The sequence below is a fragment of the Bacillus sp. ISL-57 genome (assembly GCF_018613135.1).
Taxonomy (GTDB): Bacteria; Bacillota; Bacilli; order Bacillales; family DSM-1321; genus Peribacillus; species Peribacillus frigoritolerans.
Genome location: NZ_JAGGQV010000002.1, coordinates 887,625 through 929,013 on the forward strand (window position 1 = coordinate 887,625; position 41,389 = coordinate 929,013).

Annotated in this window: 36 protein-coding genes and 1 riboswitch (1 of these 37 running past the window's edge); of the genes, 16 read left to right on the forward strand and 20 right to left on the reverse strand. The window is 40.4% G+C overall.

The window, feature by feature from the left end; all coding sequences use genetic code 11:
- From J7I90_RS07580 to J7I90_RS07595, 4 genes are all read left to right on the forward strand, one after another.
- A protein-coding gene (locus J7I90_RS07580; RefSeq protein WP_214769965.1) for a DNA-3-methyladenine glycosylase crosses the window boundary here: on the forward strand, positions 1–339 show its 3' portion. 285 nt of this gene lie to the left of the window's left edge; 339 of the gene's 624 nt are visible here — the last part of the coding sequence; the start codon falls outside the window, past its left edge; the stop codon is at positions 337–339.
- 355 nt (positions 340–694) lie between these two features.
- On the forward strand, positions 695–1,582 hold the full coding sequence (locus tag J7I90_RS07585) for a permease (RefSeq protein ID WP_396020054.1): 888 nt from the start codon (positions 695–697) through the stop codon (positions 1,580–1,582).
- Positions 1,583–1,596: 14 nt separating this feature from the next.
- Positions 1,597–2,433 carry a TIGR03943 family putative permease subunit gene (locus J7I90_RS07590; RefSeq protein ID WP_214769968.1) on the forward strand — a complete coding sequence of 279 codons (837 nt, stop codon included), beginning with the start codon at positions 1,597–1,599 and terminating at the stop codon, positions 2,431–2,433.
- A 286-nt stretch (positions 2,434–2,719) separates the two neighbouring features.
- Positions 2,720–3,892 carry a C40 family peptidase gene (locus tag J7I90_RS07595; protein ID WP_214769971.1) on the forward strand — a complete coding sequence of 391 codons (1,173 nt, stop codon included), beginning with the start codon at positions 2,720–2,722 and terminating at the stop codon, positions 3,890–3,892.
- 846 nt (positions 3,893–4,738) lie between these two features.
- Here the strand turns inward: J7I90_RS07595 and J7I90_RS07600 are convergent.
- Both J7I90_RS07600 and J7I90_RS07605 read right to left on the reverse strand, forming a co-directional pair.
- Positions 4,739–4,957, reverse strand: a complete 219-nt coding sequence (locus J7I90_RS07600; RefSeq protein ID WP_214769974.1) for a hypothetical protein — start codon at positions 4,955–4,957, stop codon at positions 4,739–4,741.
- A 746-nt stretch (positions 4,958–5,703) separates the two neighbouring features.
- Positions 5,704–7,377 carry an alpha-keto acid decarboxylase family protein gene (locus tag J7I90_RS07605; RefSeq protein ID WP_251025131.1) on the reverse strand — a complete coding sequence of 558 codons (1,674 nt, stop codon included), beginning with the start codon at positions 7,375–7,377 and terminating at the stop codon, positions 5,704–5,706.
- 265 nt (positions 7,378–7,642) lie between these two features.
- On the opposite strand from J7I90_RS07605, the gene J7I90_RS07610 reads away from it, so the two are divergent.
- Positions 7,643–9,046, forward strand: coding sequence for a sigma-54 interaction domain-containing protein (locus tag J7I90_RS07610; RefSeq protein ID WP_214769976.1), 1,404 nt, complete (start codon positions 7,643–7,645; stop codon positions 9,044–9,046).
- A gap of 85 nt (positions 9,047–9,131) precedes the next feature.
- Here J7I90_RS07610 and cobT read toward each other — a convergent pair whose 3' ends face one another.
- The 4 genes from cobT to J7I90_RS07630 form a co-directional block, all read right to left on the reverse strand.
- Entirely contained in the window at positions 9,132–10,178 is a 1,047-nt protein-coding gene (gene cobT / locus J7I90_RS07615) for a nicotinate-nucleotide--dimethylbenzimidazole phosphoribosyltransferase (protein WP_214769979.1), read from the reverse strand.
- 129 nt (positions 10,179–10,307) lie between these two features.
- Positions 10,308–10,853 carry a signal peptidase I gene (lepB, locus tag J7I90_RS07620; protein ID WP_053533917.1) on the reverse strand — a complete coding sequence of 182 codons (546 nt, stop codon included), beginning with the start codon at positions 10,851–10,853 and terminating at the stop codon, positions 10,308–10,310.
- 251 nt (positions 10,854–11,104) lie between these two features.
- Positions 11,105–11,812 (reverse strand): nitroreductase family protein, encoded by a 708-nt coding sequence (locus J7I90_RS07625; protein WP_214769982.1) that lies wholly within the window; start codon positions 11,810–11,812, stop codon positions 11,105–11,107.
- Positions 11,813–11,926: 114 nt separating this feature from the next.
- On the reverse strand, positions 11,927–12,343 hold the full coding sequence (locus tag J7I90_RS07630; RefSeq protein ID WP_053533915.1) for an RrF2 family transcriptional regulator: 417 nt from the start codon (positions 12,341–12,343) through the stop codon (positions 11,927–11,929).
- A 318-nt stretch (positions 12,344–12,661) separates the two neighbouring features.
- On the opposite strand from J7I90_RS07630, the gene J7I90_RS07635 reads away from it, so the two are divergent.
- Together J7I90_RS07635 and J7I90_RS07640 are read left to right on the forward strand one after the other, a co-directional pair.
- Positions 12,662–13,630, forward strand: coding sequence for a bile acid:sodium symporter family protein (locus tag J7I90_RS07635; protein WP_214769984.1), 969 nt, complete (start codon positions 12,662–12,664; stop codon positions 13,628–13,630).
- Positions 13,631–13,736: 106 nt separating this feature from the next.
- Positions 13,737–14,282, forward strand: coding sequence for an NADPH-dependent FMN reductase (locus tag J7I90_RS07640; RefSeq protein WP_214769986.1), 546 nt, complete (start codon positions 13,737–13,739; stop codon positions 14,280–14,282).
- A gap of 78 nt (positions 14,283–14,360) precedes the next feature.
- Here the strand turns inward: J7I90_RS07640 and J7I90_RS07645 are convergent, their stop codons facing one another.
- The 10 genes from J7I90_RS07645 to J7I90_RS07690 form a co-directional block, all read right to left on the reverse strand.
- Positions 14,361–15,146, reverse strand: coding sequence for a glucose 1-dehydrogenase (locus J7I90_RS07645; RefSeq protein ID WP_214769989.1), 786 nt, complete (start codon positions 15,144–15,146; stop codon positions 14,361–14,363).
- Between the two features lie 15 nt (positions 15,147–15,161).
- Positions 15,162–16,016 (reverse strand): RhaT/GlcU family sugar-proton symporter, encoded by an 855-nt coding sequence (locus J7I90_RS07650; protein ID WP_214769991.1) that lies wholly within the window; start codon positions 16,014–16,016, stop codon positions 15,162–15,164.
- 183 nt (positions 16,017–16,199) lie between these two features.
- Entirely contained in the window at positions 16,200–16,802 is a 603-nt protein-coding gene (locus J7I90_RS07655; RefSeq protein ID WP_214769995.1) for a hypothetical protein, read from the reverse strand.
- A gap of 21 nt (positions 16,803–16,823) precedes the next feature.
- Positions 16,824–18,776: a primary-amine oxidase gene (locus J7I90_RS07660; RefSeq protein WP_214769997.1), complete on the reverse strand. Its 1,953-nt coding sequence runs from the start codon at positions 18,774–18,776 to the stop codon at positions 16,824–16,826.
- 227 nt (positions 18,777–19,003) lie between these two features.
- The gene (locus J7I90_RS07665; protein WP_214770000.1) at positions 19,004–20,476 is read right to left on the reverse strand and encodes an aldehyde dehydrogenase family protein; all 1,473 of its coding nucleotides are present in this window, start codon (positions 20,474–20,476) and stop codon (positions 19,004–19,006) included.
- A gap of 204 nt (positions 20,477–20,680) precedes the next feature.
- A complete protein-coding gene (locus tag J7I90_RS07670; protein WP_214770002.1) occupies positions 20,681–21,382 on the reverse strand; it encodes a helix-turn-helix domain-containing protein in 702 nt (233 codons plus the stop codon).
- A gap of 1,625 nt (positions 21,383–23,007) precedes the next feature.
- Positions 23,008–24,834 (reverse strand): APC family permease, encoded by a 1,827-nt coding sequence (locus J7I90_RS07675; protein ID WP_214770004.1) that lies wholly within the window; start codon positions 24,832–24,834, stop codon positions 23,008–23,010.
- A 136-nt stretch (positions 24,835–24,970) separates the two neighbouring features.
- Positions 24,971–25,116, reverse strand: a riboswitch (cyclic di-AMP (ydaO/yuaA leader).
- A 345-nt stretch (positions 25,117–25,461) separates the two neighbouring features.
- Entirely contained in the window at positions 25,462–25,917 is a 456-nt protein-coding gene (locus tag J7I90_RS07680; protein WP_214770005.1) for a GtrA family protein, read from the reverse strand.
- The gene (locus J7I90_RS07685) at positions 25,877–26,899 is read right to left on the reverse strand and encodes a glycosyltransferase family 2 protein (RefSeq protein WP_214770007.1); all 1,023 of its coding nucleotides are present in this window, start codon (positions 26,897–26,899) and stop codon (positions 25,877–25,879) included. The genes J7I90_RS07680 and J7I90_RS07685 overlap by 41 nt, the downstream gene beginning before the upstream one ends.
- Before the next feature lie 16 nt (positions 26,900–26,915).
- Complete coding sequence (locus tag J7I90_RS07690; protein ID WP_396020412.1) at positions 26,916–28,589, reverse strand: DUF6044 family protein; 1,674 nt, start codon at positions 28,587–28,589, stop codon at positions 26,916–26,918.
- A 159-nt stretch (positions 28,590–28,748) separates the two neighbouring features.
- On the opposite strand from J7I90_RS07690, the gene galU reads away from it, so the two are divergent.
- The 8 genes from galU to J7I90_RS07730 all read left to right on the forward strand — a co-directional run bounded on the left by galU (position 28,749) and on the right by J7I90_RS07730 (position 36,081).
- The gene (galU, locus tag J7I90_RS07695; RefSeq protein ID WP_214770008.1) at positions 28,749–29,609 is read left to right on the forward strand and encodes a UTP--glucose-1-phosphate uridylyltransferase GalU; all 861 of its coding nucleotides are present in this window, start codon (positions 28,749–28,751) and stop codon (positions 29,607–29,609) included.
- Between the two features lie 210 nt (positions 29,610–29,819).
- Complete coding sequence (locus tag J7I90_RS07700) at positions 29,820–29,960, forward strand: hypothetical protein (RefSeq protein WP_214770010.1); 141 nt, start codon at positions 29,820–29,822, stop codon at positions 29,958–29,960.
- 192 nt (positions 29,961–30,152) lie between these two features.
- Positions 30,153–31,547 carry a cytochrome P450 gene (locus J7I90_RS07705; RefSeq protein WP_251025133.1) on the forward strand — a complete coding sequence of 465 codons (1,395 nt, stop codon included), beginning with the start codon at positions 30,153–30,155 and terminating at the stop codon, positions 31,545–31,547.
- A 72-nt stretch (positions 31,548–31,619) separates the two neighbouring features.
- Positions 31,620–31,790: a hypothetical protein gene (locus J7I90_RS07710; protein WP_214770012.1), complete on the forward strand. Its 171-nt coding sequence runs from the start codon at positions 31,620–31,622 to the stop codon at positions 31,788–31,790.
- A gap of 373 nt (positions 31,791–32,163) precedes the next feature.
- Positions 32,164–33,495 carry an amino acid permease gene (locus J7I90_RS07715; protein WP_214770015.1) on the forward strand — a complete coding sequence of 444 codons (1,332 nt, stop codon included), beginning with the start codon at positions 32,164–32,166 and terminating at the stop codon, positions 33,493–33,495.
- Positions 33,496–33,867: 372 nt separating this feature from the next.
- The gene (locus tag J7I90_RS07720; protein ID WP_214770018.1) at positions 33,868–34,050 is read left to right on the forward strand and encodes a hypothetical protein; all 183 of its coding nucleotides are present in this window, start codon (positions 33,868–33,870) and stop codon (positions 34,048–34,050) included.
- Positions 34,051–34,162: 112 nt separating this feature from the next.
- The gene (locus tag J7I90_RS07725; RefSeq protein WP_057275629.1) at positions 34,163–34,840 is read left to right on the forward strand and encodes a FadR/GntR family transcriptional regulator; all 678 of its coding nucleotides are present in this window, start codon (positions 34,163–34,165) and stop codon (positions 34,838–34,840) included.
- A gap of 14 nt (positions 34,841–34,854) precedes the next feature.
- Positions 34,855–36,081 (forward strand): CynX/NimT family MFS transporter, encoded by a 1,227-nt coding sequence (locus J7I90_RS07730; RefSeq protein ID WP_214770021.1) that lies wholly within the window; start codon positions 34,855–34,857, stop codon positions 36,079–36,081.
- Between the two features lie 548 nt (positions 36,082–36,629).
- Here the strand turns inward: J7I90_RS07730 and yhbH are convergent.
- Positions 36,630–37,799, reverse strand: a complete 1,170-nt coding sequence (yhbH, locus tag J7I90_RS07735; protein WP_063592001.1) for a sporulation protein YhbH — start codon at positions 37,797–37,799, stop codon at positions 36,630–36,632.
- Between the two features lie 470 nt (positions 37,800–38,269).
- Entirely contained in the window at positions 38,270–38,449 is a 180-nt protein-coding gene (locus tag J7I90_RS07740) for a hypothetical protein (protein WP_214770024.1), read from the reverse strand.
- 118 nt (positions 38,450–38,567) lie between these two features.
- On the opposite strand from J7I90_RS07740, the gene J7I90_RS07745 reads away from it, so the two are divergent.
- Positions 38,568–38,777, forward strand: coding sequence for a metal ABC transporter ATPase (locus tag J7I90_RS07745; RefSeq protein ID WP_034315156.1), 210 nt, complete (start codon positions 38,568–38,570; stop codon positions 38,775–38,777).
- A gap of 209 nt (positions 38,778–38,986) precedes the next feature.
- On the opposite strand, the gene J7I90_RS07750 is transcribed toward J7I90_RS07745, so the two are convergent.
- Together J7I90_RS07750 and J7I90_RS28090 are read right to left on the reverse strand one after the other, a co-directional pair.
- Positions 38,987–40,882 carry a PrkA family serine protein kinase gene (locus J7I90_RS07750; RefSeq protein WP_214770026.1) on the reverse strand — a complete coding sequence of 632 codons (1,896 nt, stop codon included), beginning with the start codon at positions 40,880–40,882 and terminating at the stop codon, positions 38,987–38,989.
- A 429-nt stretch (positions 40,883–41,311) separates the two neighbouring features.
- Positions 41,312–41,389 (reverse strand): IS3 family transposase (locus J7I90_RS28090; protein ID WP_396020413.1); only part of this gene is annotated, 78 nt, incomplete at its 5' end.

Here is a 41,389-nt window from a genome sequence, read left to right on the forward strand (position 1 = left end):
CCTGAAAATCCGGAAGCCATTTTAATTCGTGCGATTGAACCGTATTCAGGGCTCGAGTTAATGCATGAAAGACGCGGAATTGCCGATATTCGTAAATGGACCGATGGACCAGGGAAGCTAACAAAGGCACTAGGCATCACCATGGATGATTATGGCCGATCTTTTACCGATCCCCCGCTTTATCTGGCTGCAGGAAAAAGGCCTGGCCACATATCCAGCGGCCCCCGCGTCGGAATCGACAACTCCGGGGAAGCAAAGGATTACCCTTGGCGTTTCTGGGTTACCGACAATCCATTTATATCCCGTAAGAACTTAATTAAAAAAAGGGGACCAAAATAGTCTCCTGATGTTATCCCCTCTAAGTGAACTGTATAAACTCTGGATGGTTATACAACTTTGAGGGGATTTTGCTTTGTCGGTAAGTATCCCGAAATACATATCAAGTATCGTATATGAACGTATGATGAATATAGCTAATGACAGCCCTAGCCTCAAAAGGAACAAGACTTTAATTGTAGTTTAATTTCTGCCAGAATTATACATTAGATTATTCAAGTCCCCTCAATATCCCATAATTCAATTTCCATAATTTCCTTACCCATTCATCTTCCAGCCTATTTCCCCAGTAATAATAAATTGACTTCCTTCTATTACGAACCTAATATAGTTAAGTCAGCAATATGGAAGGTGGTTTATGATGAACGTTCAGGCCCTTTTGCAAATGAATACAATTTTTATTAGTATCCTAATTGAATCCCTTCCCTTCATTTTACTGGGAGTCCTTATATCTGGAATCATCCAAATTTTTGTGTCGGAAGAGATGATTGCAAAAATCATTCCGAAAAATCCGATCTTATCTGTTCTATCCGCAATAGGTGCAGGAGTCTTTTTTCTTGCCTGCGAGTGCGGGATCGTCCCGATCACCCGCCGTTTGATCGCTAAAGGGGTTCCTCTTTCAGCGGCCATTGCCTTTATGCTTTCTGCACCCATTCTCAATCCGATCGTCCTGTTTTCCACCTATATAGCGTTTGGCAATAGCTGGAGCATGGTTTTCTATCGTGGCGGAATTGCATTCGCGGTCGTCTTGATCATTGCATTCATCCTGTCTTTTCAATTTAAGACAAATCAGCTTAAACAGGAACATATCGAACATATACAAATACATCACCATAAACTTACATTTAAAGACAAAATAACGGGGATGTTCAAACATTCGATTGAAGAGTTCTTTTCTGTTGGAAAATACTTAATCATTGGTGCATTGCTGGCGGCTGCCATTCAAACCTTTTTGAAAACATCCCTATTGCTTGAAATCGGTCAAGGAAAACTATCAGGGAATGCAGTCATGATGGCTTTGTCCTATGTCATGTCCTTGTGTTCCCAAGCGGACGCCTTTGTTGCAAGTTCTTTTAGAAGTACCTTTTCTCCCTCTTCACTAGTTGCTTTTCTTGTATTTGGGGCCATGTTTGATATTAAAAATACGATCATGCTTTTAGGTACCTTCAAAACAAAATTCGTTTTATGTTTGATGGCCTATATATTTATTTCCGTCTTAGGCCTAACTTTATTGTTTATTTCTTAAAGAGGGTGTTTTATATGGGAAGATTATTCATATTACTTGGACTTACTTTTTTATTCATGCACTTACACGCCTCAGGGAATATATCGAAATACATTAATATGGAATATTCATATGTTTCACAGATTGCTATCTATATACTGGCAATATTCACGTTAATGGGATCTTACTTATATTTTAAGGAAGATAATCAAGAAGAAGGTGTTGATTGTCAGTGCGGACATGATCACTCCCGGGAAAATAAGAAATGGAAAAGGAACCTTACTTACTTCCTATACTTCATTCCCATTTTAACCGGTCTCTTTTTGCCTGTTGCCACTATGGACTCCAATATTGTAGAAAAAAAAGGTTTTCATTTCCCTGTATATGAAGACTCGGATGAATATAGCCAGCATCAATTCCTGCAGCCGGATACGAGTCTTTATTATGGCAAGGATGACTATTTAACTTTAATGGATAACTCTCTCAAAGGCTTAGTTGATCGTGATAGTCTCCAATTAACAGATGAAAACTATCTAAACGATTTAGAAGCCATCTATTACTCTCCTGGAAAGTTCACTGGCAAGCAAATAACGTTAACCGGATTTTCGTACAATTCAGATGAGCTAGCCAAAAACCAGGTATTCCTGTTTCGTTTTGGGGTCATTCACTGTGTCGCTGACTCTGGGGTATTCGGTATGTTAATCGAATTTCCTGAAGGAATGCATCCTAAAAATGATGAGTGGTATTCCGTGACAGGTGAATTGGAATCCATTTATTATCAGCCATTCAAGAAAACCATTCCCCTGCTCAAAGTATCATCACATAGTAAAATCGCTGAACCGGATGATCCCTATGTTTATAGACAATATTAAAAAATGAATCATGGAAAGGTAAGGATATGCCATCCTTACCTTTCTTTTTAATCACCTAAAACCTCCATTTTTATGAAATCTCTTTTTATCCATTTATGCGAAATTACAGTATGGCCCTCTTACACTCCACCTAAATCCCATAAATCCCCATTTCCCTGTAGCAAGATTACCCGAAAAATGACGAAAAAGTTGATTTTTATTTATATGGGCCATGTTTTTTATATTCCATACCTTTATAATATAAATGCTAGATATTTTTTTACCACATCAGGAGGAACTTTCCTAAATGAACAATTCTAAAAACTCTTTCATTCTTGCGGGGACCATTATAGGTACCCTAATCGCCGGCACTTCTGCTTATGCTGGTTCTTATCAAGTTAAATCAGGGGACACCCTAGATAAAATCTCTAAAGCCAATAATACAACTGTCCAGCACTTAAAATCTCAAAACCATTTGACTAGTAACCTCATTTTTCCCGGCCAAGTCTTGAAATTTAATACTCTAAACAACAGTTCAGTTAAAAATAAAGATAAAACCGAAAAATATGTGGTTAAACTTGGGGATTCTTTATCTAAAATTGCCAAAAAATATAATGTATCCGTTAGTGCCCTGCTTAAATTAAACCCTAACATTTCTAATTCCGACCGGATATATATTGGCCAAACCATCCGGGTTTCCGGACAAGCCTCTGGATCGAGCTCTACGGCTAAAAACGGTTCAAATGCTACATATAAAGTCAAATCCGGGGATACACTGGGCAAAATTGCCAGAGTCAATAATATGACTCTACAACAATTAAAGTCTATAAACCATTTGACTAGCACTCTCATTTTTCCCGGCCAGGTCTTGAAGGTTAATGCCAATACCAGCATTCCGGATAAAAGTAAAAATACAACAGACGTGTATGTCGTTAAATTAGGGGATTCCTTATCAACAATCGCTAAAAGATATAACCTTTCCCTTAGTGCCTTACTTAAAATAAACCCAAATATTTCTAATTCAGATCGTATTCGTATCGGCCAAACCATCCGGGTTTCAGGGAAGGCCTCGGGATCTGCAAGTAATAAACCGTCCAAATCCATTAAAGCAGATCAAGTTTTGGCAGCTGGCGCTAAATACATGGGAGCCAAGTATGTTTACGGTGCGAGCACTTCACGCACTGACGTATTTGATTGCTCTTCTTTCACATTAAGGGCATTCCAAAGTGCAGGTATTTCCTTGCCTCGAAATTCAGTGGCACAATCACACGTTGGTACAGCCGTATCCTCGAAAGCCCTGCAAAAAGGGGATTTAGTATTTTTCGATACCAATAATGATGGAGTAATCAATCATGTAGGAATTTATGCCGGTAACGGTCAAATGCTGAATGCTTCAACATCTAAAGGTGTTTCCTACGCTAACATTAACAATTCCTACTGGGGACCTAGCTTTGTGAAGGCGGTCCGAGTTCTTAACTAAATGATGATGACAGTAAACTATAAAGAGCAAAAAAGCGTGGTTTGATAAATTTCATACACGCTTTTTTGCGTATCATAATGTGAAATATCCGCCAACCGGTGTTGCGATACAAATGCACTAGCAGGTTCCATATTACAATTTCCTTTGTAATGGTGGAAAACAAGCTTCCATTTCAGATTACCTCCTAAGGAGTCCTTCCATTTTCAGATATCGGTCATATTTTGGATCAAAAATATATATTTTTTCAAGTCTATTAGTCTCTTTAGTAAGTAACATTTTCATCACTTTTGCTGCATTACCTCTGTAGCATAAACACTTTCAGTGACTATTTATTCTGACAATTACACACCTGACAAAATAGTAACCTGGCTCCTATCCAACAATTATCATTTATATTAACTTGCGTGACTTCAGAGCAATAACCTTTCCCGAGGCAAAACGAGAGGTAGGGTTAATGGCTCCAAAACTCTCTCAATAATAAATTGATATAATACTCAAAAAATTAAAAAGCGTTTTACACCTTTACCTACAAATGTTCCCACATCATTATCTTTTTGACTCATTTCTTACGCATTAATCTTTACATCTCCCCAATCGCATAAAAGCGTAATAATTCAATTGTGGTTTTTTATTTATAACTGGAAATGTTTTTATTTTTAATTTGTTAATGTATTAAGTCTTTTTTATAATTGATTTTATGATCAAAAATACTCAAAACACTTAAAAGTATTGCAAAACATACAAAATAAACTAAACCTTCACTAGTGCATTTCCACAATCGCATAATTCAGTTGATTACTGATACGTACTTCTTCAAAGCTTGATAATTCCTTTCCTTGGCCCATTTCATCCTTCTTTTTTCTTTGATAGGTTATCGTTTGTTGTAATAACCAAGCCTTTCTTAATAACATTTCCCTCACCTGCCTGTTTTGTTAGATGTCTTTTCCGCATTTCAACCTGCTTTCTATGGACTTTTTCTTCTATAAGATCTATGAACATCTGATTATTGTTGAGTTTTTCTTTATTAGACTCTATTAACCGGGCTAATGATACATTTTTACGCATGGACCTCCTTCTCTACAGAAATTGCTAGCCGGAAATAGAATGGTTTTCTCTACTAAGGAAAAATATTTTTCCTATTACATGATATTTTCATAATACTTTTAGTTTAAAAATTCTTGGTTTCAATTTTGAAATGACCGTTACCAATATTGGTTTTGTCATTCTGGATATATCCTGTTCACTTTTTCAACTTGCATTCTTGTCCTTGATCGGGCCGTGCAGATATAAGTAAGTACATTATCTACATTTCCAACAAAAAAAGGCCTTCATCACAGAAGACCTTTTCAGAAAGTATACTAAGAGTAAGTTTGCCTGAGCTTTTTTCTTTCAAAAACGTTCCAGTCGATTCCAGAAATCCGCTCCCTTTCCGCCGACTGTCTGCCAAGCCTCCTCGACGTAAACGTCTCCGGGTCTCGACTAGCCAGTTACTCGGCAGGAGTGTCGCAAATTTCTTCCATCCTTTAAGAATTAATGTAAAAAACTCAAGGATCACCTCGTCTTAAACTTTGTTCGGGATGAGCCTAGACTACGGTTTTTCTTAAATTTGATTTCAGTCGATTACAGAAATCCGCTCCCTTTTCCGCCGATTTTCTGCCCAGTCACCTCAAGGCAAGCGCCTGTGGCGCCTCGGCTAGCAAGTTATTCGGCAGGAGTATTTCATAATTCTTCAATCTAGTGAGGTTTCATAAACAAAACATTAAAGTATATTCTAGTGTTTAATCAGGGGTGAGTGCATTTCGAAACTGGAATTACTTTAGTTTCTCTTGCTCTTCAAGGTACTGCCTTATTTTTTTCAAATAATCCGGTGCATCCATTTGATCTTTCACGACCAGTTCTATAAGGCAAAGTTTATCGGCGTTCATATCTTGGGCATTTGTAATGGCTTCATCCAGTTCACCATTCGTCTCGACTCTTGCTGTGAATGCCTCCTGACCAAATGCTTCAGCCAGTTTTGTATAATTCCACTCTGGTATCTCGTTGTATTTCTGTTTTTCTATATCGACTTTTACGTTTAAGAATTTTTCTATCGTATAGCCGTTATTGTTGAGGATAAACACGATGGGCTTACAGCCATTCTCCAGCATCGAGCTTATTTCCTGTGCTGTCAGCTGTATCGATCCGTCCCCGGTAAACAAAAGAACACGCCGGTTTCTATCCGCTATACAAGCACCGAAAGCTGCAGGCGTCGCATAACCAATGCTTTGCCAGCCTCCCTGGGCTATGTAGGTCGCCCCTTTCGGCAATCTGACCTGTGACATGCCATAAGAGAAAGTTCCTGTTTCCGTGACCACAATGTCATTTTCCTTCAACATTTGCTGAATTCGAGGATAATAGGAAGTCGCTTTCAGTGGTGCTGTCGGGTCTTCCACCATTGTGTCATACGGAAACGAGATGTTTCCGACAGATTCGTTCTGACGGTAGCCAATGTCCTGGAGCGCATTTAGTATTTCCTCCGCCTTGACATTCATATAACTGGCTTCCCCCACTTTTAATGTGTCAGGTTGAATTTCCACCATTTTCAACGGGTTAAGCTTTGCTGTACTTTTGGAAGTATTGACGTCTGACCAAACAGCACCAACGGCTATGATCAAATCCGCTTCTTCAACAGTCTCAGTTACATCCTTACTTCCAAAAGCTCCGCCGTATACACCAATATACTGGGGATGACTCTCATCAAACCCGCTTTTCCCCTGTATCAATGAAGCAACTGGAACATTTAACCTCTCAGCGAGCTGCAGTACGGGTTTCTGCAAGTTATAACGAAGTGTTTTCACGTCGACCAGCAGAACGGCTTTATTTACATGTTCTAACATGCCTTTTATATGCTTCACTGCTGACTGCAAAGCATCGACATTCGTTTTTGTCATGTTTTCTGATGTCTTACTGTGAGAAAGCAATGGTTTTTCAACGAGATCGATAGCCACAACCAAATAAACGGGCTTTTTCTTTTCTTTCGCGATTTTGATTGCAGCCGGTATCTCCCTAGCTGCGTTTTCTGGTGTAAGTATTGCTGTATAAGCGGTGATATGCTCATAAACCTTACGGAAAACATCAAAATCTCCATTCATTAACGTATGGTGGGCAAGCTCCTTTTCCTGTTGCATCATGGTCTTTGGCGAGCCGACAATATGGATGAGCGGCACATTTTCACTGTACGCTCCAGCGATTGCATTACATGCGCTCATTTCACCGACACCAAAGGTGGTGATCAGTGCCGACATGCCCTTCACCCGGGCATATGCGTCCGCTGCGTATCCAGCATTGAGTTCATTTCGTCCATTAATAAACTCAATCCCATCGTAATCTTCCAAAGTATCTAGCAATGAGAAATTATAATCTCCGGGCACACCAAAAATCTCTGTAATGCCTTCTGCTTTTAAGCAGTCGTATAAATATTGTCCCAAGGTTGTGTTTTCAGCCAAGTCAATCACTCCTTCAATAGATTACTCTCTTTTTATTTATACCCAAACATAAGTAGGTTAACCGTATAAGTATCCATCTACTTTAATGTGGGTGGCGACTCTATTACTCTAGTTTTAGCTTTGATGAATGAAGTGAGTGAGACTATCCCAGGCACGATTCTTATAAAAAACGATTCAATTCCAAATCAAAATATCTGAAAATTCTTGATTTCACTTCTGTTTTTGATTTATATTTGAATCACCGGCACAGTGGATAAGGGGGAAAATGATGAGTGATAACAACGTCAAAAGAGTTTTGGAATGCATCATCAACACATCCAATAATAATATTACCGTGACCGATGAAAAAGGATTCATTTTATTCACGAATCCTAACCATTGGTGGATATATGGAATCGAACCAGAACATTACCTTGGAAAATCCGTTTACCAGCTCGAAACGGAAGGAATCCTTTCACCATCGATTTCCGCCATGGTATTGAAAGAGAAAACGCCTATCCAGATCATGCAGCAAACGAAGACGGGAAAAATCGTCATGTCGACTGCCTATCCCATCTTTGATGATGATGGTGAATTGATTCGAGTCGTCAGCTATGCCCAAGATCAAACTGAAATCAGGAACCTCCAGGATCAGTACGGTCAATTGGAGAAAAAGATTCAAGAATACCAATCGGAGGTCGAGGAACTTAGGGAACAGGAGGATTTGATCTATCGCAGCAAAGAAATGCGGCAAATCGCCAAGACGATAAACCGTGTTTCCAAAACGGATGCGACAGTCATGCTTCTTGGGGAATCCGGTGTGGGAAAGAGCGTATTCGCCCGCCGGCTGCACAATCAGAGTTACCGCAGCAAAGAGCCATTCATCGAAGTCAACTGCAGTACCATCCCAGAAAGTCTCTTTGAATCCGAAATGTTTGGATATGAAGCGGGATCCTTCACCGGAGCGCAGAAGCAGGGGAAGCAAGGGCTGATCGAACAGGCAGATAACGGAACCTTATTTCTGGATGAAATCGGGGAGCTTCCCCTCGATATGCAAGTGAAGTTATTAAATGTCCTGCAAGAGAAGACCTTTAAAAGAGTGGGAGGAAAAAAAGAGCATAAGATTGATTTCCGGCTTGTGACGGCAACCAATCAAAACCTTGAGGAAATGGTGGAGAAGGGAACATTCAGGCTCGATTTGTATTATCGCTTAAATGTGATTCCCATCCAAATACCGCCGTTACGCGAAAGAAAAGAAGACATTGCCATCTTAATCAATCATAATCTCGAAATCATCAATAAGAAATACAAGTCGGATAAGAAATTGCACCCTTCCACTTACGAAATACTGATTCAGCATAAATGGTCAGGAAACGTACGTGAATTGGAAAACCTGATTGAACGTCTTATTTTGACCTCGGAAGACTCCATCATTTTCCCAGGCTTTCTCCCCTCCCATTTCCATGGACAAGAATCTTTGGAGAAAATAAATGATACTCTAATGATCGACAATATGATGGTTGATGATAGTGATCTCAATACCGCCCTCGAACAAGTCGAAAAATGGATGTTGATGAAAGCGAGTAAACAATGCAAGTCCACATATGAAATGGCTAAATTCTTAGGTATCAGCCAGCCTTCCGTCGTCAGGAAAATGAAGAAATATAAAGATCATCTGCCCATTAAATAACAGGGGGGATGGAAGAATGTTTAAATACAGTATCCATTTTTTACCTGTATAAAAAGGAGACCAGCGTATCGAGGTCTCCTTTTTCTTACTTATTTGACACGCCAGCGGATTCAAATGTTGCCATTTCTTTAATGACCAATGTCGCTGCCTTTAGGATGGGGTATGACAGGGCAGCCCCTGTTCCTTCCCCGATTCTCATTCCCAGATCGAGGATCGGTTCCTTGCCAAGCAGTTCTATGGCCGTTCCATGACCAGGTTCTGCTGATCGATGTCCAACAAACATATAATCGGCTGCACTTCCGGAAATCATGTTTGCCAAAACAGCAGCCGTGGTTGTAATGAAACCATCAACTAGAATGGGAATACGGTTATTAGCTGCAGCAAGCATGGCCCCTGCCATACCAGCAATTTCGAATCCACCGATATTCATCAAAATGTTGATTGGATCATCAGGATTAGGATTTCTTAATGAAATCGCTTCTTCAATTATTCTTCGCTTATGTAAAATGCCTTCCGACTTCAATCCTGTTCCCTGCCCCACTAGTGATTCGACGCTTTTCCCGCTTATGATGGAGATGATGGCGGTACTGGAAGTCGTATTTCCGATTCCCATTTCACCAAGAATCAGGCAGTTCACACCACGGGCAATCATTTTCTCTGCACGATCATATCCAATGTCAAGCGCTTGATTTACTTCTTCCTTTGTCATAGCCTCTTCCTTATAAAAGTTTCTAGTTCCATTACGGACTTTTCTGGAAGTTAACCCCGATGCTTCGATATCTGCATCGATCCCTATATCGACAATGTCCAAGTAAGCATCTATCGCACGGCTTAATACATTGATGGCAGCACCGTCATTCAGGAAATTAAGTGCCATTTGTTCCGTCACTTCTTTTGGATAGGCAGAAACCCCTTCTTCCGTAATTCCATGGTCGGCTGCAAAGACGATCACCCCCGGTTTCGAAATGTCCGGAAATGCCTCCCCTGTCATCTTGGCCAGTTCAATTATCCATTCTTCAAGCCGTCCTAAGCTTCCCTGAGGCACCGTCAGCGAATCGACATGTCCTTTAACCTGACGTCCCATTTCTTCATCCAGCATCGGAATGGAAACGGCAGATAAACCATTATTCATATTAATCCCCCACAATCCTAAATAAAAACCTTAACCATAGGAAAAGGTTCTTATCCATCATCTGCTATAAATATAACTTAGTCCATATCATTATCATCTAGGCTTTCACTAGAATTCACCGGGGTCCTTTTACTTCGGCACTCCCATTTCATTTAAAGGGTAGATACGAAATTTCACTTTGCCCACAAGTGATTTTTCAGAAATAAAACCAAATCTTCTTCCATCCCAACTATTCCTTCGATTATCCCCCATGACAAATAAATGACCGACAGGCACCTTGGATTTCCCGAGTAAATCACTTAGGGTGAAATTCTCCGTCAGATTCTCTTCAGGTGGAATTTCTCCTTTTTTCGTATTCAAATATGGTTCTGTATACTTTTTCCCATTGATATATAAGACATCATCTTTCATTTCGACGCTGTCCCCTGGTAAACCGATCACCCTTTTTATATAATTCTCTTCCGCGTCCGGAGCATAAAATACGACCATATCGAAGCGCTCCGGCTTTCCGATTTTAGCAACCACGATCCGGTCATCATTTTCATAAGTCGGCTCCATTGATTCACCTTTTACCGTGACTGGCGTAAATAAAAACTGTTGGCAAATGAACACGATCATTAAAGCGAATAAGATAGCTTTCAACCACGAGAACACTTCACTTTTCATATTCTTCATACGGACTCCCTCCCATCCATTGTCAACGGCTAAACCCACGATAATTGCTGTATTTTGGCTAGCAGGCCAAAAAATTCATTAGCTTAATTTGCCGGTCGGTGATTTTTAGAGGAGACATTTCAAAGAAATATATGGAAAAATTGTAACACATTCATTTATCGCTCGCGAGAATAAATGATTTTTCAGAGCCAATCTCAAACCAATGAGAAAAAGGATAGCGATTTTAGCTATCCTTTTTCTTAGTTTGTTCCTCAGAATTTATTCCAAGTCAATATAGTATCGAGTGGCAAACGGACTTTTTCAAATCCTGCTTTAGTTCCTTTTCCAAGGGAAATCAACATGACAGGTTTGAAGTTTCCCGGTACATTGAACGCTTCCACAAATTTGGCTTCATCGAACCCTCCCATTGGGACTGTATCGTATCCTTTTGCTTTTGCAGCCAACATGATTTGCATGGAAACCAAGCCACCGTCAATCATGGCTACGCTTAAAGCCTTCTCAGCGGAAAAGTTGCCGTAATTATGCAGAATAGAGGCGACATATGGCTCTTTGATTTCATTCTTCATGATCCCTTTATTGACTAATTCACCATAAATCCGTTCTGCATTTTTGTAACCTTCTATATCGGCTAAAACGGCAATGACAGCAGATGCATCGACGATTTGTTGTTGGTTATTTGCGATGGGTAGCAATTCTTGTTGGGTTTGTTTATCTTGAATCACAAGGAATCTCCACGGCTGTAAGTTGGAAGAAGACGGCGCTTGAGTCGCAATCTCCAGGATTTCACGAATTTCCTCTTCAGTCATCACGTATTCAGCATCGTACTGGCGAACAGATCTCCGTTCTTTTGCTACCGTAATGAAATCCGTATCATTAAGGACTTTCGGCTTTTCAAGCGGTACATTCAATTCTTTCGCTTTATTCAGGTACTCTTCTTTATTCATTATATTTTTTGTCATTGATAATGACCTCCATTTAACTGTAATTATTACAGGAACAGTATATAACGCATACTGTTCCTGTGTCAAATACAGTTTAAGAAAAACGAAACCCTGACAGTTTCGTTTTTCACATCAAGATTTTGATAGTAAATCAGCAATCGTCTTCTGCTCCAAGCCTTGTATAATCCAGCTCTCCATCTCGTTTTTCAAGCCGCATAAAGCTTCGCGGGAAGATGGTTGAAAGCATTTTTTATCATTCACATCAAGAAAGCCTTTTGAAAAAGGTTCGGATTTAATTGCAGAGTATATATCTGCAAGAATGATTTGTTCGGGATTTTTGGCAAGTGAATATCCCCCATCTCTTCCTTCCTTTGCTTGAATCAGCCCTGCCTTCACTAAATTACTTAATATTTTTCTAAGAAAACCTGACTCCGAATCAAGCTTAACGGCCAATTTATTACTATTGCATAATCCATCATGATCAGCAAGAACAAGCAGGGCTTGTACCGCAAGACTAAACCACATTATACTGGAAACCTTTTCTGACATTTCTTTCACCTCTCTCCTCTACTTTAAACTATTTTTCATTGAATATACACCGCTGCATCGAACAATCCTGCCTAAAAACCTCCTAATACAATCAATCAGGGAAGCTTGCAGCCCTTTTTGTTTCAAAGCAGTGAAAGTAATGGGGAACACCAAAAAGAATGGATATATTACCAACCCACTTGGCCTATTTTATATAGTCTTACATTAAATGCATTTCACCATTTCCCAAAAAATAAATTGACAAAGTTATTGTCTTACAAATTATTTGTTTTGGAATATGGTAAACTTACTTAATAGAATGGATGAGGAAGTGGATGAATGATGCTGAAAACAATAAATGAACAACTCGATAAAGTCATGCCTCTCATCACGCCGATAAGCGTGGTTATTGGGGTATTATTGTCCGAACATATAACGGCTTACACCTTTCTTGTTCCATGGATATTTGCCTTCATTACATTTTCCGGAAGTTTAGGCTCTAACTTTAAATCCCTGCAACAGGCAGTCACTCACCCTTTCCCTGTTTTCATCGTATTGATCATCCTTCATATGCTTATGCCTATTTGGGCTTTTGGTCTCGGCCATTTAGTGTTTCATGGTGATGCTTTCACAATTACCGGCCTAGTCCTCGCTGTAGTGATTCCAACCGGTGTCACCAGTATGATCTGGGTATCCATTTATAATGGTAATTCCATACTTGCCCTAACCATCATCTTAATCGACACCCTACTTTCGCCATTCATCGTTCCTTACAGTGTTTCCCTTTTTGGAGGCGGTTCGATCGAAATGGATTTATGGTCGATAGTGAAAGGATTAATCGGAATGGTCGTTCTTCCCTCCATGCTTGCCATGTTCTTGAATCAGGCTACTAAAGGAAAGATACAAAATACACTATCTCCCCGATTAGCTCCATTCTCCAAAATAAGCGTTGGAATCGTAGTCATATTGAACAGTTCAAAAATTGCGCCTTACTTAACCCATTTCGATAAGAAAATAATGATCATGGCCTTCTTGGTTTTGTTCATAGCCGCTTCAGGTTATGCCCTTTCTTGGATGGTCGGTGCATATTTACGATGGGAAAAGGCGGATATCATCACCTTGACATTTACAGGAGGTATGCGAAACATCAGTGCAGGAGCCGTTCTAGCAACGACCTATTTCCCTGCTGCCGTTGCGGTACCCGTCGTACTTGGCATGCTGTTTCAACAAATGCTTGCCTCGTTTTTTGGCTATGTCTTGGATAAGCATTTTCGTCGTGGTTTGATTGAAGGGCCATCCATCGAATGATTATTTCCCAAGCATCCTTTTTCCCTTTCAATTACATTCCAATTATAATAGGTAAGTGAACACATTTACATGATTATCCATAATAAAATCATTGGGGGTATTGGAGATGAAAGTTGTTGCCATAGTGGGAAGTATCCGTAAAGAGTCATACAACCTTAAGCTTGCCAAATATATTCAAACTAGATATCAAGATCGTTTTGATCTCGAAATATTGAACATTCGGGATTTACCTTTTTATGATCAAGATATTGAAAATGATCCTCCATTGGTTGTAAAAGAATTTAAAAGCAAAGTGGACGAAGCAGATGCAGTCTTGTGGGTAACACCTGAATACAACGGGACGATTCCAGGTGTATTGGGCAATGCAATTGATTGGTTATCACGTGTCGATAAAGTCTTGATCGGCAAACCATCATGGATCATGGGTGCGTCAATGGGGCAATTAGGGACGGTAAAAGCTCAATTGCATTTGCGTGAAATCTTATTTGCAATAGGCATCTCCTCCCCACTCCTTCCTGGGAATGAAGTATATGTCGGTGCAGTGCATGACAAAATCGATAACGAAGGCAGCCTTATTCATGAGTCGACTGTCCAGTTTATCGATACGGTCGTCGATAATTTCATTAGCTGGTATAATCATCATACTCGTTAATGCTTTACACAAGAATCCCAGCAGGCTTTGATCCTGCTGGGATTCTTGGTTACATCAAAATAGAGGAACTAATCAAACTCATCCTCTACCCGCTTGGAATGAAGGGTATTTTGTCATTCCTCCGTCAGCGAATAGAGTGATGCCCGTTACATAACTGGACTCTGAAGATGCCAGCCATGCAGCAACCGCGGCAATTTCTTCAGGCTTTCCGATATACCCCATCGGAATCATTCTTTCAAGATCCTTTTTCTTTTCGGGATCTTCAAGCTTGTCGGCATTTATTGGGGTGGCGATGGCTCCGGGACCAATGCTGTTCACGCGGATCCCTTTTGGTGCATATTCAAGAGCCAGGGTTTCCGTAAGCAGCTTCACCCCGCCCTTGCTAGCTGCATAGTGAACGAATAAAGGCCAGGGAATCATCTCATGTACACTGGACATGTTAATTACATTCCCTTTAATATCGTTCTCGACAAAATACTTGATAGCTTCGCGGCAACCTAAGAAATTCCCCGTTAAATTAGTATCGATTACCCTATTCCAGTCGCTTAACGGCATCTCGTGAGATGGAACCGGATTTTCAATCCCTGCATTATTGATGAATATATCGAGTTTCCCGAAATTCTTTATCGCTGATTGAACAAGGTTAATAACATCTTCTTCAACGGTGACATCGCCTTTTACTGCAACGGCTTCCCCGCCATTTGTTTTGATTTCTTCCATTACACTATCCGCTTCCTCTGATTTAGTGCGATAATTGACCACGACCTTTGCCTTTTCCTTAGCAAAGCGAATGGCCATCGCTTTTCCTAAACCAGTGGATGATCCAGTTATGACCACGACCTTACCTTCTAAATCTGTATACATGTAATCACCCTCCAATTAACTTTTTGCCAATCCCAGCATAATCCCAGCTATGATGATCAAGATAATTCCAATTATGATTCCAATTAGTTGGCGCTTCGTTTTCTTTTCACGTAAAATGAAGATTCCGCCAAGAGTTGAGATGACTATGCCCATCTGCGAAAGTGAAAAACTAGTGGCCACTCCCACACGTGGCTGGGAAATGAATAAAAACATGTTCCCTGCAGCCCATATCAATCCCGGAATGATATTGCGAATCGTATATTTGTTAAACGGTTTATGCTTAAATGTCAATAACAGACCGCCTATCACCATCCCGATCGCTTGAGGGAACAACGCTGACCATCCATCAACATCAAAAAGACGGGCCACGACCACATAAACCAAATAACCGAATGTCGAGATGAGGAGAATAACAATTCCTTTCTTCAAGTTTCCCGACTTGCCCTCTTTCGATTCTTTATCTTCCAAGGAGGTCAAGACGATTCCTATAATAATGAAGATCAATGCCAAAACGCCTAAAATAATCGCTTTCATTGTAGACCATTCGTTAAAAACTATGACCCCGAACAATGTGGTTGAAATGAGCTGCAATCCAGTTGATATCGGCATTGTTTTAGAAACTCCCATTAAATCAATGCTCTTAAGCTGATTAGCTTGTCCAACGGCCCAAAACAATCCAGATACGACTCCGACTCCAAACACAAGAAGTGAAAGCTTAATATCGGCAAAAATATAAACACCAATTGAAAAAATCAAGGCGCCAATCGTTGTACCTAGTGTTTGACTATAGGGTCCACCCCCAAGTTTCACATTAAATAAAACGATGCTTCCCCAGAATAATGCCGGCAAGAGAGCTAATAATATATCCATTTTCAACCCCCATATATGTAAGTACAAAACTAAGCTGGATATTTCATTTTGTATTCTTTAATATGTTCGCATTATTTGAAATGACCCTTGGTAATTTTATGAAGTGATTCCCAAAAAAATTGTTCAACACAAAAAGGGCTGCTGCTGCAGCCTTTGTGGATGATATTGATATTATTGCAACAGCTACCCGCCATGTTGATGATGTTGCATATCCATTTTCGAATCTACACCAACCTTGAAATAATCACGTTCCCAAACGGCCGACGTTCCGATAATGATGATGGAGAACAAGAGGGTCAGAAAGAAAGGAGCAAACCCCCTCCCACTTTTTGTCTCTTTTACTTCCTCTCTTTTTATATAAAAAGTCACAAAGAATATACTGGCAAGGTAAATCAGATCCATAGAAACGAGCATGAAAGTTTGTGAATCAAGAGGCAGCATGACCCCAAGCATGGCTCCCATCATTGCCCCCATCAGAGTTGTTGACAGAGACTCCATAACCGCTGTTAAACCGAATGGCCTTCCGATGATGAAACCTGCCACTGCGCATATTGTGACGGCTAGAACGGTTAAAACCGCCAGCTTGCCGGGCATCAGGAATGACAGCATTAAACTTAAGGCTATACTTGTCGTCATGCTTAACATCATTACCATGCATTTACCAAGGCCAACACCAATATGATCTTTTTTCAGATGGGCTTTTTTAGAAAAGTAAATTGTATAAGCCACGACTATCATAAAACTGGTCAGCAGCAGCATTCGATTCGTTTCCCCCTTTTCGATCAATAGTTAGTGAAACGACTGATTTTAATGACAGGAAGAATGACCGTCCATCTGGCAAGCTGAATTCTTTGATTTTGATGGAGGCACGTCAAGAGCTGGATTCCGATTGAAAAATCCCGTCGGTTTTAAAATGAAGCTAATATAGGCGGTCGGCATGACTGGCCAATCTTCAGGTCGTGTTATATGATGGTGTCCCATGTTATACCAGACCACAACATCTTCATTTTCAATCGAGCGATCGGCTTTAACCCAATCTTCCAACCCTTCTCCCCCTGCATGTTGGTTTGGGTATCGCCCTGAAGCAAACTGTTCTTCAGGATCGAAAGGCGTCACCCAAAAATGGTGTTTTAAGAAACCAGCCCGTTTTAATAAAGGCGAATCATCATGGGCGAACGGGAAACAATTCTCCCCAGCAAACAATTTATAACCAACCGGTTCCCCCAATATATTCGTTTTTGAGTGATTGACGATCTTCCAGAAGCGCGCAGTACGCAAATCAAGGTCCCGGACAGCCTCGGATTCCTTTTTAAGCAAAGTCGAAACCGGATAGAAACCATTTCCATATGGGTTGTCCGGTCCCCTTTCCATGCTTTTTGTATTGACTTCATAAACTGAATTATTCATTCCATCAACCATCATATCAAGCCTCATATTAAAGAAATGCTGATGATGTGCAGCAATTAATTGAGGTGCGACGAGATTGCCATGCGGGTGCTTCCGGTCAGGTTCGATGGCTTGTGTATGCAATATGCCTGTCAATTTCACTTCAAATTGTATCGTCCCATCCTGAAAGAAATACCAATAAAATCCGTATTCGTAATTTCCAACTGTCGAAATGCTCGATAAGACCAATCTTCTTGAACGGCGGACTTCAACATGACCTGTCCTCCAATCCGTATGTTTCCACCCAATTCCAAAATCCTCCTCATGCAGACATATTGCATTTTTAATTTGAATTACATTCCCTTTACTATCCACTAGGTTCGCGTCAAAGTACTTGATCTCACCTAGGCAGTCACACCCAAGTTCAAGTGAATTCGCCAACATGCCAATGCCGTATTCCCCTGCATCAAAAGCATTGTTCCTGTTAACCGGATCAGTCGGATCACCATAAGGCACCACCATCTCGGATAAAGAAGCTCTATACAGGATTGGCCGCTCCACTCCATCTTCATTGTAACGGACCGTATGAAGGACAAGGCCCTCACGGGAGTTGAAACCAAAGCGGATATTCCATTTTTGCCAATCGATCACATGTCCTTCCGTCGTGAAACTTGGTCCTTTTGGCTGAACTATTTCCAAAGGCCTAACATCCTGCCTCATGTTACCTACTTGATCGGGTGTATAATTTCCATCAAGCGGCGGTAATGGTATGACACCTTTATCCACAATCTTGATGACTTCCATCTTATTTAAATCGACAAGGACATATAATCCTGAAATGGGACGTGCATACCCATTATCATATAATGATGTACGGTAATAACATAAAGCCCTGACGATTCGTACATCCACTTCCTCTTCAATTCCAAAATTCCCTGCCGACCATGGATCGACCATGATATTATCCATATTCGTAAGCCCTCTTTTGGCAAAGGCTTTTATCATCTCAGGGTGGCTTTTCACGACTTCCTGACACTCCATGAATTCATCAGCCATTATGGATGGCTGCACTCCAGGAATCAGTTTCCATGACGTTATGCTTCCTTCCGTTAAGGAAACAACAGCCTCATATGTTTTTCCCTCTTTATTATGAAGAATGATACAGAATGCTTCTCTATTGATTTGCACTTCATCACGATAATCCAGAACAATGGATTTTGCAGGTTCCAGTAAGCTGATGTTAGCGAAGCGGTAATGGTCATCCAATCCTTTATCACGTTTTAAAATCTGGACCGTAAGTTTAAGTTCTTCTGCCGTTAATGGATCAAGCGGGTGCTTTTCCCTCGTTACTTTCACACTTGATGTTTTTTCCATCTTAACCTCTCCCTTATAGGTAATATATCATTCTATCCATTAAGTAAACTTCTCCTAGAAGTGCCTCGTGCATAAAGTGCAAAATTTTATTTGCCTACCTACCCAACAATATTCAATATGATAAAGATAGCCAATATCAGAAAACACATCCCACTCATACCGATTTATCAAGCGGATAGCTGGAAATCCAACTCAATCAAGCGGCCCATGAGGACGCGTCCCTGCCCTTAAACTCCATACCAGTTCAAGCCCTGCTCATTCAAATCGATCCACACATTTTTTGTTTCTGTGTACATATCCATCGCTTGGATACCCAGTTCCCTTCCGAAACCGCTTTGCTTCCTGCCGCCAAAAGGTGCTGCACTATCAAGCATGCTAAACGTATTCACATACACCGTCCCCGCTTTTAACCCCCTTACCATCCGGTGCGCCCGTTTTAAATCATTGGTCCATAAACCTGAAGCCAATCCATACAAGCTATCATTTGCCTTGTTCAATGCATCCTCTTCATCTTTGAACTTGATAACCGACAAAACCGGCCCAAAAATTTCTTCACGGGCAATTGTCATTTCATTGGTAACGTTCTCAAAAACAGTGGGCGTGAAGAAATAGCCATTTCCAGCCTCCGTATTTCTTTCTCCTCCAATGACAAGATTAGCTCCCTGTTCCAGACCGGCCGCTACGTATTGTTGAATTTTGTCAAGTTGCTGCAAGGAAACCTGTGGTCCCATTTGGGTCTTATGGTCTAAAGGATTCCCTACACGGATGGATCGTGCTTTCTTCACGAATGATTCCATGAATCGATCATATATGCTTTCCTGCACAAAAAGTCTTGTACCCGAAGCGCATACTTGCCCTTGTGCAAAGAAGATACCAAACATGGATCCATTCACTGCATTCTCAATGGAAGCATCATCAAAAACTATATTTGGTGATTTCCCCCCTAATTCAAGGCTAATTGGTTTTAAGTTCTTACTTGCTGCCTGCATGATTAGGCGTCCAGTATTCGTTGAACCCGTAAAAGCGATTTTATCGACGTCAGGATGTGAGGAGAGGGCATCACCCGCTATCTTCCCGTATCCAGGAATAACATTGATGACTCCATCTGGAATTCCGACTTCTTGAAAGATTTTAACCAATTCGAGAATGCTTACAGGAGTTTGCTCAGCTGGTTTTACCACAATCGTATTGCCTGCCGCCAAAGCAGGGGCAAGCTTCCACATTGTCAGCATAAGCGGAAAGTTCCAAGGCACTATGGCCCCTATGACACCGATTGGCTCCTTCAAGGTATAATTGAACCGGTTATTGGGAGAGGCAAGGGTACTTCCCTGGACTTTATTGGCTAATCCCGCATAAAATTCGAGTACATCTATCATGGCTGGCATCGCAATGAATTTTGTTTCATTGATTGGCAGCCCGTTATCTTGTGATTCGACTTCGGCAAGCATATCGGCTTTCTCCCACAGTGCCTGTGCCACTTTATTCAGTAACCTCCCTCTATCCCCCGGTGCCATTTCAGCCCACGGGCCAGATTCAAACGCCCTTCGTGCAGCTTTTACCGCTAAATCAACATCTTCCGGACCTGCCTCGGCAACTACAGCGTTCACTTCATCAGTTGCAGGATTAAGTGATTCAAATGTCCTTCCAGATATTGAATCAACCCATCTCCCATCAATGAACAATCGATAGTTTTTCCCCATCATCGTTTCCCCTTTCTCTTGGACATTCAAAAACAACAATCACATATCTATTAACACAATAAGGCCGCACACCATTTTTTTATTGTAAAAAACGGAACATTCAGAATATTTTTATATGCATTAAAACCATACAAAAAAGATCCTCGTCAATGAACGGGATCCTTCAAATGTTATCACTATATAATAAGAACATTATATGGGGTTTTAAAATTTCTTTGAAACGGCATCGATGAATTCAGTAGGAGTCAGATAACCAAATTTCTTAAATTCATTAATCAAATGTGATTGATCAAAATACCCATTCTCATTAATCACATCCCAAACTGTAAAGGCCTTTTTATTCAATAACATATGCAGGGAGTTTTGGAACCTCACTATTTGGCTGAATAATTTGGGCGGCATCCCTACATGGGCATCGAATTGCTTTCGCAAGTATCTTGTTGAGTATCCGGTCTCGGCAGCTAATTGATTCATGTTTACATTTCCTTTAGAAGAATATATTTTGTTCAAGGAATATTCTATAATTGCCGGCAAACCGTTACACGTAAAAATATTAATCCCTATTTCTTCTTTGAACAGCTTTATTCTTCTATGAAAATCCCGTTCAGTTATTAACCTTTCCATAACGGTAGGTTCAATTTTTAACATATCAGCTAAAGGGATTTGGCGATCGATTACCTCCTTCATGGAATATTTAAAATGCTGGGTTTCCTGCTTAGGCATAAACCTCACACCGAAATATTCACAATTAGCCTGAAAGTTTATCGTTTTGTACTTGAGGACAGTCCCGTACACATCTGCAGTGGGTCTTTCGGGATCGCAATAAAATAATATGTCGATGCACCCATCCGGAATGACGGACATTGGATTCATTAAATCCCGATTGATTTTAAATTGATAAAACAATGTAGTGGAATGGTCAGAATTTCTTTGTTTATATTCTATATAATAATCTGATAGAATCTCGAATTCCGGTTGAAATGGAAAATAGTCGTAGTTATTGAAACTCTGAATGGTGCTCAGCTACCATCACGCTCCTTTTATATTACACTGTCACCAAATCCTTTTTACCACTGCAATAAGCTTGTATTGCCCTAATTACTACAGTAATCGTTTGGGCTGAGTGGTCATGCGCATCACTACACGGGTCAGGAGAGCCGCTCATCATTTTCCCCCCCCTGGCCATTATCAATATGAGAGTTGTTTTTATAATTTTCGACAAGTATTTCCAAATCCCTTTTGACTGAAAGATTTAAAACAATATACAACTTACAGAACACTTGGGTTCTCTTTTTATATATTGGTCAGTACACCGAAAAATATGGTAAAATATTCAAGTGAAATCCAGTTTTTAGCCTCTATGTTACGAAAGGAATGTATATATTGGTTTACTTATATGTAATTTTATTTTTCATTTTTGGCTATAGTTTTATATTTACCTTAATTAAAGCTATAAAAGAAGAAGTATCCCACATCTTACTGCAATCCTTTTTCTTGTATGGGCTTCTTCAGCAATGATAGTTTTTGCGAATTTAATGAGTTTTTAATAAATGTTCTTCTTCAACCATCAGGGACGCTTGTTGAAAGACCGATGTCTTTTTAATTCTAAGATTATTAAAAAGCAAACCTTATGAAGGCTTGCTCCTCCAGCTTGAGACAAAAGGGTTTCGGTAAACGCAGCTCTCATCAAATGATGCTCCCAAAATCCTCAAGTATGGTTTCTAACTAAATCCTATAACAAAGCTGATTGGAGCGGAAGGTACGAGACTCATGCGGGAAAAGCGCGTCTTGGGAGACCCCGCAGGCGTAAGACGAGGAGGCTCGCGGACCGCCCGCGGAAAGCGAGTGCCTGTAGTGGAAATCAGCGTCCAATTGTATAAGCCATAAAAAAAAACGTAGGCCCAATCATGTAAACCGGGACCCACATTTGTAGACGGAAAACTTATCTTTCATCAAATGATGGTCCCAAACCAACACAACTTCAACTCCTCAAGTATAGTTCCTTACTACATACTATAACAAGGTTGAGTGGAGCGGGTGTACGAAACACTGCGGAAAAGCGCGTCTTGGGAGACCCCGCGGGCGCAAGCCTAGGAGGCTCTCCGACCGCCCGCGGATAGCGAGCTTCTTGAGCGGAAATCCACGTCCTAATTGTACAAGCCATTAAAAATGTAGGCCCAATCATGTAAACCGGGACCCACAGTTTGCAGGCGGAAAACTTATCTTTCATCAAATGATGTTCCCAGGTTAACACCTTCAACTCCTCAAGTATGGTGTCTAACTAGATGCCATAACACAGCTGATTGGAGCGGAAGGTGCGAGACTCCTGCGGGAAAAGCGCGTCTTGGGAGACCCCGCAGGCGCAAGCCGAGGAGGCTCGCGGACCGCCCGCGGAAAGCGAGTGCCTGGAGCGAATCAACGTCCTAATATACAGGCCATAAAAAACACCCCGTAAATGTTAGTTTGGTGTCTAACATTTACGGGGCAGTTCAAATTTGTCTACATTCTGCTTCATTTCTTAGATATGGAACTTACTTCTTTAAATGATATGGCACTGTCGTAACAACCACATTTCTTCTATAAAGCAAGTAGGCCTTAATCAGTAAACTTGATTGGTTATGAAGAATATTGTGCCAGCCTTTCTTCGGAATAAATTGGGGGATTATTACCGTAACTTTATAGTTGGATTCCCTCGCTTTATGTTCAACTGTATCCACAAATTTAGTTAATGGCTGTATGATACTCCTGTAATAAGAGTTTAGAGTCACAAGTCTAACATCTGGTTGCCACTTCTTCCATTTTTCTTCGAATTTCTTTTCATCTTCTCTTTCAAAAGCGACATAAACGGCAATGACCTGATGTGCAGATAGAGATTTTGCATAATTTAAAGAGTTCTCAACCACATGAGTTATACCGGCCACAGGTACGATAATGATATTTCCTTCAATTGGCAAGATCGGCTCACAAGTTGTAATCCTTAATTGGTCACCAACTGCTTCATAATGCTTTCTGATTCGATGAAAAATTAACAGGATAATAGGTATAAAAATCAAAACAGGCCAAACCTGAGTAAACTTGGTCAAGAAGAATATCATCGTGACGATAAAGCTAATAATGGCACCAATTGAATTAATGGTTAATTTCATCATCCAGCCTTTTGGCTTTTCGCGAATCCATTTAACAATCATCCCGGTCTGGGACAGAGTAAATGGAATGAATACCCCTACGGCATAAAGCGGAATGAGATTTTCTGTATGTCCTTCAAATGAGACTATTAAGATGATGGATGCAAGTCCCAGTATGATTATTCCATTGGAATATCCTAATCGGTCCCCTCTAATTGTAAACGCCCTTGGTATGAATTTATCCTTCGCCAGATTTACCGCAAGCAAAGGGAAAGCCGAATATCCAGTATTTGCCGCAAGTATCAAGATCAATGCAGTCGTACCTTGAATGAAGAAATACATAAAATTCCGGCCAAAGATCTCTTCAGCAATCTGCGAGACGACCGTTACCTCTGCGCTAGGAACAATGCTTAAATAGTAGGCTAAGAATACGATTCCCGTAAATAATACTGCCAGTAAGGAACCCATAGCTATTAATGTTTTTGCAGCATTATTCGGTGCTGGATCTTTAAAGTTCGGGATTGCATTGGAAATCGCTTCGACTCCTGTCAATGCGGAGCTTCCTGATGCAAATGCTCTTAGCAGTATAAATAAACTGATGCCGGCTACCGGAGTCCCGATTGACGTATGCAATTCCGGTGAGACCCCTCCCGTCAGAATCTTGTATATTCCAACACCGATCAAGATGAACAAGGCTAAAACGAATAGGTACACCGGATAGGCCAAGACAGATGCCGATTCCGTTACCCCCCTAAGGTTCAAGATAGTAAGTAGGATGACGAAAATAATGGCTATGAGGACATTATAATCATGCAGGCCGGGAAAAGCGGACGTGATGGCATCCGTACCAGCAGAAACACTTACCGCGACAGTTAATATATAATCGACCAATAAGGATCCTCCAGCTATCAACCCTGGATTGACACCTAAATTGTTTTTTGAAACCACATAGGCTCCCCCGCCATGTGGATAAGCGAAAATGATTTGTCTGTAGGACAAAATCAAAGCGGTTAACAGGATCAATACTCCAATTGCGATGGGGATTGAATACCAGAATGCCGCAGCACCGACCGTGATCAGGACAATCAATATTTGCTCCGGTCCATATGCAACCGAAGACAAAGCATCGGAAGATAATATCGCCAACGCCTTTGTTTTATTAAGCTTTTGTTCACCAAGTGCATTTGATTTTAAAGGTCTCCCGATCAAGAACCTCTTTATAGAAGATAACATCAAGAATTCACCACCAATTTATTTTATAAGTTTATGTTTCCCAGCTGTAGCAAAAAACGAGACAGAACAAAAAAATGCCTACAAGTCATAGCTAAATAGACCTGCAGACATCAATTTTTTGTCTAACAAGCTCCACCTTCCTTCTCATATAACGCTTACGAGGTTAGCTGTCGGATTCGGACCTAAGAGTAGCCCTACCTTTTAAAGGATTCACCCCTTGGATTGTAAAGATAATCCCAATAACGGGTCCCCCGCACCATAAGGTTTAAGCGATTTAGAAATATGAAACTGTTGATTATCATACTCCCGTGAAATGGAAAAGTAAATGAAAATTTTGCATCGAAATAGAATTATTATTTATAAACGAGGTTTTATTCTTGACTTATATAACAAAAGTCATGCAAACACATGATTCGAAGGTAGGAAAGAGGAAATTAACCGTCTAAAAGGAAGATATTCAAGAAAACAATGAACAAAAGATAGATACCCCAAAAGGAAAAATGATCACCACTTTGAAAACTTGAAGAATCAAGTAAAACAGATGCCCCAGCTTGGATAGTCATTAAATCAGAATTGCGCTTTCTGTTTCCATTTTTAATTCCCGTCCAATCGGGGGCATTATTCCACTTAGTTCCTTCCTTCTTGAATTGGCCTCAAATTGCTCTTTTTAAAGACAAAGTATTTCTGGCCAAGATAATTAAGCACTGTATAAAAGATTGTTCCTATCAGAACAGCCAAATTTTGTTGTATGGATAAATGAACGGTTCCTTCCAGTGATTCTGCAATGGCTTGGCCTATAGAATAAGCGGCGGAATAACAAATCAGGATGACGCAAAAGAAACGGGCAACTCCTCGCCGCCATTCTATATCGCTTTTAAAGGTAAAAGTCCTGTTCAAAAGAAAACTCGTTACAGCTCCCGTACCATTGCCGATAAAAGTGGAGATCCAGTAAGATAATTCAAGAACATTCAATAGAAAAAGCATGATGGAAAGTCCAACCGCTGTATTGACTATTCCAACCAATAAAAAGCGGATAAAGGAGTTAGTTTGTTTTAGATAGTTTTTCAATACTGTTCCGTTCATTGTCTAGTTGCTCCCGTTTTTTTAAATCGAGCGGATTAAATAGATCAAGATCAACAATATATTTAGGCCGGCGTTTGGATTCATTATAGATTTTTCCGATATACTCCCCAATCAAGCCGACAGCAATCAACTGTAGTCCACCGATCAACCATATGGAGGTGATCAATGAGGTCCAGCCAGTTTCGGTCTGCCCATAAAATTTCAACCATAAAAAGTAAGACCCAAAGAGTAAGCTAATGAAAAAGGAAAGACATCCTAGCCATAATACAAGCCGGATCGGTGTAACTGAAAAGGAAGTAATGCCATCAAGGGCAAAAGCAACCATCTTCTTAAATGGATATTTCGTTTCCCCGGCCAATCTTTCTTTACGGTCATAATAAACAGAGTCCGTCTTAAACCCAATGAGCGGTACAATCCCCCGTAAAAAAAGATTCGTTTCATCAAAGCGTTCCAACTCCATGATCGCCCTTTTGCTCATTAACCGGAAATCGGCATGATTATAGACAAGGTTAACCCCCATCTTGTTCATCAATTTATAAAAACCTGTTGCAGATGTTCGTTTAAAGAATGAATCAAGGTCCCTTTTCTGGCGGACACCATATACGATTTCACATCCTTCATTGAATTTCCGAATGAATTCCGGGATGACTTCAATATCATCCTGTAAATCTGCATCAATGGAAATCACACAATCCGAGGCTTCCTTGGCTGTAAACAAACCTGCCAGAAGTGCATTTTGATGTCCAGCATTCCTGGAAAGCTTTAGCCCGCGAACATATTCATTATTAATCGTTTCTTTATAAATGATCTTCCAAGTTTGATCCTTGCTCCCATCATCGACAAACAAAATTTTACTTTGACCGGAAACAACGTTTTCATCGACCAACCCCCTCATCAATCCACAAAGTTGGGAAATGGTTTCCTGCAAAACGCTTTCTTCGTTATAACAAGGTACAACAATCGTTACAATCGGTGAATTCATTCGATTCCCCCCCTTTTCACATGACTCTGTATAAATGAATTTTCCATAAGCTTCCTTTTTTTGTGAAAACCCTATCCAGCACCAATCCGTTTTCCTTCGCGTTGTTGATTGGGATGGTAGAAAATATATACGTGCCGCCTAATCCTTTAAACGCATCGATGTTCAGGTCCAAATTATCCAGCTCTTTCTTCGAGCCTTTCTTGAACATATAATGCTTCCCAAGCTCATCGGTAAACAGGTAACAACGTCCTCCCCATTCATCAAAGTAGATTCTTATGTTTTTATTCTTAGCCAATTCGTTTTCAATTATTTGACGAAATTGATGTTTGTAAGAAAGCGGATAAAAATTGTTATAGCTATCGAGCGTGTAAAATCCATTATATTGAGCGATTGCGGGATGCAGCCCAATGCTGGCAACACGATACTCTTCTTGTGGACGGTCTATATGATCTTTTATTTCCTGAAAAAGGCTTTCTGAATAGAACTCTTTAAAAGAGGGTTTTTTATTGTGAGTGATCTCTTCATTGAAACCGATTAAAATCAGAATTTGAATGGCGATGAAAATAGAAAGGGTTTTCTTAGCATAGTCGCTGTGTTCCCAAATGATTTTTATCGCGAGGGCAAACCCCAAGTATATTACCATCGGCCTTAAAAAGTGAAATCTGGCAAAATTAAAGGTATCCAGAGTATGGAACCTTTCCGTTAAAGGCAGCCAGCCTTTATAAAACCAAAATGCGTACCACGCTGAGAGTATAAAATTCAAGCCGAATAAAAAAACATATACCTTCTCCTGTCTCCACAGTTTTTTTGACAGAATAATATAAAGGGCAAAGACTGTAATCGGCAGGATGATAAGCGCATGTACAGTCATGACATGCGTATGTCCAAGAACGAAATTTTTGAAAGTAAGCTTAACGACCCAATCGAGCGGCAGCCTTGCGTGAAAATATTCATCCCTGCTGTTTGGTTCCGAATCAAAAATGAATGAAGCCACCAAACGATACTCCACCAAACCAAAAATGGCGGTCATATAAACGATCGAAAGAAGAAACGTTATATTCCACCCTTTTCCCCTGATTACATCCGTTAGCCAAAGAAAGCCCATTGCAACAAGGAAAAAGAAAAAGCCAAGCACGATGCTTGAATAAAGTGGTAAAAGTGTAAGGACCAAATAATTCTTCCAAGAATGATCCTTGCTGCGGATATTCAAAAAAGCCCAAAGGGCTAAAGGCATCCCAAGTGTACTGAGCATTCCCGATGGCCAAAACGGGGTAAGGGCAAAGGCTAAGGATGTTCCAACCCTAATCCATGATGATCGTCTTCCTGTAACCAAATGTTTGCTTAATAAGATATACATACCAAAGAATGCAATAAACCTTGTTAATGCCTGGCTTATTGCATAAGCAACCATTGTCGGAAAAAGAGCATGAAGCCACACGATAATACTGAACTCACTGCCAAAAGCATTCCGGGGCAGCCCATTCATAATCTGTGGAATTCTGGCGTCAATTGCACCAAATAACTCACCGCTTTCTGAAAGGACTTTATACCAGGCAAGGTTGGAATCCAAATTATCATGTACGCGAATATGCGCATTTTCTCCAAGGATGATTAAGGGGGAAAGATATAAAACAATGACGAGTAAGGCAAAAAGGATTTGTTTTCTCTCTTGATTTTCAATTGGCAAAATATCCACCTCTTGATTAAATTCATATATCCATAATATTTGGCTTCGAAGGTAAATCTATTCTTTTTAAGGGATTTATTTTAACCTATTTTGATATAGGTCAACCAATGACCACATAAAATGCAATAAGCATATAAAAGAACCTTAAAAAGGGGCTGGGCTATGATAAGGAAAGCGGTGATTCCAGCAGCCGGTTTAGGAACACGATTTTTGCCTGCTACGAAAGCTCAACCAAAGGAAATGCTGCCGATTGTCGATAAGCCGACCATTCAATATATTATCGAAGAAGCGGTACAATCAGGGATTACGGATATTATCATCGTTACGGGTAAAAACAAACGTGCCATCGAAGATCATTTCGATAAATCGATTGAGCTTGAAATGCTTCTGCAAATGAAAGGTCAAAATGATCTGCTTAAGATCGTGGAGAACATTTCCAACATGGTGGATATCCACTATGTAAGGCAAAAGGAACCTTTAGGTTTGGGTCATGCAGTTTTATGTGCCAAAACTTTTATCGGTGACGAACCTTTTGCCGTCCTGTTAGGGGATGATATCGTGGATAGCCAGGTTCCAGCTTTGAAGCAGTTAATGGAACGGCATAACAAGGTTCGAGCGAGCATTATCGGATGTAAGGAAGTGTCACCAGCCGATGTCTCCAAGTATGGGATCGTAAACTTCCAAGAACGATATGAGGATTTATTTCTGGTAAGAAACTTAGTGGAAAAACCAAAAGTGGAGGATGCACCATCAACACAGGCGATTATTGGCCGATATATTTTATCACCTGCGATTTTTGAAATCCTTGAAAACGTACAGCCTGATCGTAAGGGGGAGATCCAGCTTACCGAAGCTTTAGACCTTTTGTTAGAAAAGGAACCATTATATTCGTATATCATCGAGGGAAATCGTTATGACGTAGGCGATAAATTCGGCTTCCTCCAAGCATCAATAGATTTCGCCATGAAACGACCTGAACTTCGTGATCAGCTAATAAAATATTTAAGGCAGTTGTTTCCTTAATGAAGTTATATGGCCATGCCCAATTACCAAAAAGAGGTGATTGGGCTATTTCCACATCGGATTGACCCCTTTTTATGCTTCCGTAAAAATGTTACAGCAGAAAAAGTTGAACAGAGCAAGAATAGTTTTCTATAAGTGAGGTTATGTTGATAACGTATCCTTCATGAATGTTCCAAAACACGATATCAAGAAAGGATTGTAGAGAAACACATGCACAATAAAACCAATAATCAAATAATATCTGATGAATTTTTAGATCAAGTGGTTAAGGAAATCAATGCACAATTTGGCGGGCCCATCAATGAAAAAAATGATCGTTTTCAACATAGGGGCGATGATGAAAGAAGTTGAAATGAATCACATTCATTAATCTAAAGCTCTCATGAAAAACTCTGGCTATATCCATCCAGAGTTTTTTCGCTGTAACTTTATTTCCTCAATAGAATTATCCGCCCTTTATTTAACGACTTGTCCAAACCGATTTAGCTTATCCTCATACAATGATTACATGTAAGTATTTTAAAGAAAGGGGAAAAAACTTCATTGAGCCATGCTGATGATGTCTTCCGCACTTCTCAAATGGTTCCAAATGGAAGGCTGGTTTCCGGACATACAAAAGAGTTTCAAACAGATCCGATTGGGTTTCTGACCCGATTGTCCAAGGAATATGGGGAAGTCGCTAAATTCCGTTTAGGACCGTTCCAAAATGTTTATCATGTTTTAAATCCTGATTTAATCAAACAAATACTCGTAACAAAACAACAATCTTTCGTCAAATCCAAGGACTTCAATCTTTTAAAACCGCTTATCGGTGAAGGTCTGCTTACAAGCGAAAAAGACTTTCATATGCGACAGAGAAGGCTTATCCAACCCTCTTTCAAAAAGACTCATATTAGCCAATACGCCAAGGATATGATTGATATCACAATGGACTATATATCAACTTGGCAACATGATGATGAACGGATTATAACGAAGGATATGATGGACATCACTCTCGGGATAATCAGCAAGACCATGTTCAGCATGGAATTCAAGGATGGATATGAGATCGTTGGGAAACCTCTGGAAACTGCATTGAGAATAACAGTCAAAAGGATGAGAAAGATTTTCCGTATGCCATTATGGGTACCGACTAAAATTAACCGTGAATATAAAAAGGCGATACAAAGGCTTGATAAAGTGATTTACGGCATTATTGAAAAACGGAAGAACGACACAGTAATATATGAAGACATGCTAGGGATCTTGATGGACGCCCGTGATGCCGAAGACGGGTTAGGCATGACAAGCCATCAGGTCCGTGATGAATTAATGACTATTTTTCTTGCCGGTCATGAAACGACAGCAAATGCTCTTTCCTGGGCACTGTATGAAATTTCGAAGCATCCGGAAATTCAAGCTAAGCTTTTCAATGAAGTCAATAGCATAATCGGTCAACGGACACCCAAGCCTGAAGATTTCATGAAATTACAATACACTCAAAATATCATTCAAGAAACACTTCGCTTTTACCCGCCACTGTATATCTTATCCCGTGATGTGACGGAGGATGTCACAATCGGAGGATATCGCTTTAAAAAAGGCGATATGATACTAATAAGTTCTTATGTGATGCAGCATAATCCAGAGTATTTTGATCAACCGGAATCATTTATCCCTGAGAGATTTGAAAGTAGCTTTATGAAAAGCCTGCCTGCGTTCGCTTACTTTCCATTTGGCGGGGGACCGCGGGTTTGTATTGGCAATCACTTTGCCATGATGGAAGCGGTGTTTGTCCTGGCCTGCATTGCAAAGCGATATAGGATAAAACTTGCACCTGACCATCATGAAGTAACTCCCCTTCCCTCCCTTACACTCAGACCCAAGAATGGACTGCGCATGGTGTTAGAAGAAAGAGCTTCAGAAGCCTTTGAACCTGGTGCATCCCATTTTTAGTAGTAGGGGTTTTTTTTCAATAAATATCGTTGTAATAACTGGCCTATCCTTTTAGAAAGGAGGGATGTAAAAATGTATTTGCTCCATTCACCACGAAAGGGAATCATCCACACTGAATTGCACTATTTAGGAATGGCCTCACAGGTATATACCGGTTATCTGCAATTTTTAAGCGAAATTGAACCGAAACATGAAACCGAATACCTACAGGCGCCGCCCCCCATTTCATATGGGAACGGATAGTTTCCCGCTTCGTACCTTATATTAAAGAAAAACCGACCTTGAAAGGTCGGTTCTTTGTTATTCTGCGGTATGTTCCATACCCCTGGCCCCGCAGCCCCAACAATCCTGATAGGATAAACTAAGCGACTACGACTATTAAGGACTGAAACGGATTCCATCAACTTATTTACTGCGAAACATATTCCAATATTTTTAGATAGCCTTCTTCGCCGGTTGGAAATCCAATCACTTTCACCGGCCTAAATTGACTTTTTTCCGATTCATGATATATTAATATAGTACTTTAGTGCGTGAAAGCGTTCAATAATAGAAGACTTTTAATTTTTACTGATAGACTATTTTTTTAAAATTGTGAAAGAAAGGCATGAATATAATGGAGAAGACTCATCAAGATCTAAAAAAAGGCCTATTGCCGAGGCATGTCCAGTTCATTGCTTTAGCCGGAATGATAGGAACGGGGATTTTTAAGGGGAGTTCCGATACACTAAATATGGCAGGCCCAAGTGTTGTAATAGCCTATTTAATAGGGGGGCTATTGTTATTCATAGTAATGGCCGCATTAGGGGAGATGGCAACCGCTTTTCCTAATATGAACGTCCAACATCTCATTAATAAAGCTTTTGGGCTTCAACTATCCTTCATTGTCGGATGGCTCTATTGGTTCAATTGGATTATCGTAATCATTGTAGAAATAGTCGCAGCCGGCAGTTTTCTACAATATTGGTTTCCTACAGTACCATTATGGCTGTTAAGCATACTTTGCGCTTCAGTAATAATAGGAATTAATTTGTTTCAAGTAAAATACTATGGAGAACTCGAATTTTGGTTCGCAGGAATTAAAATAATAACCTTAATTGCTTTTATCATTTTAGGAGCTTTGATCATGCTAGGACTCTTTCCTAGTTCGGCTTCATTTTCTAATTACACGGAACATGGTGGTTTTTTCCCCCAAGGAATTGACGGAATGTTAAGTGCACTTTTAGTGGTAATGTTTTCATATGGGGGTGCAGAATTAATTGGTGTAGCCGTCACGGAAACAAAAGATAGTCAGCGAGTCATACCAAAAATCATAAAAGGAACAGTATGGCGGGTGATTCTTTTCTATGTCTTGCCGATACTTATCATTTGCGGAGTAATACCTTGGAACCAAGTAAGCACTGAAGTAAGTCCTTTCGTTCAGGTTTTCAGCTTATCTGGTCTTCCCGGAGCCGCCGATATCATGAATTTCGTTCTTTTAACCGCTGTCTTATCAGCTGCAAATTCAGGTATATACGCTACCTCAAGGACACTGTTCACTCTTTCCCAGAACGGGGAAGCGCCCAAGGCATTTTTAAAAACAACGAAAAAGGGTATCCCGCTAAATGGTATATTTTTAACTACATTATGCATATTGGCTGGTGTGTTTTTATCCTATTTGTATCCCGACCTGATTTTAAGCTATCTTATGGCCATTCCTGGATTCACGGTTTTATTATTGTGGATCAGTATTTGTTCCGCGCAATTGAAACTGCGTAAGCAATACACTGGCAAACCAGGATTCCGGGTAAAATGGTACCCATATACAACTATATTAGCCATCACGGCTTTAAGCATTATCTTTTTGGCATTTCTCTTTAACAAGCAAAACTTCATCGGGACTACAGTATGTCTTGTAACGTTAGTGATATTCATCCTTCTCTCATTTATTGTTAAACAAAAAAAATAGAAATATTATCCCCCCTAAAATTTATTAGGGATTTCAGACTGAAAGCAAACTCGATGAAAGTCGGGTTTGCCTTCAGTCTTTTTAGTGCCATTGGACGTCGATTTCCACTCAAGAAACTCGCTTTCCAGGCGGTCCGGAAGCCTCCTCGGGGCTTTTGCGCCTGTGGGGTCTCCCCGGACTCGCTTTTCCCGCAGGAGTCTCGAACACCCGCTCCAATCAACTTTGTTTTAAAAGAAATAACACCTTTTGTCTACAAACTAATAATAAAGGAGAATTGGAATACTCTAACACCGACGATGAAAAGGGAACGGATTTCTGAAATCAACTGCAATTTTTTCAAAGAAAAACTAAGAATTGGTCTCATCCCGAAGCATGTTTAAGATTGGTTTATCCTCCATGCTTTTTCCTGTAATCCTTATTGGATTGAAGAAATTTGCGACACTCCTGCCGAATAACTGGCTAGCCGAGACCCCGCAGGCGCTTGCGCCGAGGAGGCTTGGCAGACAGTCGGCGGAAAGGGAGCGGATTTCTGAAATCAACTGCAATTTTTTCTGAAGAATAAAAGGGAAACAAATTTGGATTTAAAATGCTCCTTATACCCATTTTCAACATACATATGTTAAAATAACCAATGAACCAATCATCCTACAAATTTGAGGTGTATATCTTGACCATATCCAAAACAAATCGCTTATCACTTGTAGAGCAGGTGGTTTCCCAAATCGAATCGTTAATCGAATCAGGTGAATGGAAAATAGGAAATCAAATTCCCCCTGAAATGGATTTGATTCAACAGTTCGATGTAAGCAGAAATACATTAAGGGAAGCTGTACGATCACTTGTTTATGCAGGGCTTTTAGTAACGAAACAAGGAAAGGGGACATTCGTAAGGTCATCAAGTGCCTTGGGGGCAGCATTTGAAAGAAGGATCCAGCAGTCAAGTATATTAGAAACGTTAGAGGTCCGTCATGCCCTTGAAAGAGAAGGAGCTCAGTTGGCGGCATTAAGACGTAATCAAGAAGATATAGAACAATTGCGGTTTCATATATCAGCCTGCAGTAGAGCTGCCGAAGCAAAGGATATCAAGGCCTACGAAGAAGCGGATATACAGTTACATAAATCGATTATGGTTTCATCACATAATGATTTATTGATTGATTTGTACGAACATATGGAACACTCCCTGCATGAATCCATCCATCAGATAGTCGAGATGAGTTCTGATGTGAACTTTCATTTGAACATTCATTGCAAACTTGTAGATGCCATCATCGAACAAGATGTGAACCGGGCAATCGAAACAGTGAATGAATACATTGCACAATTCAAAAAATCTTTAGAGTAAGTAAGGAGGAGAAAATGGGCATTCATCAAGCGGCAAATCAACTAGAACAAAGAAAAATGGATATTAAACCCAGATTAGGACTGCTTATCATCGGAATCATTCTTCTTGGGGCAAATCTGCGGGCTCCCTTAACATCGGTTGGACCCCTTGTCACTTCGATCCGTGATAACTTGGGGATTTCCAATACATTATCAGGTTCATTAACGACATTGCCTTTGCTTTCCTTCGCTTTATTATCACCGTTTGCACCCAGGATAGCACGGCGTTTTGGAATGGAGCTCACACTTTTCCTTTCCTTGGTATTATTAACGATTGGAATTGGGATACGCTCAGTTGGCGGAGTGCCGACATTGTTCATAGGAACCATTTTAATCGGGTTAGCCATTGCAATAGGCAATGTTTTGTTACCCAGTCTGATTAAACATAACTTTGCCAGGAACATCGGTTTGATGACAGGAACCTATGCTGTTTCCATGAATTTATGCGGCGCAATAGGTTCTGGGATCAGCATTCCCCTTGCTTCTTCATCCGGATTGGGATGGACTGGTGCCCTTGGATGTTGGGGGATTTTATCACTTATTACAGTTTTCTTATGGATGCCGCAATTAAAACGGCCATTCAACTCAGGTAAGGATGTACAAACGGCGCAAAAAGATAAAAAGATTAACTTATGGCGTTCTGGTTTAGCCTGGCAGATTACATTCTTCATGGGTTTGCAATCGTTTATTTTCTATACAGTAATTACCTGGATGCCTGAAATCCTGGAGCAAAAAGGCCTGAATGCTGATGAAGCTGGCTGGATGCTTTCCATCATGCAGCTTGCAGTCATTCCCATAACATTCCTTGTGCCAATTTTAGCTGGGCGCTTACAAAGTCAGCGTCTGTTAGTGGTCCCGCCTGTCATCTTCCTTATATTAGGGATATTCGGAATATTATCCGGAAGCACTCTCTTCATCCCAGTATGCATGATATTGATTGGGATTGGGGTCGGAACCATATTCAGTTTATCGATGATGTTCTTTAGTCTTCGAACACAAAGCACCCATGAAGCGACGGAATTATCAGGAATGGCACAATCATTCGGGTACCTTTTAGCTGCCATTGGACCGGTATTATTCGGATTGCTTCATGACATTACACACAGCTGGACTCTTCCCTTACTGATGTTGGCCGCTATATCGGCACTTATTTTCATTGTTGGAATGCGTGCAGGAAATAATGAATATGTAACGACTCAATAAAGCCAGTAAAGGTATAAAAGGTTAAACGGCAATGGCCCCGGTATTGTACCGGGGCCATTTACATACCAGCCACTGATAGAATTTCGAATAAGTAGAGAGTGGTCTTCGGTTTAAAGTCTTTGGTTTAAATAGAGAAGGAATATATGGCGTTCACGCTTCTCGCTTCGGTCATTTCGCGGCTCCCTTATCTTTAGTAATAATTATCAACCTCAAACTCAGTCAGATAAGAAAGTTTCACCTTCTCCAATTGGAGAAAAAGAAATGACCTAGGCTTAGAAGAGGTAAGTTTATTTGCTGCATATTACGGTTCATTATCATTGGGTAGTACAAAGTGATTCCGATAACTCATTTACATTCTTTGGACCCTCGCTCAATATCCGAATGATGTGCATGCGAAAAAGCCATTGCTTAATGTTGAGCAATGGCATTTGTGTATTTCCTTAACGAGAAATAAAACTGAATATTCAGAAAAAACAGATGTAAACTGTACGCCTTCTTACCTTCAACTATATTGAATTGAAAAAAAATCACCTTCCACTTTTCCTATTTTAAGCATACTTCTTACTTTCCTCATCTTTAAAAAAGCTCTTCATTGCATGGAAAACATCAGCCTTTTGCTTAAGGATATAGTACCTGAATTTTTCATTATCGATGTTCTTATAAGCTGTCATCAATGTCGAATGGCGATTGTATTGATTGACTTCCCCGTATCCGAACATATTGGAAACCTTCATGAGTTCTTCAACAAGCTTAACGCATCGGACGTTATCGGATGTTAGGTTATCACCATCGGAAAAGTGAAACGGATAGATATTAAACTTCGCAGGGTCATATTTATGATCAATAAGTTCTAATGCTTTTCGGTATACGGACGAACAAATCGTACCGCCGCTTTCCCCTTTTGAAAAGAAATCCTCTTCCGGAACGACTTTCGCTTCTGTATGATGGGCAATGAACTCGATTTCCACGGTTTCATATTTTGTCCGCAAGAAACGGTTCATCCAAAAGAAAAAGCTTCGCGCCATATATTTTTCCCATAACCCCATACTTCCGGAAGTATCCATCATTGCCAGTACAACTGCTTTGGAATCAGGTTTCTGAACCTCATTCCAGGTTTTGAATTTAAAATCTTCCTTATAAATAGGGTGAAAACCGGGGTGCCCCCTTAAGGCGTTCCGTTTGAAAGCGGATATCATCGTTTTCTTTTTATCGATATTTCCCATTAGGCCTGTCTTGCGGATGTCGTTGAATTCAATATGTTCAAGAGTGTGCTCCGCATGTTCTTTCTTCTGAAGATTAGGGAGTTCCAGTTGACTGAACAGGGCTTCCTCCAATTCCATCATCGACACTTCGGCTTCATAATAATCCTCGCCGGCCTTGTCACCTGCACCTTGACCCTTACCGGCTCCGGCATCGGACGGTGAGCCATCCCTTGCGACTACATCCCCCACTTTACTGTCTCCATCGCCTTGCCCTACATGTTTGTTCTTATCATAGTTATAACGAATTTTGTATTCATCCAAGGAGCGAATGGGGATCTTGATGACATCCCGGCCATTGGACATTACGATGCTTTCTTCTGAAATTAGATCAGGCAAATTATTCTTGATCGCTTCCTGCACCTTTTCCTGATGACGTTGTTGATCATCATAGCCTTTCCGATGGAGGGTCCAATTTTCCTGTGAGATTACATACTGTTGATTACTCTCTTCCGACATTCTCTTCCCCCCTTAAAAATGTTTGCACGCTTTTCATCATTCCTTCATATAATAAGTTAGTGTGGGAATGCCCACATCATTCCGGTTTTCCATTGAAAAATACAGTGCGAAAAAACGGATGAAAAGAAAAGTATTACTCTATCTTATGCAGCGACGCAGGATAATTTACAACAAAATTAATAATGGATGTTTGCCCATGAACTAGACAAGTCCTGACAGGGGCGTTAGAGGTCCTTTAAGGTTATTTCTAAAAAAGGAATATAACAAAACGTAAAGACCTGATGATTGTCAGGTCTTTACGTTTTGTCATTCATTGGAATATAGGATCGCTTTAAGCCAGAAGTAATAGCTCTGCAAAAAGTTTCCAAGGACATTTTAAAAAAGCAATGGAACAAAACAAAAAGGGTGTCCCAGCAGTTTTTCTGGACACCCCTTTTACACAGATAGAATGATTCTGGTTATGGTATTCGTCAATCCTTCTCTTCCTCTATTTCATGTTGAAATGTACCTGGGCGTTTATCCCACTCTTTCAATTCTTCATTCGTCCTTTGATTTTCCATCTGCTTTCCAAGTTCTTTCATCTCTTCATAATCCTTAGCCATGGAGCTATTTTCCGGTACATGTTCTTTTTTCAGTTCCTCTTTGCTCATTTGCCATCACCTCTACTTATTGATACCCAATATTACCAAATCCGAAACGTAACATATCTAATGGAAATATGGGGTATAGATAAAACATTATGAGCAAATGTAAGGAGGTGCAAGATCTATGCAAACAACTACCCTTTATGTAAAGGAAGCAACGTCAGAAGGCCCTATTTTAAATCTGGAGTCCATACTTTTGAAAACGGAAGGTGTGGAACGTGCGATCATCGATGTTGATGATGGGGAAATTAAGATTGACCATAGCGAAGAAAAACTATCACCGAATCAACTTATTACACTTATTGAACAGTATGGCTTGAATGTAACTAAATAGAAATCAATAGCACCGAGTTTCCTTCATTTAGAAGGGCCCGGTGCTTTGTTGAGTTATAATCTCCCATGCCCACTATAATCACCGTTTTAAAAAGATTCATGATTTCAATAGAAATTCTGGATTTCCTTAATCCACCTTTCATTCATCCAACCTTCCGTAAACGGTAATAAACCCCTGCCCGATTGGGGGCAGGAGCAAAAAACTATGGTTTACCGATTTAACAAGCTGCCCACATAGCGCAGCAAATCATTGGCTGAAGTCGAATTATATCCGTGCTCGTCTATAAGTCTCGTGATGACCTCGTTCACTTTCTTCAGTTGCCTTTCGTCTGGTGTCTTCGTTGAAGTAGTGATCTTAACGACATCCTTCAAATCAGCGAATAGTTTTTTCTGGATCGCTTCCCGTAAACGATCATGGGAATTATAATCAAATCGCTTCCCTTTACGGGCATATGCTGAAATTCGAATCAATATTTCTTCGCGGAATGCTTTTTTTGCATTCTCGGAAATTCCAATTTGCTCTTCTATCGAGCGCATCAATTTTTCATCTGGGTTGATTTCTTCTCCAGTCAATGGATCGCGCAGCCTTGATTTATTGCAGTATGCTTCGACATTATCCAGATAATTATCCATGAGGATTTTCGCCGACTCTTCATATGAATATACAAAAGCTTTTTGCACTTCATTTTTTGCAATGGCATCGTATTCTTTACGTGCCAGTGAAATGAAATTCAAATACCGCTCCCGGAGTTCATTCGTAATGGACGGATGCTGGTCAAGACCTGCTTTTAATGACATAAGTACATCCAATGCATTAATGGACGGATTCTCCTTACGAATGATCGTAGAGGAAATCCGGTTAATTACGTAACGCGGGTCGATTCCGCTCATGCCTTCGTCTTGATATTCTTTTTTCAATTCATTGATGTCTGCGGAATTAAATCCTTCAACATTTTCCCCATCATAAAGCCTCATCTTTTTCACTAAATCGATATCGCCCTTTTTGGGATCTTTCAGGCGGGTCATGATGCTGAAGATTGCCGCCACCCTTAATGTATGCGGGGCTATATGAACATCCGAGACATCACTTTCACGAATCATTTTTTCATAAATCTTCTCTTCCTCGGTAACCTTCAAATTATATGGAATAGGCATGACAATGATACGGGAATGCAATGCTTCATTTTTCTTGTTGGAAATGAACGCTTTATACTCCGTTTCATTCGTATGAGCCACAATGAGTTCATCTGCACTGATCAATGCAAAACGGCCAGCTTTAAAATTCCCCTCTTGTGTCAATGATAGCAAATGCCATAAGAATTTCTCATCACATTTCAGCATCTCCTGGAACTCCATCATCCCGCGGTTCGCCTTGTTCAGCTCGCCATCAAAGCGATAGGCTCGCGGATCTGATTCAGAACCGTATTCGGCAATGGTCGAAAAATCGATGCTGCCCGTCAAATCAGCAATATCCTGTGACTTAGGATCAGAAGGACTGAATGTTCCAATTCCAACACGCTTATCCTCCGAAAGGAAAATACGTTCGACCATGACATCTTCAATCCTGTTTCCATACTCCTGTTCTAACCTCATTACATTCAGCGGCGAAAGATTTCCTTCAATCCTGATGCCATATTCTTCAAAGAAATCATTCCGTAAATACTGCGGAATGAGATGCAGTGGATCTTCATGCATCGGGCATCCTTTTATTGCATAAATCGCACCAGTGTCTTTTAACGAATAATTTTCAAGTCCACGCTTCAGTAAAGAAACGAGTGTGGACTTCCCACCTGACACCGGACCCATGAGAAGCAATATCCGCTTACGGACATCCAGCCGCTTTGCTGCCGGATGGAAATATTCCTCGATGAGCCTTTCCAGTGAATCTTCAAGGCCAAATAACTGACCGCTGAAAAAATTGTATTTCTTTGTCCCATTTACTTCTTCTATCCCTGCATCTCTGATCATGTTGTATACACGTGAATGAGCTGATTGAGCAACTAAAGGCGTTTCTTTCAATATTTCTAAGTACTCTGCGAAGGTGCCTTCCCACTTCAGCTTCTGTTCATCTTCTCTAAATTTTTCGATTTTCTTTAAAATATCCATTAAGGAACCTCCCCCTGTCACTTTCAGAGAATACTTAAATCTATGCTCCAAGTCTGACAAACATGTCAGACTTTAAAAAGTGGACGGGCATTGTTTCGAATCCCCTTGACTCTCCATGTAGCGAAAAGGGCTTAATCATTGAGAATTGATGACAAATATGCTGACAAGAAAATTTGTGTGCACTCCTGCTAAAAATTAGGGTATACTAAGCCTATACTTAAGTGGGACAATATGGGTAAAGGGAGGTCACAACATGGGCACAGTTATTATCGTTGGAGTTGCTGTAACATTTTTAGCCGCTATCTTCACTGCCGGGTATGACGATAAACCAGGTGTGAAATAAAAAATAACAGCCTTTTCTAAAACTCCAAAAAAAGGGACGGCAATGCACATAACCCTGTCAAGTAGACAATAAAAAAAGAGTATTTTTTAAGCTGCGGCCTTTTCTCGATATTCAATTGGGGAAAGGCCGTTGAATTTCTCTTGAAAGCGAGCCGTATTGTAAAA

Coding starts and splice junctions, on each gene's coding strand:
- J7I90_RS07585 (WP_396020054.1), top strand. CDS start 695: ATGATGAACGTTCAGGCCCTTTTGCAAATGAATACAATTTTTATTAGT.
- J7I90_RS07590 (WP_214769968.1), top strand. CDS start 1,597: ATGGGAAGATTATTCATATTACTTGGACTTACTTTTTTATTCATGCAC.
- J7I90_RS07595 (WP_214769971.1), top strand. CDS start 2,720: ATGAACAATTCTAAAAACTCTTTCATTCTTGCGGGGACCATTATAGGT.
- J7I90_RS07600 (WP_214769974.1), bottom strand. CDS start 4,957: ATGCGTAAAAATGTATCATTAGCCCGGTTAATAGAGTCTAATAAAGAA.
- J7I90_RS07610 (WP_214769976.1), top strand. CDS start 7,643: ATGATGAGTGATAACAACGTCAAAAGAGTTTTGGAATGCATCATCAAC.
- cobT (WP_214769979.1), bottom strand. CDS start 10,178: ATGAATAATGGTTTATCTGCCGTTTCCATTCCGATGCTGGATGAAGAA.
- lepB (WP_053533917.1), bottom strand. CDS start 10,853: ATGAAGAATATGAAAAGTGAAGTGTTCTCGTGGTTGAAAGCTATCTTA.
- J7I90_RS07625 (WP_214769982.1), bottom strand. CDS start 11,812: ATGACAAAAAATATAATGAATAAAGAAGAGTACCTGAATAAAGCGAAA.
- J7I90_RS07630 (WP_053533915.1), bottom strand. CDS start 12,343: ATGTCAGAAAAGGTTTCCAGTATAATGTGGTTTAGTCTTGCGGTACAA.
- J7I90_RS07635 (WP_214769984.1), top strand. CDS start 12,662: ATGATGCTGAAAACAATAAATGAACAACTCGATAAAGTCATGCCTCTC.
- J7I90_RS07640 (WP_214769986.1), top strand. CDS start 13,737: ATGAAAGTTGTTGCCATAGTGGGAAGTATCCGTAAAGAGTCATACAAC.
- J7I90_RS07645 (WP_214769989.1), bottom strand. CDS start 15,146: ATGTATACAGATTTAGAAGGTAAGGTCGTGGTCATAACTGGATCATCC.
- J7I90_RS07650 (WP_214769991.1), bottom strand. CDS start 16,016: ATGGATATATTATTAGCTCTCTTGCCGGCATTATTCTGGGGAAGCATC.
- J7I90_RS07660 (WP_214769997.1), bottom strand. CDS start 18,776: ATGGAAAAAACATCAAGTGTGAAAGTAACGAGGGAAAAGCACCCGCTT.
- J7I90_RS07665 (WP_214770000.1), bottom strand. CDS start 20,476: ATGGGGAAAAACTATCGATTGTTCATTGATGGGAGATGGGTTGATTCA.
- J7I90_RS07675 (WP_214770004.1), bottom strand. CDS start 24,834: ATGTTATCTTCTATAAAGAGGTTCTTGATCGGGAGACCTTTAAAATCA.
- J7I90_RS07680 (WP_214770005.1), bottom strand. CDS start 25,917: ATGAACGGAACAGTATTGAAAAACTATCTAAAACAAACTAACTCCTTT.
- J7I90_RS07685 (WP_214770007.1), bottom strand. CDS start 26,899: ATGAATTCACCGATTGTAACGATTGTTGTACCTTGTTATAACGAAGAA.
- galU (WP_214770008.1), top strand. CDS start 28,749: ATGATAAGGAAAGCGGTGATTCCAGCAGCCGGTTTAGGAACACGATTT.
- J7I90_RS07700 (WP_214770010.1), top strand. CDS start 29,820: ATGCACAATAAAACCAATAATCAAATAATATCTGATGAATTTTTAGAT.
- J7I90_RS07710 (WP_214770012.1), top strand. CDS start 31,620: ATGTATTTGCTCCATTCACCACGAAAGGGAATCATCCACACTGAATTG.
- J7I90_RS07715 (WP_214770015.1), top strand. CDS start 32,164: ATGGAGAAGACTCATCAAGATCTAAAAAAAGGCCTATTGCCGAGGCAT.
- J7I90_RS07720 (WP_214770018.1), top strand. CDS start 33,868: ATGTTTAAGATTGGTTTATCCTCCATGCTTTTTCCTGTAATCCTTATT.
- J7I90_RS07730 (WP_214770021.1), top strand. CDS start 34,855: ATGGGCATTCATCAAGCGGCAAATCAACTAGAACAAAGAAAAATGGAT.
- yhbH (WP_063592001.1), bottom strand. CDS start 37,799: ATGTCGGAAGAGAGTAATCAACAGTATGTAATCTCACAGGAAAATTGG.
- J7I90_RS07740 (WP_214770024.1), bottom strand. CDS start 38,449: ATGAGCAAAGAGGAACTGAAAAAAGAACATGTACCGGAAAATAGCTCC.
- J7I90_RS07745 (WP_034315156.1), top strand. CDS start 38,568: ATGCAAACAACTACCCTTTATGTAAAGGAAGCAACGTCAGAAGGCCCT.
- J7I90_RS07750 (WP_214770026.1), bottom strand. CDS start 40,882: ATGGATATTTTAAAGAAAATCGAAAAATTTAGAGAAGATGAACAGAAG.